45 protein-coding genes and 1 pseudogene (1 of these 46 running past the window's edge) are annotated in these 57,671 nt (G+C 60.3%); 19 read left to right on the plus strand and 27 right to left on the minus strand.

The window, feature by feature from the left end; translation table 11 throughout:
• Together BMY45_RS23005 and BMY45_RS23010 are read left to right on the plus strand one after the other, a co-directional pair.
• On the plus strand, window positions 1–3,923 hold a 3,923-nt coding region (locus BMY45_RS23005; RefSeq protein ID WP_092401942.1), incomplete at its 5' end, for an immunoglobulin-like domain-containing protein.
• Window positions 3,924–4,120: 197 nt separating this feature from the next.
• Entirely contained in the window at window positions 4,121–4,459 is a 339-nt protein-coding gene (locus tag BMY45_RS23010) for a hypothetical protein (RefSeq protein WP_047230543.1), read from the plus strand.
• Window positions 4,460–4,745: 286 nt separating this feature from the next.
• Here BMY45_RS23010 and BMY45_RS23020 read toward each other — a convergent pair whose 3' ends face one another.
• From BMY45_RS23020 to BMY45_RS23030, 3 genes are all read right to left on the minus strand, one after another.
• On the minus strand, window positions 4,746–5,111 hold the full coding sequence (locus tag BMY45_RS23020) for a DUF6124 family protein (RefSeq protein WP_092401945.1): 366 nt from the start codon (window positions 5,109–5,111) through the stop codon (window positions 4,746–4,748).
• Between the two features lie 424 nt (window positions 5,112–5,535).
• Window positions 5,536–6,297: a slipin family protein gene (locus BMY45_RS23025; protein WP_092401948.1), complete on the minus strand. Its 762-nt coding sequence runs from the start codon at window positions 6,295–6,297 to the stop codon at window positions 5,536–5,538.
• A 1-nt stretch (window position 6,298) separates the two neighbouring features.
• Window positions 6,299–6,823, minus strand: coding sequence for an NfeD family protein (locus BMY45_RS23030; protein WP_092401951.1), 525 nt, complete (start codon window positions 6,821–6,823; stop codon window positions 6,299–6,301).
• Between the two features lie 145 nt (window positions 6,824–6,968).
• Here BMY45_RS23030 and BMY45_RS23035 point away from each other — a divergent pair, with 145 nt between their 5' ends.
• The 6 genes and pseudogenes from BMY45_RS23035 (at window position 6,969) to BMY45_RS23060 (ending at window position 15,815) form a co-directional block, all read left to right on the plus strand.
• Window positions 6,969–7,214, plus strand: a complete 246-nt coding sequence (locus BMY45_RS23035) for a DUF2789 domain-containing protein (protein WP_092401954.1) — start codon at window positions 6,969–6,971, stop codon at window positions 7,212–7,214.
• Between the two features lie 199 nt (window positions 7,215–7,413).
• On the plus strand, window positions 7,414–7,995 hold the full coding sequence (locus BMY45_RS23040; RefSeq protein WP_092401957.1) for an alpha/beta hydrolase: 582 nt from the start codon (window positions 7,414–7,416) through the stop codon (window positions 7,993–7,995).
• A 57-nt stretch (window positions 7,996–8,052) separates the two neighbouring features.
• Window positions 8,053–8,877 (plus strand): annotated as a pseudogene (locus tag BMY45_RS23045) (sigma 54-interacting transcriptional regulator); the annotation flags it as partial.
• 262 nt (window positions 8,878–9,139) lie between these two features.
• Entirely contained in the window at window positions 9,140–10,093 is a 954-nt protein-coding gene (locus tag BMY45_RS23050) for a hypothetical protein (RefSeq protein ID WP_092401960.1), read from the plus strand.
• A 25-nt stretch (window positions 10,094–10,118) separates the two neighbouring features.
• A complete protein-coding gene (locus tag BMY45_RS23055; RefSeq protein WP_092401963.1) occupies window positions 10,119–14,855 on the plus strand; it encodes an RHS repeat domain-containing protein in 4,737 nt (1,578 codons plus the stop codon).
• Window positions 14,856–15,032: 177 nt separating this feature from the next.
• Complete coding sequence (locus BMY45_RS23060; RefSeq protein ID WP_092401966.1) at window positions 15,033–15,815, plus strand: MetQ/NlpA family ABC transporter substrate-binding protein; 783 nt, start codon at window positions 15,033–15,035, stop codon at window positions 15,813–15,815.
• A gap of 326 nt (window positions 15,816–16,141) precedes the next feature.
• Here the strand turns inward: BMY45_RS23060 and BMY45_RS23065 are convergent, their stop codons facing one another.
• Complete coding sequence (locus BMY45_RS23065; RefSeq protein ID WP_092401969.1) at window positions 16,142–17,302, minus strand: AAA family ATPase; 1,161 nt, start codon at window positions 17,300–17,302, stop codon at window positions 16,142–16,144.
• Between the two features lie 255 nt (window positions 17,303–17,557).
• Here BMY45_RS23065 and BMY45_RS23070 point away from each other — a divergent pair, with 255 nt between their 5' ends.
• Genes BMY45_RS23070 through BMY45_RS23080 form a run of 3 tightly spaced genes read left to right on the plus strand, consistent with a single transcriptional unit; the run spans window position 17,558 to window position 22,766 of the window.
• Window positions 17,558–18,661, plus strand: a complete 1,104-nt coding sequence (locus tag BMY45_RS23070) for an efflux RND transporter periplasmic adaptor subunit (RefSeq protein ID WP_092401972.1) — start codon at window positions 17,558–17,560, stop codon at window positions 18,659–18,661.
• Window positions 18,658–19,722 (plus strand): efflux RND transporter periplasmic adaptor subunit, encoded by a 1,065-nt coding sequence (locus BMY45_RS23075; protein ID WP_092401975.1) that lies wholly within the window; start codon window positions 18,658–18,660, stop codon window positions 19,720–19,722. The genes BMY45_RS23070 and BMY45_RS23075 overlap by 4 nt, the downstream gene beginning before the upstream one ends.
• On the plus strand, window positions 19,719–22,766 hold the full coding sequence (locus BMY45_RS23080; protein WP_092401979.1) for an efflux RND transporter permease subunit: 3,048 nt from the start codon (window positions 19,719–19,721) through the stop codon (window positions 22,764–22,766). The genes BMY45_RS23075 and BMY45_RS23080 overlap by 4 nt, the downstream gene beginning before the upstream one ends.
• A gap of 109 nt (window positions 22,767–22,875) precedes the next feature.
• Here the strand turns inward: BMY45_RS23080 and BMY45_RS23085 are convergent, their stop codons facing one another.
• Window positions 22,876–25,095, minus strand: coding sequence for a heavy metal translocating P-type ATPase (locus tag BMY45_RS23085; RefSeq protein WP_092401982.1), 2,220 nt, complete (start codon window positions 25,093–25,095; stop codon window positions 22,876–22,878).
• Between the two features lie 86 nt (window positions 25,096–25,181).
• Between BMY45_RS23085 and cadR the strand changes: the two genes are divergently transcribed.
• Entirely contained in the window at window positions 25,182–25,628 is a 447-nt protein-coding gene (gene cadR / locus BMY45_RS23090) for a Cd(II)/Pb(II)-responsive transcriptional regulator (protein ID WP_092401985.1), read from the plus strand.
• A gap of 141 nt (window positions 25,629–25,769) precedes the next feature.
• Here the strand turns inward: cadR and BMY45_RS23100 are convergent, their stop codons facing one another.
• From BMY45_RS23100 to BMY45_RS23110, 3 genes are all read right to left on the minus strand, one after another.
• Window positions 25,770–26,741, minus strand: a complete 972-nt coding sequence (locus tag BMY45_RS23100; protein ID WP_092401991.1) for a thymidylate synthase — start codon at window positions 26,739–26,741, stop codon at window positions 25,770–25,772.
• Between the two features lie 48 nt (window positions 26,742–26,789).
• Window positions 26,790–27,599 carry a prolipoprotein diacylglyceryl transferase gene (lgt, locus tag BMY45_RS23105; protein WP_076383259.1) on the minus strand — a complete coding sequence of 270 codons (810 nt, stop codon included), beginning with the start codon at window positions 27,597–27,599 and terminating at the stop codon, window positions 26,790–26,792.
• Between the two features lie 68 nt (window positions 27,600–27,667).
• Window positions 27,668–28,450, minus strand: coding sequence for a sulfite exporter TauE/SafE family protein (locus BMY45_RS23110; protein ID WP_092401994.1), 783 nt, complete (start codon window positions 28,448–28,450; stop codon window positions 27,668–27,670).
• Window positions 28,451–28,602: 152 nt separating this feature from the next.
• On the opposite strand from BMY45_RS23110, the gene BMY45_RS23115 reads away from it, so the two are divergent.
• Window positions 28,603–29,349: an NRDE family protein gene (locus BMY45_RS23115; RefSeq protein ID WP_092401997.1), complete on the plus strand. Its 747-nt coding sequence runs from the start codon at window positions 28,603–28,605 to the stop codon at window positions 29,347–29,349.
• Between the two features lie 132 nt (window positions 29,350–29,481).
• On the opposite strand, the gene ptsP is transcribed toward BMY45_RS23115, so the two are convergent.
• Together ptsP and BMY45_RS23125 are read right to left on the minus strand one after the other, a co-directional pair.
• Window positions 29,482–31,761: a phosphoenolpyruvate--protein phosphotransferase gene (gene ptsP, locus BMY45_RS23120; protein ID WP_092402000.1), complete on the minus strand. Its 2,280-nt coding sequence runs from the start codon at window positions 31,759–31,761 to the stop codon at window positions 29,482–29,484.
• 22 nt (window positions 31,762–31,783) lie between these two features.
• On the minus strand, window positions 31,784–32,263 hold the full coding sequence (locus BMY45_RS23125; protein ID WP_003186867.1) for an RNA pyrophosphohydrolase: 480 nt from the start codon (window positions 32,261–32,263) through the stop codon (window positions 31,784–31,786).
• Window positions 32,264–32,406: 143 nt separating this feature from the next.
• On the opposite strand from BMY45_RS23125, the gene BMY45_RS23130 reads away from it, so the two are divergent.
• Complete coding sequence (locus tag BMY45_RS23130; RefSeq protein ID WP_092402003.1) at window positions 32,407–33,063, plus strand: histidinol-phosphatase; 657 nt, start codon at window positions 32,407–32,409, stop codon at window positions 33,061–33,063.
• Between the two features lie 104 nt (window positions 33,064–33,167).
• On the opposite strand, the gene BMY45_RS23135 is transcribed toward BMY45_RS23130, so the two are convergent.
• On the minus strand, window positions 33,168–33,593 hold the full coding sequence (locus BMY45_RS23135; protein WP_092402006.1) for a DUF2269 family protein: 426 nt from the start codon (window positions 33,591–33,593) through the stop codon (window positions 33,168–33,170).
• A gap of 152 nt (window positions 33,594–33,745) precedes the next feature.
• On the minus strand, window positions 33,746–35,260 hold the full coding sequence (gene ilvA / locus BMY45_RS23140) for a threonine ammonia-lyase, biosynthetic (RefSeq protein WP_092402009.1): 1,515 nt from the start codon (window positions 35,258–35,260) through the stop codon (window positions 33,746–33,748).
• A gap of 137 nt (window positions 35,261–35,397) precedes the next feature.
• Between ilvA and rpiA the strand changes: the two genes are divergently transcribed.
• Window positions 35,398–36,072 carry a ribose-5-phosphate isomerase RpiA gene (rpiA, locus tag BMY45_RS23145; protein ID WP_030140525.1) on the plus strand — a complete coding sequence of 225 codons (675 nt, stop codon included), beginning with the start codon at window positions 35,398–35,400 and terminating at the stop codon, window positions 36,070–36,072.
• Window positions 36,073–36,216: 144 nt separating this feature from the next.
• On the opposite strand, the gene BMY45_RS23150 is transcribed toward rpiA, so the two are convergent.
• The 4 genes from BMY45_RS23150 to BMY45_RS23165 all read right to left on the minus strand — a co-directional run bounded on the left by BMY45_RS23150 (window position 36,217) and on the right by BMY45_RS23165 (window position 40,523).
• Complete coding sequence (locus BMY45_RS23150) at window positions 36,217–37,131, minus strand: SdiA-regulated domain-containing protein (protein WP_092402012.1); 915 nt, start codon at window positions 37,129–37,131, stop codon at window positions 36,217–36,219.
• Between the two features lie 118 nt (window positions 37,132–37,249).
• Window positions 37,250–38,182 (minus strand): SdiA-regulated domain-containing protein, encoded by a 933-nt coding sequence (locus BMY45_RS23155; protein ID WP_092402015.1) that lies wholly within the window; start codon window positions 38,180–38,182, stop codon window positions 37,250–37,252.
• 238 nt (window positions 38,183–38,420) lie between these two features.
• Window positions 38,421–39,086, minus strand: coding sequence for a fumarylacetoacetate hydrolase family protein (locus tag BMY45_RS23160; protein ID WP_092402018.1), 666 nt, complete (start codon window positions 39,084–39,086; stop codon window positions 38,421–38,423).
• A gap of 42 nt (window positions 39,087–39,128) precedes the next feature.
• A complete protein-coding gene (locus BMY45_RS23165) occupies window positions 39,129–40,523 on the minus strand; it encodes an FAD-binding oxidoreductase (protein ID WP_092402021.1) in 1,395 nt (464 codons plus the stop codon).
• A 205-nt stretch (window positions 40,524–40,728) separates the two neighbouring features.
• Between BMY45_RS23165 and serA the strand changes: the two genes are divergently transcribed.
• Window positions 40,729–41,958 carry a phosphoglycerate dehydrogenase gene (serA, locus tag BMY45_RS23175; RefSeq protein WP_047226823.1) on the plus strand — a complete coding sequence of 410 codons (1,230 nt, stop codon included), beginning with the start codon at window positions 40,729–40,731 and terminating at the stop codon, window positions 41,956–41,958.
• 227 nt (window positions 41,959–42,185) lie between these two features.
• Here the strand turns inward: serA and BMY45_RS23180 are convergent, their stop codons facing one another.
• Complete coding sequence (locus BMY45_RS23180; protein ID WP_092402023.1) at window positions 42,186–42,614, minus strand: DUF4399 domain-containing protein; 429 nt, start codon at window positions 42,612–42,614, stop codon at window positions 42,186–42,188.
• A 132-nt stretch (window positions 42,615–42,746) separates the two neighbouring features.
• Here BMY45_RS23180 and BMY45_RS23185 point away from each other — a divergent pair, with 132 nt between their 5' ends.
• Window positions 42,747–43,313: a transporter substrate-binding domain-containing protein gene (locus BMY45_RS23185; RefSeq protein ID WP_092402026.1), complete on the plus strand. Its 567-nt coding sequence runs from the start codon at window positions 42,747–42,749 to the stop codon at window positions 43,311–43,313.
• Between the two features lie 153 nt (window positions 43,314–43,466).
• Here BMY45_RS23185 and BMY45_RS23190 read toward each other — a convergent pair whose 3' ends face one another.
• The 6 genes from BMY45_RS23190 to BMY45_RS23215 form a co-directional block, all read right to left on the minus strand.
• Window positions 43,467–44,093 carry a class I SAM-dependent methyltransferase gene (locus tag BMY45_RS23190; RefSeq protein ID WP_092402029.1) on the minus strand — a complete coding sequence of 209 codons (627 nt, stop codon included), beginning with the start codon at window positions 44,091–44,093 and terminating at the stop codon, window positions 43,467–43,469.
• A 98-nt stretch (window positions 44,094–44,191) separates the two neighbouring features.
• A complete protein-coding gene (locus tag BMY45_RS23195; RefSeq protein WP_092402032.1) occupies window positions 44,192–44,962 on the minus strand; it encodes a hypothetical protein in 771 nt (256 codons plus the stop codon).
• 465 nt (window positions 44,963–45,427) lie between these two features.
• A complete protein-coding gene (gene tcyN, locus BMY45_RS23200; protein ID WP_092402035.1) occupies window positions 45,428–46,189 on the minus strand; it encodes an L-cystine ABC transporter ATP-binding protein TcyN in 762 nt (253 codons plus the stop codon).
• 3 nt (window positions 46,190–46,192) lie between these two features.
• Window positions 46,193–46,858 (minus strand): cystine ABC transporter permease, encoded by a 666-nt coding sequence (tcyL, locus tag BMY45_RS23205; RefSeq protein WP_092402038.1) that lies wholly within the window; start codon window positions 46,856–46,858, stop codon window positions 46,193–46,195.
• Complete coding sequence (tcyJ, locus tag BMY45_RS23210; RefSeq protein ID WP_047226834.1) at window positions 46,858–47,652, minus strand: cystine ABC transporter substrate-binding protein; 795 nt, start codon at window positions 47,650–47,652, stop codon at window positions 46,858–46,860. The genes tcyL and tcyJ overlap by 1 nt, the downstream gene beginning before the upstream one ends.
• A 299-nt stretch (window positions 47,653–47,951) precedes the next feature.
• On the minus strand, window positions 47,952–48,950 hold the full coding sequence (locus tag BMY45_RS23215) for a D-cysteine desulfhydrase (RefSeq protein ID WP_092402041.1): 999 nt from the start codon (window positions 48,948–48,950) through the stop codon (window positions 47,952–47,954).
• A 506-nt stretch (window positions 48,951–49,456) separates the two neighbouring features.
• On the opposite strand from BMY45_RS23215, the gene betT reads away from it, so the two are divergent.
• A complete protein-coding gene (gene betT, locus BMY45_RS23220) occupies window positions 49,457–51,418 on the plus strand; it encodes a choline transporter BetT (protein ID WP_177193383.1) in 1,962 nt (653 codons plus the stop codon).
• Between the two features lie 12 nt (window positions 51,419–51,430).
• On the opposite strand, the gene BMY45_RS23225 is transcribed toward betT, so the two are convergent.
• On the minus strand, window positions 51,431–52,171 hold the full coding sequence (locus BMY45_RS23225) for an SDR family oxidoreductase (protein WP_092402047.1): 741 nt from the start codon (window positions 52,169–52,171) through the stop codon (window positions 51,431–51,433).
• A gap of 273 nt (window positions 52,172–52,444) precedes the next feature.
• On the opposite strand from BMY45_RS23225, the gene mgrA reads away from it, so the two are divergent.
• On the plus strand, window positions 52,445–53,482 hold the full coding sequence (gene mgrA / locus BMY45_RS23230) for an L-glyceraldehyde 3-phosphate reductase (RefSeq protein ID WP_047226838.1): 1,038 nt from the start codon (window positions 52,445–52,447) through the stop codon (window positions 53,480–53,482).
• Between the two features lie 93 nt (window positions 53,483–53,575).
• Here the strand turns inward: mgrA and gshA are convergent, their stop codons facing one another.
• The 3 genes from gshA to BMY45_RS23245 form a co-directional block, all read right to left on the minus strand.
• Entirely contained in the window at window positions 53,576–55,159 is a 1,584-nt protein-coding gene (gene gshA / locus BMY45_RS23235) for a glutamate--cysteine ligase (protein WP_092402050.1), read from the minus strand.
• Between the two features lie 272 nt (window positions 55,160–55,431).
• Window positions 55,432–55,815, minus strand: coding sequence for a PaaI family thioesterase (locus BMY45_RS23240; RefSeq protein ID WP_092402053.1), 384 nt, complete (start codon window positions 55,813–55,815; stop codon window positions 55,432–55,434).
• Window positions 55,815–57,671 carry the 3' portion of a Tex family protein gene (locus BMY45_RS23245; protein ID WP_092402056.1) on the minus strand. Its footprint extends 468 nt past the window's final position, so 1,857 of the gene's 2,325 nt are visible here — the last part of the coding sequence; the start codon falls outside the window, past its right edge — the gene reads right to left on this strand; it ends in the stop codon at window positions 55,815–55,817. Before BMY45_RS23245 ends, BMY45_RS23240 begins: the two co-directional genes overlap by 1 nt.

The raw sequence follows: 57,671 nt of genomic DNA on the forward strand, positions 1-57,671 counted from the left end.
TCACCGTGACCCTGAGCAACGGCGCTGTAATCAACATCGCTGCCGGGCAAACCACCGGCACTGTGACCGTCGATGCGCCAAAAGACGACGTCTATAAAGACGCCGGCAAGGTTGAAGTCAGCATCGACAACGCCACCGGCGGCAACTTCGAAAACCTGGTGCCGAGCACCACGCCAGCAGTGACCGATGTCACCGACACCGTCGATAACACCATCGTCAGCATCACCGGCAGCACCTCGGTCACCGAAGGTCAGGCCGCCACGTACACCGTCAGCCTGACGAACCCGGCGCAAACCGAAGTGACGCTCAAGATCGTCTACAGCGGCACTGCCGCCGACGGTACGGACTTCACCGGCGTTTACACCGTGAAGATTCCGGCCAATGCCACCAGCGCCACTTTCAACGTGGCGACGCTGGACGACAAGATCACCGAAGGTACCGAAAACTTCGTGGTCAAGATCGACTCGGCCACTGGCGGCAACTTCGAAAACCTGGCCGTCAGCGGCACCAACGGCAGCGTCAGCACCTCGATCATCGACAACGACGCACCGCCGGTACTGGACCTGGATGCCAACAACTCCAGCGGCAAGACTGGAGCCGATTACCAGGTGACCTTCACCGAAGGCACCACCGGCCCGGGCGTGTCCATCGGCGACACCGACCTGAAAATCACCGACCCGGACAGCACAATGTTGACCGGCGCCACCATCGTGCTGACCAACCGTCAGCCCGGTGACGCGCTGAACCTGGGTAACAGCGTCAACGGCATCAGCATCAACGCCAACAGCACCAACGGCACGGTCACCCTGACCCTGTCGGGCAATGCGACGCTGGCCGACTACATGCAGCAAATCAAGAACATCAGCTTCACCAACAGCAGCGACGACCCAAGCACCGTGCCGCGCATCATCACCGTGACGGTGACCGACGGTACGAGCTACTCCAACACCGCCACCACCACCGTGAACGTGGTTGGGGTCAACGATGCGCCGGTCGCAACTGGCGGCGCGGTAACCGGTACCGAAGACACCTCGCTGATTCTTGGCTGGTCGACCTTTGGTGTCAGCGATGTGGACAGCTCCGCATCCAGCCTTGGGATAAAAATCACCGGACTGCCTGCTGACGGCAAGTTGCAGTATCTGGACGGTGCGACTTGGAAGGACGTGGCCAACAACCAGACCTTCACCAAGACCGACATCGACGCCGGCAAGCTGCGCTTCACACCGGATACCAATGAATCCGGTGCCAACGGCAACGCGAACGGCGTGGGCGACCAGAAATCCGATTACGCACAGATCAAGTTCCAGCCCACCGACGGTCAAGCACTGGGCACCACCGGCACCGTGAAGATCGACATCACGCCGGTCGCCGATGCACCGACCCTCAACGTGGCCGGCAACGCGGTGACCTCCACTGGCCTGGTCAAGGAAGTCTGGACCGGTCTGTCGGGCCTGGGCACCGATGGCAGCGGCGCACCGTCTGGCACGCTCAAGTCAGTGATCGATGCGGCGGGAACGCCCAATAGCAGCACCACCGTGAACAACGTGCAGTCCGACAGCAACGTGAACCCGGGCACCGCGTCGAAAACCTCGGGCCTGATTTTCCTCGAAGCTGGCAAGACCTACACCTTCAGCGGCACCGGCGATGACAGCCTGTTGGTGACCATCGGTGGCAAGGATGTCGCGGGCATCACCTGGGGAGCGGGCGGCAAGCTCAACGGCTCGTTCACCCCGACCACCAGCGGCTACTACACCCTGGACATCTACCACCACAACCAGACCGGCCCGGGCAGCTATGACGTGAACCTGTCGGTCAACGGCAGCACCCCGACCGACCTGAGCAGTGCCGGCGTGCCGCTGTACACCGGCGTGGCTGATCTGGTGAATGCGGGCGTAACCGTTTCCGATCTGCACGGCACCAATGGCGAAGGCTACTACGACGGCTTCAAGCTCAACGAAAGCGCCGAGGGCGGCAGTGTGAACCTGTCGAAGATCACCACAGCGCTCACCGATACCGACGGTTCCGAAAGCCTGAGCGTGAAAATCGGCGGGATCCCGGAAGGCAGCGTGCTGAGCGACGGTGCCGGCCACACCGCGACCGTGGGCAGCAATGGCGAAGCCTCGGTCACCGGCTGGAACCTGGGCAGCCTGACCCTGACGCCACCGACCTACTACAACGGCCAGTTCAACCTGACCGTAACCTCGACGTCCACCGAGGCCCTCGGCGGGTCGGCAACCACCACGGCGCAGATTCCGGTCACGGTTTATCCGGCGGTCTACAACTCCGCCACGGCCACCTCCGGCAGTGACAACGTCACCGGCACCGACGGCAACGACATTGTGGTCGCCGACATCGGCGGGCTGACCGTCGTGCCAGGCGTCAACTACAACATCGCCTTCATGGTCGACAGCTCCGGCAGCATGAGCGCATCGTCCGTCACAGCCGCCAAGGACTCGTTGACGTCAGTGTTCAACACCCTCAAGCAGAGCATGGGCGGCAACTCCGGGACGGTGAACATCTTCCTGGCAGACTTCGACAGCCAGGTGAATAAAACCGTATCGGTCAACCTCAATGATCCGAACGCACTCGTACTGCTCAAAAGCGTGCTGGATTCGATGGTGTCCGGCGGCGGTACCAACTACGAGGATGTGTTCAAGACCACGGCCAACTGGTTCAAGAGCAGCGAAGCCCTGAGCAACACCGGCGCGACGAACCTGACGTACTTCATCACCGACGGCCAGCCGACCTACTACCAGTCCGGCGAGCAAACGAACCCGACCTTGTATGGCGACGTGAAGCTCGACAGCCTGATCACGACAGCCAACTACAAGCTGGGCCAGACGTTCAGCGCCGACCTGGACAGCACGCATCGCATCCAGGTAAACGCGTCCGGCGATGTCACGCTGCTGACCTGGAAAAAATCCTGGGGCGGTTATTGGAACAGTGAAGAGTTGGGCACCCTGCGCGCCCAGGGCGACGGCACGTATGAACTGTCGTATCGCGACGGTACGGGCAGCAGCACCAGCTCGACCACCACCAGCAACTCCCTGAGCGCTTTCGCACTGTTGAGCTCGGTGTCGGGCGTGGAAGCCATCGGCCTGAACAAAGGCGTGACGCTGGACGACCTGAAGGACTACGACTCCGACAAGACGCCGCAGACCAACATCGATCCCAAGAACCTGGCCGACTCCATCATCGGGCACACCGAAGCGACCCTGCCGGGCGCTGACACAGTCAATGGGGCAGACGGCAACGACATCCTGTTCGGCGACCTGGTGAGCTTCAATGGCATCGCCGGCGAAGGCTACCAGTCCATTCAGGCCTTCGTAGCCCAGCAGAACGGTGTGGAAGTCAGCAAAGTCACCACCAGCAACGTGCACCAATACATCACCGAGCACTACAGCGCTTTCGATGTGTCCGGTGCCAACGACGGTAATGACACACTGCTGGGCGGTGCCGGCAATGACATCATCTTCGGCCAGGGCGGCAACGACCTGCTCGACGGTGGCAAGGGCAATGACATCCTGCTCGGCGGCAAAGGCAACGACACGCTGATCGGCGGCCAGGGCAATGACACCCTGATCGGCGGCCTGGGTGGCGATACCTTTGTCTGGAAGTCCGGCGACACCGGCACCGACGTGATCAAGGACTTCAAGGCCGGCGAAGGTGACCGGATCGACCTGCGGGATCTGTTGCAGGGCGAGACCGGCAGCACCATCGACAATTTCCTGAAGATCAGCACGGTCGATGGCGTGTCGTCCCTGCAGGTCAGCACCTCCGGCAAGTTCAACGCGGGCGACGCCGCAGCGGCTACCCCGGACGTGACGATCAAGCTCGAAGGCAACAACTGGTCGAACATGAACCTGAACTCGTTGATCGCCGGCAGTGACCCGACCATCAAGGTCGATCACAACAACAGCTGAACCTGACACAAAACCGTGACGAGGGAGCTTGCTCCCGCTGGTTGCGCAGCAGCCCCTAAACAGGGGCTGCTTCGCGCGGGTGCGCCAGCCCGGCCCAGCGGGAGCAAGCTCCCTCGCCACGGGAATTGTGTTCATACTCCCCCGCAGTTGGCCTATGCTGCCCAGCATGACGCCGCTTCATACATGAGGGATGCCCGATGTTTTATGTGCAACGCGATGCACAAGGCCTGCTGGTGCGCGTGGAAGCCACCGCTTATGCGGAGGCCACCGAAACCCTGCCGGCCGACAGCCACGAGATCCAGGACTGGTTCGCCAATCAAGCGGTAGAAAACAGCCTCAAGCAGCTCAAGCAGAGCGACCTGGAAATGATCCGGGTACTGGACGACTTGATCCAGGTGCTGACCAGCAAAGGCGTCATCCGCGTCACCGACCTGCCGCCCGCGGCCCAGGCCAAGCTGATGGACCGCAACCAGGCCCGGGAAGCCTTGGGCGGGTTGAGCCGGTTGATCGATGATGATGAGAAAGGGTTGATCTAAGCCTGGTTCATCGGTGCCGGGGCTGCCCTCATCGCGAGCAGGCTCGCTCCCACAGGGGGATGGGGTAAGTCGCAGATATTGCCGTCACGCAGTTCTTATGTGGGAGCGGGCTTGCTCGCGAAAGCGGTGGGTCAGTTTGCGATGATGTTGGATGTGCCGACGCCTTCGCGAGCAAGCCCGCTCCCACAATTGGGTTTGTGTCAGGGCGCGATTTTCCATTCGCCAACAGATCTATTGTGGGAGCGAGCCTGCTCGCGATGGCCCTCTTCAACTCGCCACAGGCCTGTCAGCCCGACGCTTGAACCTCAAGCCGATCCATCGCCCGCTCCACCAACAAATGCACCCCGTCGGCCATGCGGCTGATGGCCAGGGCTACGCAGCGGCGTGAGTCATCGACATCGTCGGCCAGGTCGGCGGCGATGGTGCTGATGGACAGCAGGTCTTCGGAGGCGTTGGCCAGCAGGGTTTCGGTGTCGATGTGGGGGGAGACGATGAAGAGTTGGTTTTTGTCGGGTTCGGGCGGTGAGGAAGGCTGGGGTTTGAGGTAGTAATCGAGGGCGCGGGTGGCGGCGTCTTCGAGCTTTTTTTCTTCGAGAGTTTCGACGCGGGATTTATGGCCGCTTTGCGGCGGATTCGGTGTTGCTTTGAACATAATGATTTCCCTGGAGGTGGAGCCGACACCCTTCGATTGCACTTCGAAAAGGTGGCAGCTGTACGTAGGTGTGCAAGACCGGTCCAGGAACCCGGCAGACTCGAAAGTCTCCCACGCGCAGCCGCCATAACAATCGGCGAGCATAGAAAAATGCTCGGCGAATAGCCATAACGAATGCGTTCCTAGATCGGACTTGCACGTCCGTGTCACCGTTTTTGCGATGACGGGCTAAGGTTAGCGGCGCTCGAAATCGCTGCCTAGTTCATGAACAACGCTGCGTATTGAAGGAAATGTCCGAGGGTTTGGCGGGGGAAAAGATCAAAAGATCGCAGCCTTCGGCAGCTCCTACAGAAGTGGGTGTAGGAGCTGCCGAAGGCTGCGATCTTTTGATCTTTCGCTTGAGATTTCATGCCCCGCGCATGGATCAAGCCTTGTTCGGCGACAACTCCGCCATCCCCTTGAGCAACTCAATCGGCAGCGGAAAAACGATGGTGGAGGTCTTGTCCCCGGCAATGGAGCCCAGCGTCTGCATGTAGCGCAGTTGCATGGCGCCAGGCTGGCGACCGAGCATTTCGGCGGCTTGCATGAGTTTTTCCGAGGCTTGCAACTCGCCTTCAGCGTGGATCACCTTGGCCCGCCGCTCCCGCTCGGCTTCGGCTTGCCGGGCGATGGCGCGGATCATCGATTCATTGAGGTCCACGTGCTTGATCTCCACGTTTGCCACTTTGATACCCCAGGCGTCGGTCTGGGCGTCCAGCACTTGCTGGATGTCGCTGTTCAATTGCTCGCGCTCGGCCAGTAATTGGTCCAGGTCATGTTTGCCGAGGACGGCACGCAACGTGGTCTGGGCCAGTTGGCTGGTCGCCATGAGGAAGTTTTCGACCTGGATGATCGCCTTCTGTGGATCGAGAACGCGAAAGTACAACACCGCGTTGACCTTCACCGAGACGTTGTCGCGGGTGATCACGTCCTGCGCGGGTACATCAAGGACAATCGTGCGCAAGTCGACGCGGATCATCTGCTGCACCACAGGGATCAACAGGATCAGCCCCGGCCCCTTGACCTGCCAGAACCGGCCGAGCTGGAAAACCACCCCGCGTTCGTATTCGCGCAGGATCCGGAATGTTGAAGCCGCCAGCGCTATCAACAGCAACAACAGCATCGTAAAACCGATTTGCATACCCATCTCAGGCTCCTTGTGAATCAGCGGCGGCCACTTCCAGTAGCAAACCCTTGCGTGCAATGACCCGCACGGCCTGGCCAGGCCGCAGCGGCATTGCGCTTGTCACCTGCCAGCGTTCGCCCTCCAGCTGGACCCAGCCCTGATGATTGCTACCAGCCTGCAATGCGGTTACCGCCGTGACGCTGCCCAGTATCGTGGCATCGCCGCTGACGGGTTGGCGCGGTCGGGTTTTCAATGCGCGGACCAACAGGACCGCGAGCAGCAAAGCACTGACCAGGCTTAAGCCGATCATCAGCGGAACAGGCACATCGGCGTCGGTCAGGATGATTGCGCCGATGACACACAAGATAATGCCGCCCAGCCCGACAACACCGTAATTGGGCAAGACCGCTTCGGCGATCAGCAAGGCCACGCCGAAGGCAATCAGCCAAAAACCCAACGGATTGGCGGCCAGCAGCGCGAAACCATCGGCTGCGAACGCCGGCCCGCTGATGGCCAGCAATGCGGCCATCAAGCAGCGAATGTTCACTGGACCTCCACAACGCATTCGTCGAGACGTTACCCAGAGTCTAGTCGAGTCAACGGTTGACTGAATTTTGATCAGTCCGACGGTCACCAAGAGGCTAGACTGCGGAGAATAACCCAGCCATCCGACCTATGCTCAGGAGTCCCGCATGGAATCCCCGATCCACAGCCTGCCCGCGCTGTTCAAACAATTGGGCCTGTCTGATGACCCCATTGATATCGACAAATTCATCACGACCCATTCACCGCTCAAGCCTGAACTGCACTTGGCTGACGCGTTTTTCTGGAGCACAAGCCAGCAGCAGTTACTGCGTGAAGAAATCCTCGAGGACGCAGACTGGGCGGAAGTGGTGGACCAGTTGAATGTGTTGCTGCGCAAGGGGCGCGACGAGTGAGTGTGGGAGCGGGCTTGCTCGCGAATGCGTCGTATCAGCCAGCATCACCGACAACTGGCCCAGCGCTTTCGCGAGCAAGCCCGCTCCCACAGAGGAAGATTGTTATTCTTTACTGGTATTAATACATATCTTCTTATTCCTTAATTAATATGGCTCGCCTCCCTATACTCGTCTGCAACAGACACGCAGGAGAGCCACCATGCGCAACGAATCGATTCGCTACCTGATGGTGCCGGGCTGGCAAGGATCGCCGCAAAACCACTGGCAAACCCATTGGCAGAACAGCCTGCCCAATAGCGCCCGGGTGGAACAGGCTGACTGGTTGACCCCCCGCCGTGAAGACTGGGTTGCGGCGCTGGCCCAAGCCATTGCCGCCGACAACAGGCCGGTGATCCTCATTGCCCATAGCCTGGGTTGCATCACGGTGGCTCATTGGGCGGCCACCGCGCCTCTGCAACTGCTGCGACGGGTGCGCGGGGCATTGCTGGTGGCGCCCGCGGATGTCGAGCGCCCGACCTGCGCGCCGGCGCTGCGCAACTTCGCGCCGATTCCCCGCGAACTGTTGCCGTTCCCAAGCCAAGTGGTCAGTTCCGATAACGACGAGGCGGTGAGTGCGTCGCGGGCTCTGGAGCTGGCGCATCACTGGGGAGCCGAGGCCGGGATCCTGGCCGGGGCCGGGCATATCAATGTGAGGTCCGGCCACCAACGTTGGGAGCAGGGCTTCGCCTATCTCTATCGTCTGCAAAACCGCATGGAGCACCACGCCCTGCGTCGCGCCTGAATCACCCTTTGTCAGTGCCCTCGCGTCTTGCCGGCGGTGCAGGGCGGGAGTCCTGTCATGAGTTCACATGAACATTTTGGCCAGCCGTTGCTGACCTTTCCCGATGCGGAAAAAAGCCCCTTGAGCATCCGCGCCAAGGCGCTGGTGTTTGTTGATTCACGTTCGCGGCAGTTGCGCCAGGAACTGGAAGCATTGGCACCGCGCTCGGTCTCGGTGCTGATTCGCGGTGAAACCGGCACCGGCAAGGAACTGCTGGCCCGCCACATCCATCGCGAGAGCAATCGCGGTGGCTTGTTCGTGTCGGTCAATTGCGGCGCCATCAGCCCGACCTATGCCGATGCCGAATTGTTCGGTTATGCCGCCGGCAGCCACAGTGGTTCAGCCAGCAGCCGGGCCGGGTGGTTCGGCTCGGCCAATGGCGGCACGCTGTATCTGGATGAGATTGGCGACCTGCCGCTGGCGATCCAGATTAAATTGCTGGCCGCCCTGGAGAACCACGAAGTCATCCGCGTCGGCGCCCACCAGCCCAGCCCCGTGGATGTGCGATTGGTGGCGGCCACCAGCATCGATCTCGCGCAGGCGGTGGCCGCCGGGAAATTTCATGATCGGTTGTATCACTACCTGGGTGAGGGCCGGCTCGAGTTGCCGCCCTTGCGCGAAAGGGTGGGCGATATCCTGTCCCTGGCCGAATACTTCCTGGGCATCTACAGCCAGCGCCTTGGCCTGGCCGTGCCGCTGATCAGCGAAGCGGCACAGCGTGCACTTGAACAGCACAGTTGGCCTGGCAATACCCGAGAGTTGGAAAACGTCATTCATTTTGCCTTGTTAGTGAGCGTAGGCGATTACATCTTGCCGGAACATCTTAATTGGCCGGATTTAACGGGATCTTCGACAACAACTGGATAAATGATTCTAAAAATTTATCGAGCGTGAGTGGTTGGATTTTATTATGTGAGTATTAAGTGGTGCGGTGTCGGCAATGTTTTTGTTTGTGCGAATTTTTTAGTGGGAAGTGCAAATAATTTGTCTGGTTTTTGAACTTGATTGTCGGTGCGCTGAAGTTGTTAATTGAATGGCGAAAGCAACAGGGTCAGCCGAATGGGCGCTGGCCATGAATCAATTAATTAGCGTGTCGAGGATCTAAATGGAATACGAAATTAATACCCCTGTCGCGATGCAACAGACGGGATGGAACGACTTGAAGAATTTCGGGGTTTTTTCCGTGACGGGGGGTAATCAGTTATACAGCAACGGTAATCAACAATTGATGGTGAGGGTATTTGTCCAAGCAAAGAGCTGGCTGGGGAGCAGCCTTCCCCTGACCCAGTCTGAAATCGATTCCATTGTCCTGATTGATGGACATACCGGAGCGGAACTCATCAAGGACAGGAATCGCGGTGATGTAGGCGTATGGAAATATACCGAGCGGCAGGATACCCGTTTTCGCCAGCTTCCTCCCAATCTGCCTGCCCGGGGCACAGTGCCGCCGGGGGAGTTCGTCTACACCAAGGATTTTTACGTCACGTCCAGCTCCGATAAACCGATCGAGCTGCAGTTACGCATCACACGGGCAGACGGCGAAACGTTTCGATCCAGGCAACAGGATGAGTTTGGCGCACTCACGTTAGTGTCTCTTCAACCGGCAATCTATCGGTCTGAGCAATATTCGCTTAGTCGCACTTCGGCTCCCTATTCCAGCACAAGAGGTGATATCGAGAAAGTCGAACTTTTCATGCTGGATCTGGTAGTTGATCAGCAGCGAATGGGGTTCGTAGCAGATTTCAATATGGGCGCTCATCCAAGGATCGGAAGTTCGGACAGACGTTATTCGGGTTATTACCTTGTTGGCTACGGGAACGGTCAACACATGCGAACAGGCAGTCCAGTGCCTTGGGAGCGGCCGGATGTCCTGGGAAGGCATCGCAGCGAAAACGGGCGTGTTGCATGGGTTCTGGCCTACGGGAAACTCGGGTCGGTCTGGGTGAGAGACCCTGTGCCGGGCACTGCGCTGGAACTGGTCGATATGTATGGAAATCTTCATGAACTGCGCGTGGAGCTGACTGACGATCCGCTGACGGTTCGTGTGACCAGAATATAAAAACAATTCGTTCAAGGAAGAACCGATGAATACCTCTTCACCCCTCCAAGGTCAGTTGACTTCGGCGGCCTTCAAGTTCGACAGTTTTGTTCGTTCGGGCGTGGATCCTCGTACAGGTAGCTGCAGTTGCAGCGTGGCGCTGGACGTGGCGCCGGATGATGCCGCCGTCGGCTCGAAAGTATCAGCGACCCTGGCATACGATTGCTTCAATGATCAGGACCTGGGTTTTGGCGCCGGTTGGTCGTTGCGCACCAGCCGCTATGACCAGAGTAGACGAAAGTTGACACTGACGAACGGCGAAACCTATCAGCTTTTTACCGATGGGGATCAGACTGCTTTCCAGGACAAGAAACTCGATAACTTGCGCGTCACGGTGCAAGGCAATGAACTTTTCATCGAGTACATCGATGGCAGAATCGACGTGCTGTCGCGCCCCGGTGCGACATCCCACGAATGGCTGCTTGCGCGGGAGTACAGCCCCGAGGGCAAGGAAACGCTTTATGAGTACCGTCCCGTCGCGGGCCGCCTGCAACTGGTGGCGGTTTACCGGCAGCATCGCCGCATCCTGCAAGTCGACTACGCCCGGCCCAGGTCGACGCCAACGACCATCACCGTATGGCCGGACGTCCCTTCAAGGAAACTCCAGTACCTGTTTGTCTTGCGTAACGGAACGCTCCAACACATCAGGCTGATTACGGCCGAAAAGCTTCCGTTGACCTGGACCTTCGATTACGTGCGTATCAATGGTTTTCTGGTGATGACCGAACTCCGCCAGCCAAGCGGGGCCCTGCAGACACTCCGGTACAAGGCTGAGGGGCATAGGCTCCCCGCCGGGGCACCGGTGCCTTACCTGCCTGTTGTGTCTCAATCCATCATGGCGCCTGGCGGGGGCCAACCAGCGATCATTACCCGGTATGAATATTCCGTCGGCAACTTTCTAGGGCATGGTGCGGGGGTACGCTGGTCTGCCGAGCGTGATGTGCTGTATGACGTCAGTGGCAACTACCAATACTCCTGCACTCAGATTCAAATGGTCGCGGGTACAAACGGTCCGCGTGAGTCTTCCCGAGTCATACGCACCTACAATCGCTTCCACTCGATGATTTCCCAGAGGACGATCAGTGGCAGCAAGATGCAGTTGCGGGAAATCGAATACTACGATGTGCCCAATCGGGCTTTCAGGGATCAGCCTCCGCAGTTCCAGATGCAGCGTGTCGTGCGCGACAGCTTCTTCGATACTCGCGCAACTCGCGTAAAAAGTCGGGTCGAGACCACCCATACCTCTTATGACGAACATGGCAATCTCCTGGAAAAAACCAGCCCGGGTGGTGTACGGGAAGTCTATGAGTATTTTCCGGCACAAGGGAACGCGGATTGCCCCGCCAGCCCCATAGGCGTGCCTTGTTTTCTGAAGCAGAAGTCGATTATCGCCTCGGCCGAGTTCGCCGCCGCGCCGACCACCGTGGTTCGCTACACCTACAGCGAATTGCCTTCGCTGCTCGCGGGCCAGCGCTGTGTCCGGCTCGCCAGCGAGACACTCTGCGAGGAGGGGGTCGCCGAGCCCCGTGTGACGTGTCGATTGAAGTACGTGAACAACGTCAAGAACGCCTTTCATGGACGGCTGCAAAGCAAGGTCGAAACCGTGGGGGGCGTGCGCCGTAATCATCATTATGCGTACCGGCGTGAAGACGATAACGTTCGCACCGACCAGACCTTCCGCGCCGCAGGGCTGAGCCACTTGAGGCAGGAGTGGCATGACGTGTGCGGGTGGCTGGTCAAGACCGGCGAGTGCGGGGGCAATACCGTCAGCCTGGAATACGACTCATTGGGGCAACTGACCCGTGAAACGGTGATGCCTGACACGGGCCGCTCAGCGTCGCGTCAGTTCACCTATCAGGTGAGTGACGCCTCCAATGATGGTTTGGTCAGCGTCACCGTCAAGGATGCTCGCGGCGCCCTGACCGTGACCCGCAGCGATGGACTGGGTCGTACCGTGAAGGTCGAGAAGCAGGACGTCGACATGCCCGGCGCGCCCCTGCGGGTGATCTACGAAGCCCGATATGACGGCCTCGGACGCCTGCAGTCGGATGAACAGACCGACTGGTTCGACGGCGAGCCGAAAACTCTGGAAACCCACTATGAATATGACGAGTGGGGGCATCAGAACCGCACCATTCGCCGCGGGCATGAGGTTGCTCATGACGAAATCGATCCTGTGGCGCGCACGCGTACCGAGTGGAAGGAGGGCGGCGGCAAGACTCGGACATTCATCAACGCCCTGGAGAAACCATCGCGGGTCGAGCGCGTGGACCGTTCCGACGTTGTGCGAGAGGTAACCCTTTACGAATACGATGGTCTGGGACGGTGCATCCAGCAAACAGCCGCCGACGGTGCGGTGACCTGCTACACCTACGATCTGGCCGGCCGCGTGCTGAATACCACATTGCCCGACGCTACCTTGGTCGAGAAGAAATACGCCGCCCAGTGCCAGGGAGACTATCCCACTCAGATCAGTGTCAATGGCTATGTAGTGGGAACTCGTACCTACGACGGGCTGATGCGCATTACCACTAACCAGGCGGGTGGTCGTACCGAGCGGATGGTGTACGAGGGTTCCAGCAGGAACGCTGCGCAAAAGAGCACCGCTGCTGGAAAAACCTTGCAGTTCACCCTTGATCCGTTGCTCGAGGATGGCGTCACCAGCCGTTCCGGCAGCCAGGCGTCCGTCGCTGCCAGCCATCGATTCGACCCTCACACAGGTTTGCTCCAAGAGTCGGCCAACGCGCTGGTGCAACAGCGCATGGAGTACGGCCCTTCCGGCCGTCTCAGCCGGGAGTCGTGGGTGACGGCGCTCGACCGCTTCGACAGTGGGCAAACCTATTCGCTGATGGGCAAGCCGATTGGCTACACGGACGTCAGTGGCACGGTTCGCACCTGCGTTTATGATCAGACGGGACGCCTGACGGGCATCACCCAAGGTCCTGCCGCCATCCCCGCTCAGGAGCGCATCACGGCCACGTACTCGTACGATGCCCAGGAGCAGGTCAAGCGCATCACCGTCAGCGATCCTCGATCGGGCCTTTCGTTGGTCACCGATCTGGACTACGACGACTTTGGCCGCGAAATCCTTCGGCGTTCCTCCCAGGGAAATGACGTCGTCGAGGTGGCCCAGTCGTTCGGCCCGGGCGACAGGCTCAGCCAGCGTACGCTCAAGGCCAACGGGGTCTTGCGTGACGAGACGTTTGCCTATGACCTGCGGGGGCGGTTGACGCGTTACGCCTGCCAAGGCGGGCAGGGGCCAGTGGACGCCCAGGGTAAAGTTATCCTCTCGCAGGACTTTACCTATGACGGTCTGGATAACATCTGCCAGGTCGTCACGCATTTCGCAGGCGGCGAGAACACGGCAACGTATCGATATGACCTGGCGGATAAAACGCAACTGAGCGGCGTCAGCCACAGTCATCCCGACTATGCATCCGCCCAGTCGACTTTCCGCTACGACGACGACGGCAATCTGCTCAACGATGCCTATGGACGTCAGTTGATCTACGACGAACTGGGGCGCCTGGAGAGTGTGGCTTCGGCTGACGCCAGGTCGATATTGGCGCGTTATCGGTACGATGCCTCTGACCGGCTTCATGCCGTTGAACGGGCAGGGCAGAAGCCGTGTCGGCGCTTCTACCGCGCCGAGCAGTTGTGCAGCGAAGTCACCGGGGAGGACAGTCGCAGCCTCCTGCACGAAGAGCGGCAGTTGCTGGCGTTGTCCCACGGCCAGGAGACGGTGCTATTCAGAACCGACGGCTGCGGTAACGTCTTGCAGGCACTGTCCGGCGGCGACAGCCCGCAGCATGCCTATTCGCCTTATGGGCAACGCGCGGCGGCAGACGGATTGGGCAGTCTGTTCGGTCTCGGCGGCGAGCCGCAGGATCCAGTGACCGGCTGTTATCTGCTGGGCAATGGCTATCGGGCCTACGATCCGGTACTGATGCGATTTCACCGGCCAGACAGCTGGAGCCCTTTCGATGGCGGTGGTCTCAATCCCTATGCCTATTGTCTCGGCGACCCGATCAACCTGAGCGATCCCACCGGCCATATCTCGACCTGGGGCTGGATCAAGATTGGCATTACCGCTGCTTTCGCCATCGCATCCGTTGCGTTCACCCTGGCGACTCTGGGCGCCTCCGCACCCTTGGTCGGCATCTCGTTTTCGGCCGCAACAGCGTTGACGCTGGAGGTGGTGTCGGGTGCGGCGTCGATCGCGTCGATCGTGCTGGAAGAGGCGGCTCCGGACGCTGTCGCCACCCAGGTGCTGAGCTACGCCAGCCTGGCCTTGGGCGCCGTGTCCGGCGGGGCCTCCCTGACAGGAAAACTGCTGGGCAGAGGGACATCAGTCGCCCTGCGCAATACGGTCGAGTCGCTCGGTGACGCCGTGACGCTGGGCCGCAGCAACGCCTTGCGCGGGACACGCATCGGTGGCTACGCCAAGGCTGCGAGCCCTTTGGTCCGAGGCGGCGGACGGCGCAACCTCATTGCTGTGCAAAATGATCTGCGAGATGTGCTGACTGCCAAGGATGTGGTCAGCTACGCCCACTACCCGATCAAGGGCGCCATCTACACCGTCGATAGGGACAAGTACATTGAAAAGGCCCAAGCGTTTCTGGGACTGACGGGGGAAAGCCCCAGTAACCCTCAACGGGGCGAGGCACCTGAGGATATCTACGGTGATATCCGGGAGCGAAGCTCGGATATCCGATTCGCATGAAGGATGTCCTCAAGGTTCTCGCATATGAATAATCGTTATATGGGGCTCGTAAAAAAATATTATTGAGGTATAAAAAATATCGGTATCTTCCGTACCACGCCAGCGATAGCACTTCGCTGGCACTTCCATTTTTTGACCGTGGTCCATGACGACGGTGATCTTCGATAAGGACACTGCATGAAAAAGGTTCTGTTATTCACCGCTTTGGCAGCAGCCCTGACCACGGGGCTGGCCCAGGCGGCGGAGAAACTGGTCGTGGCGGCCACCCCGGTGCCCCACGCTGAAATCCTTGAGCTGATCAAGCCGGCCCTGGCCAAAGAAGGCGTGGACCTGCAAATCAAGGTGTTCACCGACTACGTTCAACCCAACGTACAGGTGGATCAGAAGCGTCTGGACGCCAACTATTTTCAGACTTTGCCGTACCTCAAGAGCTTCAACGAAGGCAAAGGCACTGATCTTGTGACCGTGATCGGCGTGCATGTGGAACCGTTCGGTGGTTACTCGAAGAAAGTCAAAAGCCTGGCCGAACTCAAGGACGGCGCGACCATCGCCATTCCCAACGAAGGCAGCAACAGTGGCCGTGCCCTGATCCTGTTGCAGAAGGCGGGCCTGATCGAGCTCAAGGATCCGAAAAACGCCCTGGCGACCCCCAAGGACATCGCCAAGAACCCACACAACTTCAAGTTCAAGGAGCTGGAGTCGGCCATGCTGCCGCGTGTGCTGGATCAGGTCGACCTGGACATGATCAACACCAACTACGCCTTGGAAGCGGGTCTTAACCCGGCCAAGGATGCGCTGGTCATCGAAGGTTCGGATTCGCCGTATGTGAACTTCCTGGTGGCCCGCCCGGACAACAAGGACAGCCCGGCCATGCAGAAACTGGCCAAGGCCCTGACCAGCCCGGAAGTGAAGGCATTCATCGAGAAGAAATACAGCGGCGCGGTACTGCCGGCGTTCTGATCGACAGCAAGGATTTGAAGTTTCAACGCCGACGGCTTTGCCAGCGTCGGCGTTTTTTTGTGCCGACGCTCAGAACCCGCCGTCATCGACGCAGCTATGCAGGCGGTTTTTTCAATGCGCGGCGCAGGGCCACGAGCAGTTTGACGATGTCGCGTGGGTCGAGGTGTTGCGGGGCTTTCACGTCAGCCATGGTGATCTTCCTTGTGATGGGGCCAGACAGTCTGGCCATAAGCTGCGGTTCCTTGGAGAGGTCCGTCGAGAAATAGACCTGTCCTACAGCCAGTGGAAAAATAGCCTTCTTACTTGACCCCTGCAAATACCGTCGATCAATCCGGCCAGCTCCATGCCGGCGCATCCAGTATTCCCTGGCCAACGATTCCGGTCTGGCCCAGATCTTTCTCCAGCACGATGCAATTGCAATCGCCGTCTTGCTGCAAGGCGGTGATCAAGCGTCGGGCGTGGGAAACCACCCAGACCTGGCAATTCTCTGAAGCCCGGATGATCAACCGCGCCAGGGCCGGCAACAGGTCCGGGTGCAGGCTGGTTTCCGGTTCGTTGAGCACCATCAACGAGGGAGGGCGTGGAGTGAGCAGTGCGGCTATCAGCAGCAAATAGCGCAGGGTCCCGTCTGACAGTTCGGCGGCCGACAGCGGGCGCAACAAGCCATGCTGGTGAAACTCGATGCCAAAACGCCCGCCTTGCAGTTTCTCGATATGCAGCCGGGCACCGGGGAATGCGTCGCTGATGGACGAATGCAAGGCTTGATCGTCGCCGATTTCCAGAATGGTTTGCAGGGCCGCGGCCAGGTCACGCCCGTCGTGATGCAGCACCGGCGTGCGGGTGCCCAGTTGCGGCTGGCGCGCCGGGGCGTCGGCGTCGCTGCGAAAGTGATCGTAGAAGCGCCAGCGACGAATGAACTCGCGCATCTGCAGCACCTCCGGCGAGGTGCGCAAGCTGCCAACCTGGTCGAACAAACTGTCAAAGGTGGGCGTGTGCTGAGCCAGGACGTCCCATGCGCGGCCATCCCGGGCACGGATCATGGGCCCGTTGCGATCCACCAGCAGGCTGGCGGGACGAAACACCGGGCCGGCCCAGATGCATTCGCGCTTGATTTCAGGGTCCAGCGAAAACGCGGACAAACTCGGTTCCGGCAGGCCGAGGGAAATCGAATAGCTGAAATCTTCCCCGGCAAAACCCAGGCGCAGACGTTTCGTGCTGAGCCGCACCGTAGCTCCGATGGGCACCTCACCATTGCGCATGCGCCGGCTGATCACTTCCGGGCCGGCCCAGAAGGTCGAGTCCAGCCCGCCTTCACGGGCCAGGGCGTTGACCACGCCACCCTGGGCTGTCTCCGCCAACAGGCGCAGGGCGCGATACAGATTGGATTTACCACTGCCGTTGGGGCCGGTGATCAGGTTCAGCCGGCCCAGGGGGATCACCAGTTTGTTGATCGAGCGGTAATTGGCCACCGCCAGTGTCTTGAGCATGGGCAAATTTTTCCTGCTGCCTGGAGGTGTAGGAGCTGTCGAGCGGAGCGAGGCTGCGATCTTTTGACCTTCGGCTTGAAACTCAAGCGGTATCAAGGACAGATCGCAGCCTCGCTTCGCTCCTCAGCGCCTACAGGGAAAGCGTCAGTCTGCCTGATTGGCGCATCCATTGTGATCCTGTGCATCCGTTGAACCCTGTTCTAAGCTCACAGTCGTATCGTCACTGGTACGTCCGTACAACGCAAAGGAGTCTGCATGGCTGGTCCTCGAAGCAAAGTTTTGGTTGGCCTTGGCTTGTGTGCGTTGTTGGCCGGATGCGGTGATGAAACGCCCGAGGAAAAGGCCCTGCCGCGGGTTTTCGTGCAGGCAGCCGTGCCCACTGAATACGCGGCGTCGGTGACCCTCACCGGTGACGTCCAGGCTCGGGTACAGACCGATCTGTCGTTCCGCGTGGCCGGCAAGATCGTCGAGCGCAAGGTGGATGTCGGTGACCGGGTTTCGGCGCGACAGGTGCTCGCCCGGCTCGACCCCCAGGATCTGCAGACCCGCGTCGACTCCGCCCAGGCTCAGGTGGCCGCTGAACAGGCGCGGGTCAAGCAGAGTGCGGCGGCGTTCGTGCGCCAGCAAAAACTCTTGCCCAAGGGTTATACCAGCCAGAGCGAATATGACACGGCCCAGGCGCAACTGCGCAGCAGTCAGAGTGCGCTGACCGCTGCCCAAGCCCAGTTGGCCAACGCCCGCGAACAACTGAGCTATACCGCGCTGGTCGCCGAGGCCCCGGGCATCATCACGGCACGGCAGGCGGAGGTCGGCCAGGTGGTACAGGCCACGGAACCGATCTTCAGCCTGGCCCAGGACGGGGAGCGCGACGCCGTGTTCAATATCTACGAGTCACTGTTGCGTGAACCACCCTCGGACCCCGCCATCGTCATTAGCCTGCTGGACAACCCGGCCATCAAGACCACCGGTACGGTGCGCGAGATCACCCCGGCGGTTTCCGCCGAAACCGGCACCGTACAGGTCAAGGTGACCCTCGACGATCTACCCGAAGGCATGCGCCTTGGGTCGGTGGTCAGTGCCACCGCCAAGTCTGCCGGCAAGACCGCCGTGGAGCTGCCCTGGTCGGCGCTGACCAAGAACCTTCACGATCCTGCGGTGTGGCTGGTGGACGATGCAGGCAAGGCGCAGTTGCACAATGTCACCGTCGGCCGGTATCTCACCGGTAAGGTCATCATCAGCGACGGGCTCAAGGGGGGTGAGACAGTGGTCATCGCGGGTGGGCAATTGCTGCATCCCGGCGTGCGCGTAGAGATCGCCGAAAATACCCATGAGAAGTCCCCGACGGGAGTCCAGCCATGAAGCGTTTATGGATGGTCTCGTCTGCCTTGCTACTGGCAGCGTGCTCGAAGGAAGAGCCGCCACCTGAGCCGGTGCGCCCGGTGTTGTCCATCGAGGTTCGCGCGCTCGACCAGCAAGCCCTTGGGCGCTTCGCGGGCAGTATCCAGGCCCGTTACGAGACCAATGTGGGGTTCCGCGTGCCGGGACGGATCGCCAGCCGCAACGTCGATGTCGGCGCCGAAGTGAAGAAGGGCGATTTGCTCGCTACCCTTGACCCGACCGATCAACAGAACCAGTTGCGCGCCGCCCAAGGCGACCTGGCGCGGATCGAGGCGCAGTACATCAATGCCCAGGCTAATGCCCGTCGCCAGCAGCAGTTGTTCGACCGTGGTGTCGGTGCCCAGGCGCAATTGGACATCGCCCAGACTGATCTGAAAACCACCGCCGCTTCCCTGGAACAGGCCCGTGCCTCGGTGGAGCAGGCGCGCGACCAGCTCAACTACAGCCAGTTGCACACCGACCACGATGCAGTCGTCACGGCCTGGAATGCCGAGGCCGGGCAGGTGGTCACTGCCGGCCAGCAAGTGGTGACCCTGGCTCGCCCGGACATCAAAGAGGCGGTGATCGACCTGCCGGCCGGCCTGGCGGAGCGTCTACCCGCCGATGTTGTGTTCGAGGTTGCCGGGGAACTGGACCCGAGCATCCGCACGACCGCCACCGTGCGCGAGATCGAACCCCAGGCCCAAAGTGCGACTCGCACGCGCCGCGCACGTCTGACCCTGGGCGACACACCGCCAGGCTTTCGCCTGGGCACGGCCATCAGCGTGACCCTGAGCTCAACCATCGAGCCGCGCATCGAGCTGCCACGCAGTGCGTTGCAAGAGGTCGATGGCATCACGCGGATCTGGCTTGTCGATCCGCAGAGTCAGACCGTTTCCCCCCGTGAGGTGAGGATTCTCAGCCGCTCCACCGACTCGGTGCTGGTGGCCAATGGCATCAAGCCCGGCGACCGTGTGGTCAGCGCCGGTGTGAACAGCCTCCAGCCGGGGCAGAAAGTGAAACTCGACGAGGACGCACGATGAAAGGGCCTTTCAACTTATCCGAATGGGCCCTGCGGCATCAGTCGTTTGTCTGGTACTTAATGTTCGTCGCCCTGTTGATGGGGGTGTTTTCGTACATGAACCTGGGGCGCGAAGAAGACCCCTCGTTCACCATCAAGACCATGGTCATCCAGACCCGTTGGCCCGGCGCGACCCAGGAGGAAACCCTCAAGCTGGTCACCGACCGCATCGAGAAAAAACTCGAAGAGCTCGACTCCCTCGACTACGTCAAGAGCTACACCCGGCCAGGGGAGTCGACGGTGTTCGTGTACCTGCGCGATACCACCGGCGCCGAGGAAATCCCCGAAATCTGGTACCAGGTTCGCAAGAAAATCGACGACATCCGTGGTGACTTCCCCCAAGGCCTGCAGGGCCCGGGATTCAACGATGAATTCGGCGATGTGTACGGGTCAGTCTATGCCTTCACCGGCGACGGACTTTCGATGCGTCAGTTGCGCGATTATGTGGAGCAAGTGCGTGCCGAGATCCGTGAGGTACCTGGCCTGGGCAAGGTCGAGATGGTGGGCGAGCAGGATGAAGTCCTGTACCTGAATTTTTCGACCCGCAAGCTCGCCGCGCTGGGCATCGATCAGCGCCAGGTGGTGCAGAGCCTGCAATCGCAGAACGCAGTGACCCCCGCCGGGGTGATCGACGCCGGGCCGGAGCGGATTTCCGTACGCACCTCCGGGCAGTTCCAGTCGGAAAAGGACCTGGCCAACGTCAATCTGCGGCTCAATGATCGTTTTTATCGACTGGCCGACATCGCTGACATCCGTCGCGGTTATGTCGACCCCGCGACCCCGATGTTTCGCTTCAATGGCACGCCGGCCATCGGCCTGGCTATTGCGATGAAGAAGGGCGGCAACATCCAGGAATTCGGCAAGGCACTGCACGCGCGCATGAGCGAACTGACCGCCGATCTGCCAGTGGGCGTCGACGTGCATACCGTGTCGGACCAGGCGGAAGTGGTGGAGGAAGCGGTCGGCGGTTTCACCAGCGCGTTGTTCGAGGCGGTGATTATCGTGTTGGTGGTCAGCTTTATCAGCCTTGGTTTACGAGCCGGGCTGGTGGTGGCCTGCTCGATTCCGCTGGTATTGGCGATGGTCTTTGTGTTCATGGAATACAGCGGCATCACCATGCAGCGGATTTCCCTCGGTGCGCTGATCATCGCCCTCGGCCTGCTGGTGGACGACGCGATGATCACCGTGGAAATGATGGTCACGCGCCTGGAGAAAGGTGAAACCAAGGAGCAGGCCGCGACGTTTGCCTATACCTCAACGGCGTTCCCGATGCTCACGGGGACCCTGGTGACCGTGGCCGGGTTCGTGCCCATCGGCCTGAACGCCAGTTCTGCTGGCGAGTACACCTTTACCCTGTTTGCGGTGATTGCCGTGGCAATGCTGGTGTCGTGGATCGTCGCGGTGCTGTTCGCGCCGGTGATCGGCGTGCATATCCTCAGCACCAATGTGAAGCCCCACAGCGCCGAGCCGGGGCGGATCGGTCGAGCGTTCAATGGCGGCTTGCTGTGGGCGATGCGCAATCGCTGGTGGGCCATCGGCATCACCGTGCTGCTGTTTGTGTTGGCGGTGTTTTGCATGCGTTTTGTGCAGAACCAGTTCTTCCCGTCTTCGGACCGCCCGGAAATCCTGGTGGACCTGAACCTGCCGCAGAACGCTTCGATGGACGAGACGCGCAAAGCCGTTGATCGCCTGGAAGCGACGCTCAAGGGCGACCCGGACATCGAGCGCTGGAGCACCTACATCGGTGAGGGCGCGATTCGTTTCTACCTGCCGCTGGACCAGCAGTTGCAGAATCCGTACTACGCGCAGCTGGTGATCGTCAGCAAGGGCCTGGAGTCGCGCACGGCCCTCACCGAACGCCTGCAAAAGCGTCTGCGCGAGGACTTCGTCGGGATTGGCAGCTATGTGCAAGCCCTGGAAATGGGCCCGCCGGTAGGGCGGCCGATCCAGTACCGGGTCAGCGGCAAGGACATCGACCAGGTGCGCAAGCACGCCATCGAACTTGCCAGCGAACTGGACAAGAACAGCCACATCGGCGAAATCATTTATGACTGGAACGAGCCGGGCAAAGTGCTGCGTATCGACATTGCCCAAGACCGGGCACGGCAACTGGGATTGTCTTCGGAAGACGTGGCCAGGCTGATGAACAGCATCGTCAGCGGTTCGCCGGTGACCCAGGTCAATGACGATATTTACCTGATCAACGTGGTCGGGCGTGCCGAAGACGCCGAGCGCGGTTCGCCGGAGACCCTGCAGAACTTGCAGATCGTCACGCCGAGCGGCACCTCCATTCCGCTGCTGGCGTTCGCCACAGTGCGCTATGAACTGGAACAACCCCTGGTGTGGCGTCGAGACCGCAAACCCACCATTACTATCAAGGCCGCGGTACGCGATGAAATCCAGCCCACCGATCTGGTGAAGCAGCTGCAACCGGCCATCGATAAATTCGCTGCCGGCCTGCCGGCGGGCTACAAGGTCGCCACCGGGGGGACGGTGGAAGAAAGCAGCAAAGCCCAAGGGCCGATCGCCAGCGTCGTGCCGCTGATGCTGTTTTTGATGGCGACCTTCCTGATGATCCAGCTGCACAGCGTGCAGAAAATGTTCCTGGTGGCCAGCGTCGCGCCCCTGGGGTTGATCGGCGTGGTGCTGGCGCTGGTGCCGACGGGCACGCCCATGGGCTTTGTGGCGATTCTTGGGATACTTGCGCTGATCGGCATCATCATCCGCAACTCGGTGATCCTGGTGACCCAGATCGATGAGTATGAACGTGATGGGTACGAGCCTTGGGACGCGGTGGTGCAAGCCACCGAACATCGGCGTCGGCCGATCCTGCTCACAGCGGCGGCCGCGAGCCTGGGGATGATCCCGATTGCTCGGGAAGTGTTCTGGGGGCCGATGGCCTACGCGATGATTGGCGGGATCATCATCGCCACCCTGCTGACATTGCTGTTCCTGCCGGCGCTGTATGTAGCCTGGTACAAGATTCGCGAGCCGCAAAAATCATGAGGCTGCTCCCGTAGGAGCTGACGAGCAACGCGAGGCTGCGATCTTTCCCCAGACAATTGAGTCGCGAGCGAAAGAGTCAAGATCAAAAGATCGCAGCCTTCGGCAGCTTCTACATGCGCAACAACCGCAACCCATTGAACACCACCAGCAAGCTCACCCCCATGTCGGCAAACACCGCCATCCACATGGTGGCAACCCCGGCAAAGGTGAATCCCAGAAAGATCGCCTTGATCACCAGCGCCAACGCGATGTTCTGTTTGAGGATGATAGAGGTCTGCCGCGACAGGCGGATGAACGCCGGAATCTTGCGCAAGTCATCGTCCATCAGGGCAACATCGGCGGTCTCGATGGCGGTGTCGGTGCCCGCCGCCGCCATGGCGAAGCCGATCTCCGAGCGGGCCAGGGCAGGGGCGTCGTTGATCCCGTCGCCCACCATGCCGACCCGGTGACCCAAGGCATACAGGTCTTCGATGGCTTGCAGCTTGTCGCCCGGCAACAGATCGCCTCGGGCCTGATCGATGCCCACCTGCGCGGCAATCGCCTCGGCGGTATGGGCGTTGTCGCCGGTGAGCATCAAGGTCTTGATGCCCAGCTCATGCAACTGCTGGATGGCTTCGCGGCTGGAGTCCTTCACCGTGTCGGCGACGGCAAACAGCGCCAAGGGGCCTGAGTGATCGAGCAACAGCACCACGGACTTGCCTTGTTTTTCCAAGGCGAAAAGTTGCTCTTCGAGTTCGGGGGAGCACAGGCCCAGGTCCTCCACCAACCGGTGATTGCCCAAGTGGTAGGTCTGGCCGTTGATATCGCCGCGCACCCCGCGTCCCGGCAGCGCCGCAAAGTTATCCACAGGGTGCGGTGCCAGCCGGTTATCCACAGCTGCGTTGGCGATCGCGTGAGAGACCGGATGGTCGGAACGGGCGGCAAGACTGGCGGCCAAAGCGGGGGCGGCAGCTTCCACTGTCGGATCGAGCGCGAGGTAGTCGGTCTGCACTGGCTTGCCATGGGTGATCGTGCCGGTCTTGTCCAGGGCCAGATAATCGAGCTTGTGGCCGCCTTCCAGGTACACACCGCCCTTGATCAGAATGCCTTTGCGCGCCGCTGCGGCGAGGCCGCTGACGATGGTCACCGGGGTGGAAATCACCAGCGCACATGGGCAGGCCACCACCAGTAACACCAGTGCCCGGTAGATCCAGTCGAACCAGGTCGCCCCCATGAACAGCGGCGGGATGATTGCCACCGCCAGGGCGAGGGCAAACACCGCAGGGGTGTAGATTTTCGAGAACTGATCGACGAAGCGCTGGGTCGGGGCGCGAGCCCCCTGGGCCTGCTCCACGGCGTGGATGATCCGCGCCAGGGTGGAGTGGTCGGCTGCGGCGGTCACGGTGTATTCCAGTTCACCGGCCTGGTTGATGGTGCCGGCGAAGACCTTGTCGCCCACGGTTTTTTCCACCGGCAGGCTCTCGCCGGTAATGGGCGCCTGGTCGATGGTGGAGCGACCGGCAACGACGTCCCCGTCCAGACCCACCCGTTCGCCTGGGCGAACCCGCACCCGTGCGCCGAGGTTGATGGCCTTGACCGCTTGCACCTGCCAGCTGCCATCGGCCTGTTGCACGGTGGCTTGTTCCGGGGCCATCTGCATCAGGCCGCTGATGGCGTTGCGCGCGCGGTCCAGGGACTTGGCCTCGATCAGTTCAGCCACCGTGAACAGGAACATCACCATTGCCGCTTCCGGCCATTGGCCGATCAGCACCGCACCGGTCACCGCGATGCTCATCAGTGCATTGATGTTCAGGTTGCGGTTTTTCAGGGCGATCCAGCCCTTTTTGTATGTACCGAGACCGCCGCTGAGGATCGACACCAACGCCATTAGCGCTACGACCCACTCCGGCGCCGTGTTGGTGAAATGGACCACTTCGGCACCCAGGGCGGTGACACCCGACAGCGCCAGCGGCCACCAGGGCTTGGCCTGGGCGGGCAATTCGCTGGTTTCTTTTTCCTGGCCTGGGGCCAACGGCTCGGCCTGCATGCCCAGAGACTGGATCGCATCAATGATCGGCGAGTCGTTGGGCAAGTCGTGAGTCACGCCCAGCACGCGGTTGATCAGGTTGAATTCCAGTTGGTGCACACCTTCAAGTTTGCCGAGCTTGTTCTGGATCAGCGTCTGTTCGGTGGGGCAGTCCATGGCCTGGATGCGAAAACTGCTCAGCCGAGCGCCGTCCGTCGGGGCCTTGCCGAGCTTGACTACCGACGGTGCCGCTTTCGCAGAGCAGCAGGAATGCCCGTGGTCATGGCCGTGGTCGGGCTTGTGGGTGTGAATGGAATCGCTCATCGGGTTACGTCCGTGAAAAGTGCCTGTTGCACAGTAAAGACCCTGTAGCCACTATAGGGTCAAGCATCTGTTTTGGAGGCAACGCCATGAAGATCGGCGAACTGGCAAAAATCACCGACTGCCAGGTCGAAACCATTCGCTACTACGAGCGCGAAGGCTTGCTGCCGGAGCCGGCCCGCAGCGATGGCAATTATCGTGTCTACACCCAAGCTCACGCCGAGCGGCTGACGTTCATCCGTAACTGCCGCACTCTGGACATGACCCTGGAAGAAATCCGCAGCCTCCTGACCCTGCGTGACAGCCCCCAGGACCAGTGCGAAAACGTCAACGCGCTGATCGACGAACACATCCACCACGTCAAGGCGCGCATCGACGGTCTGCTGGCCTTGCAGACACAACTGATCGACCTGCGCCATCGTTGTGGTGAAGGGCCGGACCTGGATCAATGCGGGATCTTGCAGCGCTTGGAAGTGAGTGGAGCGGTGGTGCCGGAGGTGGAGCCTTCACATGTGGGGCGTAGTCATGGGCATTGAGAGCCCCTGCCTCGATCTTGAAATACATGCAAACCAATGTGGGAGCGAGCCTGCTCGCGATAGCGGCCTATCATTCAACGTCAATGTTGAATGTAATGGCGCCATCGCGAGCAGGCTCGCTCCCACAGGGATAATGGCGGCTCAGACCGCCATCGGCGCGGTCATCGGCGCGTGGTGCTGGTAGCCCTCGAGGGAGAAGTCGCTCGGCTCCACCAGTTCCAGCCACTCCGGCTGGTACACACCGGTCTTGGCGAACTCCGGCACGCGCTCGGAAATCACCAGTTTGGGCATCGGGAACGGCTCGCGGGTGAGCTGTTCGTTGAGCATGTCCAGGTGGTTTTCGTAGACGTGGGCGTCGCCGATGAAATAGGTGAACCAGCGTGGCGTGTAGCCGGTCAGGCGACCGATCAGGCTCAGCAGCGCGGCGCCTTCGGTGAGGTTGAACGGCGTGCCCAGGCCCAGGTCGTTGGAGCGGATGTAGAGGGTCAGGGAAATTTCCTTGGTCTCGACATTCGGGTGGAACTGGTAGAGCAAATGGCAGGGCGGAAGGGCCATTTCATCGAGCTGGGCGCAGTTCCAGCCGTGGAACAGGATCCGCCGGCTGCCCGGGTCCTTGATGATGGTGTCCACGCACTGGCGCACCTGGTCGATGGCTTTGTACAGCACCACGTAGGCCTGACCGTTTTCTTCGCCCTTGGCGATCTGCCGGTAACCCTGAGCCAGGGTTTGCTCGATGGCTGCCGGGTTGCTCACAGGGATCTGCTTGTAGGCCGGCCACTTGCGCCATTGCACGCCGTAGATCTCGCCCAGATCGTCTTCGCCCTGGCGAAACGGGTTGGCCAGCCATTGGGCGTTTTCGTTGGCGTTCTGATCCCAGACCTTGCAGCCCAGAGCACGGAATTGGGCGGCGTTGTTCACGCCGCGCAGGAAACCGCACATCTCGCCGATGGCCGACTTGAAGGCCATCTTGCGCGTGGTGATGGCCGGGAACCCGTCCTTCAAGTCATAGCGCAACATGGCGCCGGGAAAGCTGATGGTGTTCACACCCGTGCGGTTGGCTTGCTTGGTGCCGTTCTTGATGACGTGGGCCACCAGATCGAGATATTGCTTCATGGGTTACCTGTGTCCTTGAACCCGGGGCCAGCGCCCCGGGGTTCGAATTTAAATCTTGGCCGCCGCAGCCGGCGCACGATGATAGGCCAGCCAGATCAGCGCCAGGCCGCCGATGATCATCGGCAGGCACAGCAACTGGCCCATGGTCAGCCAGTTCCACGCCAGGTAGCCGAGTTGGGCGTCTGGTACGCGGACGAATTCAACGATGAAACGGAAGATCCCGTAGAACAGCGCGAACATGCCCGACACCGCCATGGTCGGCCGTGGCTTGCGCGAGAACAGCCACAGGATGGCAAACAGTGCCACGCCTTCGAGCGCGAACTGGTACAGCTGCGAAGGGTGACGGGGTAGCTGCGCCGGGTCGCTGAACGGTGGGAAGACCATCGCCCATGGCACGTCGGTGGCCTTGCCCCACAATTCGGCGTTGATGAAATTGCCGATGCGCCCGGCCCCCAGGCCAATCGGCACCATTGGGGCGACGAAGTCCATCAGCTCGAAAAACGATTTGTTGTTGCGTTTACCGAACCACAGCGCTGCCAGCATCACGCCGATGAACCCGCCGTGGAACGACATGCCGCCCTTCCAGACTTCGAAGATCAGCGTCGGATTGGCCAGGTACGCACTCAGGTCGTAGAACAATACGTAACCCAGGCGTCCGCCGACGATCACGCCCATGGATAGCCAGAACACCAGGTCCGAAAGCTTTTCCTTGTTCCAGGTCGGATCGAAACGGTTGAGCCGGCGCGACGCCAGCAGCCAGGCGCCGCCGATGCCGATCAGGTACATCAGGCCGTACCAGTGGATTTTCAGCGGGCCGATGGCCAGGGCCACCGGATCGATCTGCGGGTAAGGCAGCATTGATATTCCTCGTAAACGTCAACAATATCCGGGCGACGCTGCCACCTCGGGATTAAGCCAGGATTGCGTCAGAGCAGAAAACTCAAGCCCACGCTGAACAGCAAAGCGGCGAACAGCCGTTTGAGCAAGCGCGGTGACAGGCGATGGGCCAGTCGCGCGCCAAAGCGGGCGAAGACCATGCTCGTCAGGGCGATGCCCAGTAGCGCCGGCAAATAAACAAAACCGAGACTATGAGCCGGCAGCAGCGGATCTTGCCAGCCCAGAATCATGAAACTTAATGCACTGACCAGGGCAATCGGCAACCCACAGGCCGATGAAGTCGCCACGGCCTGTTGCATCGGCACGCTGCGCCAGGTCAGGAACGGCACGGTCAGCGAGCCGCCGCCGATGCCGAAAATCGCCGAGGCCCAGCCGATCACCGTCCCCGCCACGGTCAACCCGACCTTGCCCGGAACTGTGCGGCTGGCCTTGGGCCGCAAGTCCAGACCCAGCTGTACGGCGATAATCAGGGCGAACACGCCGATGATTTTTTGCAGGTTCGGGCCGGAAATCGCTTCGGCAGTGACGGCTCCGAAACCGGCACCGATCAGAATGCCAACGGTCATCCAGGCAAAAATCGGCCAGCGCACCGCGCCTTTGCGCTGGTGCTCGCGCACGGCATTGACCGAAGTGAAGATGATCGATGCCAGGGACGTGCCGACCGCCAGGTGCGTCAACACCAGTGGGTCGAAGCCCTGCAAGGTAAAACTGAATACCAGCACCGGGACGATGATGATTCCGCCACCCACGCCGAACAGTCCGGCCAGCACGCCGGCACAGGCGCCGAGCAGCAGATAGAGCACAAATTCCACCAGCGTCCCTCGCCCATCCTCGAAACAAGAGCGGCATGGTAACGGATCCATGGCCTTGGGCTCCACTCAAGACGATGGATGCCGGGGCGATGTCTGGGTAGAGTGAAACCCACAACAGCTGTGCTCGGCTTTATTTTCAATGGGACTACCTGATGTGCCTGATCGTATTTGCCTGGCGACCTGAACACTCCCAGCCGCTGATCGTGGCGGCCAACCGCGACGAATTCTACGCGCGCCCGACCTTGCCCCTGGCGCAATGGCCTGACGCCCCTGATGTGCATGCCGGGCGCGATCTGGAAGCCGGGGGGACCTGGCTTGGCGTCGGCGCCGATGGCCGCTTCGCTGCCCTGACCAACATTCGCGACCCGGGCCAGCCGCCGGGCTTCAAGTCCCGTGGCGAACTGGTGGCGCGGTTTTTGAGCGGAAATCTTTCAATTGCCGATTATTTGAGCGAAGTCGTACCCCGTGCCAGCGAGTTTGGCGGGTTCAACCTGCTGCTCGGGGATGGTACTGAGCTATGGCATTTCAACGCCCGCGATACCCAGCCACAGCGACTGGCCGAAGGTGTCTACGGTTTGTCGAACGCCGGGCTGAATACACCATGGCCCAAGCTGCTCAAGGCCCGGGCGGCGCTGGTCGAGGTACTGGACGATCCGCAGCCCCAGGCCTTGTTGGCGCTGCTCAATGACCCGCAGCCGGCCCCGGTAGCCGAACTGCCGGACACCGGCGTGGGGCTGGCGACCGAGACGCTGTTGTCGAGTGTGTTCATCGCCAGTCCTGCTTACGGGACGCGAGCGAGTACCGCGCTGATTGTCCATGCCGATGGGACGCGGCATTTGGTCGAGCGCAGTTTTGGGCCGCTTGGGGGGCATTTGGGGGAGGTTGAGCTTAAGGTCTGATTTTGCGCTGTCATTGCTGGCCTCATCGCGAGCAGGCTCGCTCCCACATGGGATCTCGGTCACTCACAAAGCTTGTGGTCACTGAAGATCTACTGTGGGAGCGAGCCTGCTCGCGATGGAGGCACTGAAATGTCAGAGGGTCTTGTTCGAAGCCGGATTGATCATCCGCGCCAACCCAAGGTTCTTCAGCGCCAGTTGCAAGGAGCTGTGGATCACCTGCGGGTTATCGATCGTCATCACTTCGGCCAGCAGCTCCTGGGCCTTGCTGAGGTTGATCTGACGCAGCATCCACTTCACTTTCGGCAGGTTGGTGGCGTTCATCGACAGACTGTCAAAGCCCATCGCCATGAGCAGCACCGCCGCCGCCGGGTCCCCGGCCATTTCGCCGCAGATGCTCACCGGCTTGCCTTCGGCATGGGCATCGCGGACCACGTTCTGCAGGGCTTGCAGCACCGCCGGGTGCAGGTAGTCGTACAGGTCGGCGACCCTCGGGTTGTTGCGGTCCACGGCCAGCAGATATTGAGTCAGGTCGTTAGAGCCCACCGACAGGAAGTCCACCTGCCGGGCCAGTTCCTTGGTCTGGTACACGGCTGCCGGAATTTCGATCATCACCCCGACTGGCGGCATCGGCACGTCGGTGCCTTCGTCGCGCACTTCGCCCCAGGCCCGGTGGATCAGGTGCAAGGCTTCTTCCAGCTCATGGGTGCCGGAAATCATCGGCAACAGGATGCGCAGGTTATTCAGGCCTTCGCTGGCCTTGAGCATGGCGCGGGCCTGGACCAGGAAGATTTCCGGGTGGTCGAGCGTCACACGTATTCCGCGCCAGCCCAGGAACGGGTTGTCTTCCTTGATGGGGAAGTAGGACAGGGATTTGTCCCCGCCGATGTCCAGGCTGCGCATGGTCACCGGTTGCGGATGGAAGGCGGCCAATTGTTCGCGATAGATCGCCAGCTGTTCCTTTTCGCTGGGGAAGCGCTGGTTGATCATGAAAGGTACTTCGGTGCGGTACAGGCCCACGCCCTCGGCGCCGCGCTTCTGCGCCCGGGCCACGTCGGCCAGCAGGCCGGTGTTGACCCACAGCGGCATGCGGTGGCCGTCGAGCGTCACGCAAGGCAGGTCCCGCAGCGCATCCAGGCCCAGGGACAGTTGCTTTTCTTCCTCCACCACATCGGCAAATTGTTTGCGCAGCAACTCGGTGGGGTTGGTGTAGACCTCGCCGTGGTAGCCATCGACGATCATCTGGATGCCGTCGACCTTTGAATACGGCAGGTCCACCACGCCCATGACCGTCGGAATGCCCATGGCGCGGGCCAGGATCGCGACGTGGGAGTTGCCCGAGCCCAATACCGAGACCAGCCCCGCAAGTTTGCCCTCAGGCACCTCGCCGAGCATGGCCGGGGTCAGTTCTTCGCTGATCAGGATGGTGTTATCGGGATAGACCAGGGTCTGCTGACGTTCCTGCTGCAAGTAGGCCAACAGCCGGCGGCCGAGGTCCTTGACGTCGGAGGCGCGCTCGCGCAGGTAGGCGTCGTCCATCAGTTCGAAGCGGTTGACGTGGTCGGTCACCACCTGGCGCAACGCACCCTGGGCCCACTGACCGGTTTTGATGACCGTGGTCACCTCGCTGCCCAGGGAGGCGTCGTCGAGCATCATCAGGTAAACGTCGAACAGCGCGCGTTCTTCGGGGCGCAGCTGCGTCGCCAGTTTTGCCGACAGGGCGCGCATGTCGGCGCGCACGCCCTCGATGGCCGTCTTGAACAGCGCCAATTCGGCGGTGATATCGCTGATGGTCTTGTCTGGCACTACGTCGAGGTCGGCGGGAGGCAACATGACCACCGCCGTACCCACTGCCGCGCCTGGAGACCCTGGCACGCCGACGAACTTGGCTTCCTGGATGCCCTTGCCCTGGCGTCCCAGGCCGCTGATCGACCCGGTGGCTTCGGCGTGGGCGATAACCCCGGCCAATTGCGCGCTCATGGTCACGAGGAAGGCTTCTTCACCTTCGTCGAACTGGCGACGCTCTTTTTGCTGGATGACCAACACGCCGACGACACGGCGGTGGTGGATGATCGGCGCCCCGAGGAACGAGGCGTAGCGTTCTTCGCCGGTCTCGGCAAAATAACGATAGCGGGGGTGATCCGCGGCATTTTCGAGGTTCAGCGGTTCTTCGCGCGTGCCGACCAGACCGACCAGACCTTCATTGGGCGCCATGCTGACCTTGCCGATCGAGCGCTTGTTCAAGCCCTCGGTGGCCATCAGCACAAAACGGTTGGTCTCTGGGTCCAGCAGATAGACCGAGCAGACCTGGCTGCCCATGGCCTCTTTGACGCGCAATACAATAATCCCCAACGCCGCCTTGAGATCCTTGGCGGAGTTAACTTCCTGGACGATCTTGCGCAGCGTATTGAGCATGGCTCGGGGTCGAACTCCGTCGTCAGTCGCGCGTCAGCAGGCGCGGGGCAAGCTCTTTGAGGGCGCGTCGGTATACCTCGCGCTTGAATGTCACCACCTGGCCCAACGGATACCAATAGCTGACCCAGCGCCAGCCATCGAACTCCGGTTTACCGGTCAAATCCATCCGCACCCGCTGCTCGTTGGAGATCAGGCGCAGGAGAAACCATTTCTGCTTCTGGCCGATGCACAGCGGTTGGCTATGCGTTCTGACCAGACGTTGCGGCAAACGATAGCGCAACCAGCCCCGGGTGCAGGCGAGTATTTCGACATCTTCTCGCTCAAGCCCCACTTCTTCGTTCAACTCGCGGTACAAGGCCTCTTCGGGCGTCTCCTGAGGGTTGATCCCACCCTGGGGAAACTGCCAGGCGTCTTGATTGATACGGCGAGCCCATAGCACCTGCCCTGCATCATTCGTAAGAATGATCCCCACATTGGGTCGGAAACCATCGGGATCGATCACGGCAACAACCTCGCAAACGCATGTCGCCGCATTGTTCCACAAAGGTTGTGAAAGCAGCAACGAGCCTTCCTACCTTATGTGCACTCTTGTGAAAAGTCCGTATTCTGGACGCCTTTCTTCAGATTCTTCAGCGAGTAACTGCAATGCGGCTGGCTTTATTCGACTTGGACAACACCTTGCTGGGCGGCGACAGTGACCACGCCTGGGGCGATTACCTGTGTGAGCGCGGCTTCCTCGACGCCGTTACGTACAAGGCGCGTAATGATGAGTTCTATCAGGATTACCTGGCTGGCAAGCTCGACAACGCCGAGTACCTGAATTTTTGCCTGGAAATCCTTGGCCGCACGGAGATGGAGGTGCTGGCACAGTGGCATCTGGACTACATGCGCGACTGCATCGAACCGATTGTGTTGCCACAGGCGATCGAGCTGTTGAGTCAGCACCGTGAGGCCGGCGACAAGCTGGTGATCATCACCGCCACCAATCGCTTCGTCACCGGGCCGATCGCCGAGCGTCTGGGCGTTGAAACCCTGATCGCCACCGAGTGCGAAATGATCGATGGGCGCTACAGCGGGCGCAGTACGGATGTCCCGTGCTTTCGCGAGGGCAAGGTGACCCGGCTGAACCGTTGGCTGGAAGAAACCGGGCATTCGCTGGAGGGCAGCTACTTTTATAGTGATTCGATGAACGATCTGGCATTGCTGGAGGTGGTGACGCATCCGGTGGCAGTGGATCCGGACCCGAATCTTAAGGCCGAGGCCGAGAAGCGGGGTTGGCCGGTGATTTCGTTGCGCGGCTGAGATTGTTATCGCGAGCAGGCTCGCTCCCACAGGGGATGTGCGTTGTTCACAAAATTCCTGTGGGAGCGAGCCTGCTCGCGATAGGGGCGACTCGATTTTAAATCTTAAACCGGCTTGGCCCCCATCAACCCCGCAATGGCGACAAAGCAGACAACACTGAACAGCGCCAAGGCAAAGGTAAATTTCCCGCTACCTCCAGGCGCCTTGCGCAGTTTGTTCAACCGCACCAACAGCCAGAACCCCGCCAGCGCCGCCACGGTGTAGAGCACACTGGAAGCCAGCAACCAGGTCTGCCCCAGCGGCCAGCCGATCTGATGCACCATCCACCACCCCGTGAACGGCAGGCTCGCCAACGCGAGGGCCATCACCAGCCAGACAAACACCCGCGGGCGTTGCAGTGTGCGCGCGGCCGCCGTGGCATCGCCGTTGCGGCGCGTTCTCCAGACCCAGATGGCCAGCCCCAGGGCACCCGCCAAGAGCAATACCGTGGCGACGACATGGGCGATCTTCAGCGCGGTTAACGTTTCCATCGTTGGATTTCCTTAAGTCTTGCTCAATAGCTTAGCCCCTGTGGCGAGGGAGCTTGCTCCCGCTTGGGTGCGAAGCGCTCACCGCTTTTCTTGGGGCCGCTTCGCGACCCAGCGGGAGCAAGCTCCCTCGCCACAGGTCGCAATCGCGGAGTTCACCCCAAGAACAACTGGTACGCCGGGTTATCGCTTTCATCCCAGTACGGGTAGCCGATTTCTTCCAGGGCTGCCGGTACCAGATGACGTTCATCGTGCGGTACTTGCAGTCCCGCCACCACACGACCATCTGCCGCACCATGGTTGCGGTAGTGGAACATCGAGATATTCCAGCGTCCGCCTAGCTTGTTGAGGAAGTTGAACAGCGCCCCCGGACGTTCCGGGAATTCGAAGCGCAGCACGACCTCGTCGATGACATGGGCCGCATGCCCGCCCACCATGTGGCGAATGTGCAGTTTGGCCAGTTCGTTGTCGGTCAGGTCCACCACCGGGAAGCCTTGCTCGGTCAGGCTGGCGATCAGCGCGCTGCGCGGGTCGTTTTCCGGGTGCGTTTGCACGCCCACGAAGATGTGCGCTTCGCTGCCCGTGTTGTAGCGATAGTTGAACTCGGTGATCTGGCGCTTGCCGACGGCTTCGCAGAAGGCCTTGAAGCTGCCTGGCTGCTCGGGAATGGTCACCGCGATGATAGCCTCGCGGCCTTCGCCCAGCTCGGCACGCTCGGCCACGTGACGCAGGCGGTCGAAGTTGACGTTGGCGCCGGAGTCGATGGCCACCAGGGTCTGTCCGCTGATGCCGCGCGATTCGACGTATTTCTTGATTCCTGCCACGCCCAAGGCCCCGGCAGGTTCGGTGATCGAGCGGGTATCGTCGTAGATATCCTTGATGGCCGCGCAGATTTCGTCGGTGCTGACGGTGATGACTTCATCCACGTAGTGCTTGCAGATGTCGAACGTGTGCTGGCCGATCTGCGCCACGGCAACGCCATCGGCAAACAGCCCCACGGTTGGCAGCACCACCCGCTCTCCCGCAGCCATGGCAGCTTGCAGGCAATTGGAATCGTCCGGTTCGACGCCGATCACCTTGATCTCTGGCCGCAGGTATTTCACGTAGGCCGCGATCCCGGCAATCAGCCCGCCGCCGCCCACTGGGACGAAAATCGCATCCAGACGCCCCGGATGTTGGCGCAGGATCTCCATCGCCACCGTGCCCTGCCCGGCAATGGTGTGGGGATCGTCATAGGGGTGAATGTAGACGTAGCCCTTTTCGTCGACCAGTTTCAGCGAATAGGCCAGGGCTTCGGGGAAAGAATCGCCGTGCAACACCACTTTGCCGCCGCGGGAACGCACGCCCTCGACCTTGATTTCCGGGGTGGTCTTGGGCATCACGATGGTGGCTTTGACGCCCAGCACCTTGGCCGCCAGGGCCAGGCCCTGGGCGTGGTTGCCCGCCGAAGCCGTGACCACGCCGCGTGCGCGCTCTTCGTCGCTGAGCTGGGTCAGCTTGTTGTAGGCGCCGCGAATCTTGAACGAGAACACCGGCTGCAAGTCTTCGCGCTTGAGCCAGATGTTGTTGCCCAGCCGCTCGGAGAGCTGGCGGGCAGTCTGCAATGGGGTTTCCACGGCAACGTCGTAAACGCGCGAGGTGAGGATCTTTTTGACGTACTGTTCAAGCATCGGAAAGCATCACTGGGCGGGTTGGGCAGGGCCAAGGAGTCTAACCCGGCTTTTGGCTGGGCGACCACACGAATCCCAAGGTTTTGTTGGGTTATACTCGCGTCCCTCTTTACTCCCCGTCCGCTTTCGGAGCCCGCATGACCCAGGATCAACTCAAACAGGCCGTGGCCCAGGCCGCTGTCGACCTCATCCTCCCGAAACTGGATGACAAGAGCATCGTTGGGGTCGGCACCGGCTCGACGGCCAATTGCTTTATCGACGCATTGGCGCAGCACAAAGGCGCGTTCGACGGCGCGGTCGCCAGCTCCGAAGCCACCGCTGCGCGCCTGAAGGGCCATGGGATTCCGGTCTATGAGCTCAATACCGTGAGCGATCTGGAGTTCTACATCGACGGCGCCGATGAAAGTGACGCGCACCTGAACCTGATCAAGGGCGGCGGCGCGGCCCTGACCCGTGAGAAGATTGTCGCGGCTGTGGCCAAGACCTTCATTTGCATCGCCGACGCCAGCAAACTGGTGCCAGTGCTCGGTGCGTTCCCGCTGCCGGTGGAAGTCATCCCGATGGCCCGCAGCCACGTGGCTCGCCAACTGGTGAAACTGGGCGGCGACCCGGTGTACCGCGAAGGCGTGCTGACCGATAACGGCAACATTATCCTGGATGTCCATAACCTGCAGATCACTAACCCGGTGGAGCTGGAAAGTCAGATCAACGCCATCGTCGGTGTGGTCACCAATGGCTTGTTCGCGGCTCGCCCGGCGGATGTGTTGTTGCTGGGAACTGCTGAAGGGGTGAAGACCCTGCGGGCTGAGTAAGCAGGTGGCATAACCTGCTCTTTGAGTGAAGCAGTCCCTGTGGGAGCGAGCCTGCTCGCGATAGCGGTCTACCCGACACATCCATGTTGGCTGATGCACCGCCATCGCGAGCAGGCTCGCTCCCACATTGGTTTTTTTGGTGGATCAAGGCTGCGGTTTCTTGAAGACGTAGAACAGGTTCGGCTCGCTGACCAGATAGAGGTTGCCATCGTCATCCATGGCAACACCCTCGGCCTGAGGGACGGTTTTCTGTAGCCCTTGGCGGCCCTTGCTCAACGACAGCGTGCTCAACGGTCGGCCGTCTATATCCAGCTCGAGAATCAATCGCGACTCATCGGACAGCGCCAGTAAATGGCCGCTGCGCTCGTCGTATTGCAGGCTCGAAAGATCGCGGACGAACAGTCCGGCATCGCGCTTGGGGTTGTTGATGACATGGACAGCGTAGGATTTGTCCGGTTTGTGGTGGGGAAAGCCCCGCACTTCATAAATCAGCATCGGATCGCGCTCCTTGGCCACGAACAACCGTTTGCCCACTGAGTCGTAGGCCAACCCTTCGAACCCTTTGTTACCGTTCAGGTGCAGGCCAAGCGTCATTTGCTCTGCGTCGGCCGCGTCGAGGAATTGGGTATCGTCGTCCAAGTGAATCTTGATCAGCCGCTGCTGACGCTCGTCAGTGATGACGTAAATGTCCTCGCTGATGAACTCCACCGCTTCCGGGTCGCCGAAGCCAATCAGGGCGATGCGCCTAAGGATCTTGCCGTCCAGTGACAGTTCGATCAGTTCGGCATTCTTGTTGGTAACGGTAAAGAGGCTCTTGCGGATCGGGTCGTACGTCAGCGCCGAAACGTCATTGTTCAGGCCTTCGATCACCTGCGCCTCGACCGTAACCCGATACTGGTCCAGCGCAATGGCCTGCTCGCTGGGGGGCTGCCAGAGGGCGTTGAAATTGAACCAGGCGCGCTCGAACAGGCGCAGGTATTGAGCGGCTGCGATCACAGCGATCAGCACGATGGTTATCAGCAGCAGGATCAAGGGCTTCGGGCGGGCAAGTCGACGCATGTGGGTGGGCTCGGATGAGAACAGGTGGTTGGAAATACCACGGCTGCCTGAACTGAAGCTTAATGGCCGGATGCCACACCCTACAGCGAAGGATGAATTGCCTTACAGAGTTGCGCTATCAGCGTTGTTTTTCGAAACGATAGAACAGGTTCGGCTCGCTGACCATGTACAGGTTGCCCACCTCATCGAGGGCTACGCCTTCGGCACGGGGGATCGTGTCCTTGATGCCGTTGAAACCGCCCAGCAACGTCATGAAGCTGACCTGTTCCCCTGTATCGTCCAGCTCCAGCAACAGATGGGAGTCGGCCGACAGCAGCAGCGAGTGCCCCGTGCGAGGATCGATCGCCAGCGCCGAGAGGTTGCGCAGGTCCAGCTCATCGCTGGCATGGATCTGTTTGTCGCCCTTGAGCAGCTGGCTGCCGTCACTTTTCCAGGTGAACAACGCCGGTGGACGCTCCTCACCCAAGGTCAACTGCTGGTTACGTGGATCCCAGGCGACGCCTTCGAAGCCCTTGTTCTGGTTCTTTGACGGGCCGAGATCGTAGTGAGGGAAATCCGTGCTGTTCAGTTCGCGAGTATCGGCATCGACCTGGATGATCGACAACGTGTGTTTTCGTTCATCGGTAATGGCCAGTAGACCATTCTCCATGTAGGCCACGCCTTCAGGATTGCTCCAGCCCACCAACGGCATTTTGCGCAGCACGTCACCCTGCAGGGTGAGTTCCACCAGAAACGGGTGCTTACCCATGATCGCGAACAGGGTTTTGGTCTGTGGGTTATAGGTCAGGTCGGAAGCTTCATCCTCTTCCATTCCAGGCAGGACCTTGGCGTCAATCACCGCATGGTAGTCCGGCAACCAGATGCTTTCCTGGCGCTGGGCGGGGCTTTCGAGACGTTCCGATGCCCACAGCAGGCCCCGGTCATCCCAGTGCATGGCATACGCCAGCCAGTAAAAGGCCCCGGCCGCTAAAAGTGACCAGGCATACCAGGGCAGCGCCAGGCGGGAGCGGCGGACGCGGTTGGAAGAGGGCTGTGCAAGGGGCGTGGCCATCAGGGGCATTCCAGATAAGTCGGATTCGGAAAATGGCTGGCTCAGATGCCGCATTCCCTGGGATTATCCGGATGGCATGTGAAAAAACAGTAAAACCTAGGTCTCGGGAAAGCTGGATACCTGTGGGAGCGGGCTTGCTCGCGAAGGGGGCGTCAGATTCAACATCTATGCTGACTGTTATATCGCCTTCGCGAGCAAGCCCGCTCCCACATGATTTCTAGCGGATCACAAAACCGAGTTAGCGAACGCTGCTTTCGAAACGGCTCGCGCCTGGCAATTCCAGTACCAGTTCATCCCCGACGTTCAACGGTCCCACGCCCGCCGGAGTGCCAGTGAGGATCACGTCGCCGGCCTGCAATGAGAAGCAGCCAGCCATGTACTGGATCATCGGCACGATGGGGTTGAGCATCAGGCTGCTGTTGCCGTCCTGGCGCACTTCACCGTTGATGGTCAGGCGAACCGGGATGTCGGTCAGATCGGCAAAGGTACCATTGGATACGAAAGGTGCGAGCACCGCCGCACCGTCGAAGGATTTGGCGACCTCCCAGGGCAAGCCCTTGGCCTTGAGCTCGGCTTGCTTGTCCCGCAGGGTGAGATCCAGGGCCGGGGCGAAGCCGGAGATGGCATCCAGCACTTCCTCGGCACTGGGCCGGGTCGACAGTGGCTTGCCGATCAGCACGGCAATTTCAGCTTCGTAGTGCACTGCACCACGGTCGGCGGGGATGCTGAAACCGCCTTCCAGCGGCACCGCGCAGCTGCCAGGCTTGATGAACAGCAGGGGTTCGGTGGGTACAGGGTTATCCAGTTCCTTGGCGTGTTCGGCGTAGTTGCGGCCAATGCACACGATTTTTCCCACCGGGAAATGAATACGGGTACCGTCGACATACTGGTGCTGATAGCTCATTACCGACTCCTGCTTCTGGGATTCATCAGGTATTTTTTTGCGTTAAACCGCGAAAATCTTGCCCGGATTCATGATGCCGTTCGGGTCGAATACGGCTTTGACGGCCTTCATGTATTCGATTTCTACCGGCGAGCGACTGTAGGTCAGGTAATCGCGTTTGGTCATGCCTACGCCGTGTTCTGCGGAGATCGAGCCGTTGTATTTCTCGACGGTTTCAAAGACCCATTTGTTCACGGTCGCGCACTTGGCGAAGAAATCGTCCTTGCTCAGGTTCTCTGGCTTGAGGATGTTCAGGTGCAAGTTGCCGTCGCCGATGTGGCCAAACCAGACGATTTCGAAATCCGGGTAATGTTGGCCGACGATAGTGTCGATGTCGCGCAAGAACCCCGGGACTTTCGAGACGGTGACCGAGATGTCGTTCTTGTACGGCGTCCAGTGGGAGATGGTTTCCGAGATGTACTCGCGCAACTTCCACAGGTTTTGCAGTTGGGTTTCGCTTTGGCTCATCACCCCATCGAGTACCCAGCCCTGTTCTACACAGTGTTCGAACGTTTCCAGGGCGTGGTTGGCGACTTCTTCGGTGGTGGCTTCGAACTCCAGCAGAGCGTAGAAGGGGCACTCGGTTTCGAATGGCGCCGGTACGTCGCCCCGATCCAGGACCTTGGCCAGGGCCTTGTCGGAGAAGAATTCGAACGCCGTCAGGTCCAGCTTGCCCTGGAAGGCATGCAGTACGGGCATGATCGAATCAAAATCGGCGGTGCCCAGGACCATGGCGGTGAGGTTCTTCGGAGCCCGGTCCAGGCGCATGGTGGCTTCGACCACGAACCCGAGGGTGCCTTCGGCGCCGATGAACAACTGCCGCAGATCGTAGCCAGTGGCGTTCTTGATCAGGTCTTTGTTCAGTTCCAGAAGGTCACCTTTACCGGTGACGACTTTCATGCCGGCTACCCAGTTGCGGGTCATGCCGTAACGAATGACCTTGATTCCGCCGGCATTGGTGCCGATGTTGCCGCCAATCTGGCTGGAACCGGCCGAGGCGAAGTCCACCGGGTAGTACAGACCGTGCTCTTCAGCCTTGTTCTGCAGTTGTTCAGTGACCACGCCTGGCTGGCAGACGGCTGTGCGATCGGTGAGGTTCACGTCGAGAATCTGGTTCATGTAGTCGAATGACACGACCACTTCGCCGTTGGCCGCCACGGCTGCGGCGGAAAGCCCGGTACGCCCGCCCGATGGCACCAGCGCGACCTTATGCTCATTGGCCCAGCGCACAATGGCCTGAACCTGTTCGATGGTCTTGGGGAAGACGATGGCGCTCGGCGCCGGGGCGAAGTGCTTGGTCCAATCCTTGCCATAAGCGTTCAGGGAGTCGGCATCGGTCAAGACTTTGCCAGGCTCAACCAGGGTCTTCAGCTCATCTATCACGGCAGGATTGGTCATCGACAGAACTCTCGAACAATTCATGGTCATCCTGAGAACGCTTCACGTCGCAGGAATGAGTGTTTAGCGGGGTGCGTATGCTAGCATACCGACCCCGCAGCGTAGTGCCCATTGGCTGTTCTGCGGCGACGGCTGTCATGCCGGTCGGACCAGCATGCGCTGTCCGATTCCCTGCCATTTTTCTCCGGGACACAGGTTTACGCAGATGAGCAAGACTTCTCTCGATAAGAGCAAGATCAAGTTCCTTCTTCTCGAAGGCGTCCACCAATCGGCTGTCGACGTCCTCAAGTCGGCGGGCTACACCAGCATCGAGTACATCACCAGTTCTCTGCCGGAAGCCCAGCTCAAGGAAAAGATCGCCGATGCTCACTTCATCGGTATTCGCTCCCGTACCCAATTGACCGAAGAGATCTTCGACCACGCCAAGAAACTGGTGGCGGTCGGCTGCTTCTGCATCGGCACCAATCAGGTGGACCTCAATGCGGCGCGCGAGCGCGGTATCGCGGTGTTCAACGCGCCATACTCCAACACCCGTTCCGTGGCTGAACTGGTACTGGCCGAAGCGATCCTGCTGCTGCGCGGCATTCCCGAGAAGAACGCTTCCTGCCACCGTGGCGGCTGGATCAAGAGCGCGGCCAACTCCTTCGAAATCCGTGGCAAGAAGCTGGGTATCGTCGGTTACGGCTCGATCGGCACGCAGTTGTCGGTGTTGGCTGAAGGCCTTGGCATGCAGGTGTTTTTCTACGACACCGTGACCAAGCTGCCGCTGGGCAATGCCACCCAGGTCAACGACCTGCACGAGCTGCTGGGCATGTCCGACATCGTGACGCTGCACGTTCCGGAAACCGCCGCCACCCAGTGGATGATCGGCGAGAAGGAAATCCGTGCCATCAAGAAAGGCGGGATCCTGATCAACGCCGCTCGCGGCACCGTGGTCAAGCTCGACGCCCTGGCCGAAGCGATCAAGGACAAACACCTGATCGGCGCCGCCATCGACGTGTTCCCGGTGGAGCCACGCTCCAACGACGATATCTTTGAAAGCCCGTTGCGTGGTCTGGACAACGTGATCCTGACCCCGCACATCGGCGGTTCTACTGCCGAGGCCCAGGCCAACATTGGCCTGGAAGTGGCGGAAAAGCTGGTCAAGTACAGCGACAACGGTACTTCGGTATCGTCCGTGAACTTCCCGGAAGTGGCCCTGCCGGCTCACCCTGGCAAGCATCGCCTGCTGCACATCCACGAAAACATCCCGGGTGTGATGAGCGAGATCAACAAGGTCTTCGCGGAAAACGGTATTAACATTTCCGGTCAGTTCCTGCAGACCAACGAGAAAGTCGGTTACGTCGTGATCGACGTCGATGCCGAATACTCCGATCTGGCACAAGAGAAACTGCAGCACATCAACGGCACTATTCGTAGCCGGGTGTTGTTCTAAGAGCAGGGGTGAGTTGTTAGTTTCAAGCGGCAAGCTGATGTATGGCTTGCAATAAAAAACGGGAGCCCGGTCAGGGCTCCCGTTTTTTTATTGCCTGACACAGCATGAGTTCTTGTGGGAGCGGGCTTGCTCGCGAAGACGGTGTGTCAGTCGATATATCCCACGCTGATACACCGCCTTCGCGAGCAAGTCCGCTCCCAGAGGGCGGAGTGTTTATGGGTGCCGGGTTATTCCACGGTCACCGTGATTTTCTCGGATACGATCGATGGATCGAACGGTACATGGCCGTAGTCGCCCAGTATCAGTTGCAAGGTGTGTTTGCCCGGGGCCAGTTTGAGGGTGGTCTCGGTTTGTGCCATGCCAAAGTGCACGTGGTTGGCGTCGGTCGGAATTGCAACGCCTTCGGCAGGTAGTTTGTCCACATCAATCAGCAAATGGTGGTGCCCTGTGTTTTTTATCATCTCGCCCGCTTTGGCCAAGGCGATTCCTCCTGCGACGCCGAACTGGACTTTGAATTCCTGACTGACAACATCGCCATCCTTTGGGGAAACGAAGAAGACTTTCGCACCCTCGGGAGCAGGGGTTGCGGCTGTCGCCAGCATCGAAGCCCCCAGCAACAGGCTGGCCAAGGCGGCACGTGACATAAAGCTTTTCATTTTTTTCTCCAGTTTTTCATGAAATCCGCGAGATCATGACAACTTCATGACCATTCGTTGTCGAAGCCTGCAACAACCATAGCAAAGCGAGCCTGAAACGAGCGTCGCTTGTAACAATACAAAGGAGTGACCATGCGTTTTCTGCCTGGGCTGATCTGCCTGCTACCCCTCTTGAGCCCTCTGGCCCATGCCGAACTGATCGACGACGTCAACGACCGTGGCGAATTGCGCATCGCTCTGGAAGCCAACACCAGCCCTTTCAACTTCAAGGAGGACGGCAAGCTCACCGGCTTCGAAGTGGAGCTGGGTCAGATGCTGGCCGGTGAGCTGGATGTTCGCGCCGATTTTGTGGTCACCGATGCCGGGGATCTGCTGTCCGGCGTGGAAAGTGGCAAGTACGACGTTGCCATCAACCACATAGCAATGACCCCGGAACTGGCCGAACGTTTCGACACCAGTGCCGTTTACAGCCAGCCGGATGCGCAACTGTTGGCGCGCAAGGATGAGACACCGCGTCCCCTGGTCATGGCGCAGTCCTTTCAGCCGGAAGAAAAGAGCGAGCCGGCGCCGAGCCTGGTGATTCCGTTTCAGAAGGGCAACCCGGCGTTCAAGGCCAGCCTGGACAATGCCCTGGAGCGGATCAAGGACGACGGGCGATTGGAGCAGTTGTCGCAGAAATGGTTGGGTCGTAGGAGCTGACGAGTGCAACGAGGCTGCGATCTTTTCAAGGACACTTGAGTCTCAAGCGAAAGATCAAACGATCGCAGGTTTCGTCGGCGCCTCCAGAGTCGAGCGGGAGCAAGCTCCCTCGCCACAGGGTTCACCGCTCACCCTGTCCAAATAGTCCTGTCCTCAGGACTTACGCCAGACACTCGCCAGCCATGGCTGCTGCTCCCGCGGCAGCCCCGCCGGTCGGTAGTAATGCTCAAGCTCGACAAAACCTGCCTCGGTGAGCAGCGTGCGCCATGCCGCAAGGTCGTGATACGCGCCGAAGCGCTGGCCGTTCCAGCCTTCCTGGTTTTCGCCCCGCGGGTTGGAACTGAACAGCACGCCGCCGGGCTTGAGGGTGGCGTGCAATTGCTTGAGCACTCGAGGCAATTCCTGCACAGGAATATGAAACAGCACGGCGTTGGCGAAGATGCCATCGAAGCGTTCGCCTGGCAGGTCGAGGTTCAAGAAATCCTGTTGCCAGACTTCGCAGCCGCTGTCCTGGCGCGCCATTCGGGCAAACTCCTCCGAGCCGTCGAGGCCGACCGCGACATGCCCCCTGTCGGTGAATGTCCGCAAGTCCCGCCCGGGGCCGCAGCCGAAATCCAGAACGTGGAAGGGCGCCTGACCCTGGATATGCCGCAGCAACGCGTCGATGTTCTGGCTGACGTCATGATCGCGAGTGCCTTCGCGAAAGCTCTCGGCGACCGCGTTGTAATGGCCCAGGGTTGTGGTGGTGATGGTCTGCAGGTCGTCGGGGGTGTGTTTCATGGTCGCTGGCTTGGGTTGGGGAGCTTGGTCGAACTATACCGCAAGCAGCCTGGCCGCTTCCCTGCCAATCATGACCAGGCTCTCGCGCATCGGATTGCTCAAGAATTTTTGCCGCGTGGTTCGGCAGCCATGAGCGCCTCTTTCGCCGGGCTTTTCAGATACGAGTTAGCGCAACCGATCTTCAACGTTCGCGGCGGCGCCCAGTGGGAGTTGTTGCCCGCGCGGTCGAGGATGCAATAGGTCACTTCCAGGCGCAGGTCTTCCCCTGCCTCCAGGATGATCTGCGGCGGTACCCAGATGTTGATCGGCAGGCCAACCTCGCAAGGCTTGATGCGGGGCAGGTCCATGCGCACGTCGCCCCAGCGCAAGGTAATCGCATCGTCAGCGGCCATGTTCAGATAGGGCTCTATGGTCAGTGGTACGCCACGTTTGACCTGGCTCGGGTTCACGCCCTTACGGCGGATAGCATCAGGAATCCGCACTGGTGCCAGGCCCTGGTTTTCATCACCGCTCAGGGCCGACGGTTGGCCACCGGGGCAATCGAGCTTGACCTGGACCCGTTGCGATGCTGAGAGCGCCGGCCCGCGCCCCACTTGCATCACGCGATAATGGATGCGCGAGGTCCCATTGACGATGAAGCTCTCGGGGACCCGCAACGTAACGCTACTGTGCACGTCGGCCGGTGACAGCAGGCGGGAGCCGACGTAGCAATTGTCCCAGAACAGCTCGATCAGATCGCCCGCGTCCATGCCGGGATAAGGGGCAATCACCACTTGCAAGTGTGCCGCGCTGGTGATGTTGATGCTGTTACGCAGAGCGTTGGCCAGGATAGGCGCCGCCAGTTCAGGAATGTTCGACGTACATGTCATGGTGTTCTCCTTGATGCTTTAAAACGAAGTCCGTTTCGGGAAGATCGAAGGCGCTTAATCATCGCGACATATTTTTATTGCGCAGCATGGACCCTGTCTGCGGTTCACCGCGCAGAACTAAAATAGTTCGCGTCGCCTGTGGGTCACTAGATAAGGGTTCAGCAGTTTCAGTGTCAATAGAGGAACTTGCTTAATAATTGATTATATAGGGCTTCAGAAATGTCCTACGCGTTAAAGTTAAGAATGCGCGGCCTTGTGCACCTTTTTCCTCGGCTTCATTCGTTTGAACGGGGAGTGGTAGCAAGCCTGCTGATAGCTTGGCTCAAAGAAAAGTATTGCCAGAGATACGTATATATCGCAGGTCAACGGGGGCGGTGTGTTAACTCAATCGAGAGTTTCAGTTTGTTGCGTTGGGGAGTTAGTTGTTCTACTTCCATCCTTGGAAGTAGGGACAATATAAATAACTTACTGGTTGCCGTGTCCGGCCGAGAGGAACTTGCTGAGGAACTGTCGAGTGCGTTCCTCCCGGGGGGCTGCAAACAAGGCCTTGGCTTCGCCTTGTTCGACGATCACACCTTTGTCGAAAAACACCACGCGGTTCGCCACGTCCCGGGCGAAGCCCATTTCGTGAGTCACAATGACCATGGTGCGCTTTTCTTCGGCCAGGCCACGAATCGTCGCCAGCACCTCGCCCACCAGCTCCGGGTCCAGGGCCGAGGTCGGCTCGTCGAACAGAATCACCTCAGGCTCCATCGCCAGCGCCCTGGCAATCGCCACGCGCTGTTGCTGGCCACCGGAAAGACGCCGCGGGTAGGCGTCCTCCTTGCCTGCCAGCCCGACCTTGGCCAGCAGTTTACGGCCTAAAGCCTCAGCGTCGGCACGTGGGGTCTTCTTCACCACCAGGGGGCCTTCGATGACGTTCTCCAGCGCCGTGCGATGGGGGAACAGATTGAAGTTCTGGAACACAAAACCCACTTGTTGGCGCAAACGACGCACCAGGTTCTGCTGCTGGTTCAGCGGTCGACTGCCATCGATTTCGATGTCGCCGACCTTGATCCGGCCACTGCTGGGTTCTTCGAGGAAGTTCAGGCAGCGCAGGAAGGTGGTTTTGCCCGAACCGCTGGGGCCGATGATCGCCACCACTTCGCCTTCTTTGATCTCCAGGTCGATGCCATTGAGCACCACTTGACCCTTGAACTGCTTTGTCAGTTTTTCCACGACAATCATGGGTCAGGACTCCTGGTCATGCCGATTGACCCGGGCTTCCAGGACGTTCTGCAGGTGCGCCAGCACGCTGGCCAGAATCCAGTAGATCAGCGCGGCGGCAAGATACATGGTGAAGATTTCGAAAGTGCGGGCAGTGATCAACTGCGCCTGACGGAACAGCTCCGGCACCTGGATGGTCGCCGCCAGTGCGGTGTCTTTGACCAGGGAAATGAAGCTGTTGCCCAGAGGAGGCAAGGCCGTTCGCGCCGCTTGCGGCAGGATGGCCCGGCGCAGGGTCTGGGCGCGGGTCATGCCGATACTGGCCGCGGCTTCCCACTGGCCGCGCTCGATGGAGCTGATGGCCGCGCGCAGGATTTCACACGCATAGGCCGCCATGTTCAGCGAGAATCCGATCAGCGCCGCCGGCAACGGATCCAGCTCGACGCCCAGTTGGGGCAACCCGTAATAGATCACGAACAGCTGCACCAGCAGCGGCGTGCCGCGAAAGAACGACACGTAGATGCGAGCGATCCAGCTCACCAGCTTGAAGCGCGACAGGCGCATCAACGCCAGGCCGAAGCCCAGCAACAAGCCGAAGAACATGCCGCCCAAACTGAGGATGACCGTGTAATACGCGCCCTTGAGCAAGAAGGGCGCGGAGTCCAGCGCGAGTTGAAAAGCCTCTTCCATTATTGAGTGACGTCAGCGTTGAAGTATTTCTGCGAAATTTTCGCCAGGGTGCCGTCGGCCCGCAATTTGTCGATGGCCTTGTTGATTGCGTCCAGCAGCTCAGGCTCGCCTTTGCGCAGGGCGATACCGGCTTCCTGGCGGGAGAACGGCTCGCCCGCAACGGCGGTGTCCTTGGCCTTGGCGGTCAGCTCCAGAGCAGCCAGCCGATCTACCAGAATGGCGTCGATGCGGCCTACACGCAGGTCCTGGTATTTGGTCGGATCATCGTCGTAGGTGCGGATAATAGCCTTTGGCTGGTTTTCCTTGAGCCATTGCTCATAGTTGGTGCCCAAGCCAACGCCGACTTTCTTGCCGGCCAGGTCATCGGCGGTCTTGATGGCGTCTTTGTTCTTGGTCAGAACCAGCGCCTGGATACCGGAAACGGTGTAGGGCTGGGAGAAGTCATACTTCTTCTTGCGCTCCTCGGAGATGGTGACCTGGTTGATCACCGCGTCCAGGCGCTTGGATTCCAGCGCGGCGAGAATGCCGTCCCATTTGGTCGGCTGCAGTTTGACCTTCACGCCCAGCTCCTTGGCCAGGGCTTCGGAAAACTCCACTTCGAAACCGGCCAGCTTGCCATCGGCGTCCACGAAACTGAACGGTGGGTAAGTGCCTTCCAGACCGACGTTGATCACGCCCGCGTCCTTGATCTTTTGCAACTGCTCACCGGCGACTGCCTGCCCCAGCAGACCGGCGCTCAATGCCAGGCCCAGCGAACCCACCAACAGGTTGCGACGTAATGCGGAAAAATTCATGACAAGCCCCTGTGTTTTTTTATGGAGACGTTATTTCGGATGAGAGAAGGCGTCGCCGCGATTAAAAAGATTGCCCATCCTGCCTTAAAGCAGCCTGGGCGTCTCGCGGCAAATGCGCCTGTGGCGAGACTATAGGGTGGTGTTTATAGATTGGAAAATAATATTAAATCATTCAAATATTTGAGTATGGAATGAAAAAATCTCCTGTGGGAGCGAGCCTGCTCGCGATAACCAGTCAATATTGTTTTGACTGACACGCCGCTATCGCGAGCAGGCTCGCTCCCACATTGAGAACTTCACTACGCCTGGAGCGCCGCGTTATACGCAAACAACGCCGGTGCGCCGCCGGTATGCAGGAAGATGATCGGGCCCTCGTCGAAGCGATCGCGACCAATACCATCGAGCAGGCCGGCCATCGCCTTGCCGGTGTAGACCGGATCGAGCAACAGACCCTCCAGGCTCGCCAGCAATTTGACTGCCGCCAGTGTACCGGCATTGGGTTCGCCGTAACGTGGGGCGAAGTATTCGTCCCACAGGTTCACCTTGAAGGCCTCTGGAAACGATACATCAAGCAGTTGGGCGGTACGTTCGGCCAAGCCCTGGACCTTGGGGCGCTGGTCTTCTTCGCTGCGTGAGACCGTTATGCCAATCACGGGAAGTTGCGGCAGCCTTTCACTGAGTGCCAGCGTCAGACCGCTGTGAGTCCCGGCGCTGCCGGAGGCCAGCACCACGGCGGCGAAATTCAGGCCGGTGTCCTTGATTTGTTCGGCCAGTTCCAGCCCGGCGCGCACATACCCTAGCGCGCCCAGAGCATTTGAACCGCCAATCGGTACCAGATAGGGCTTCTTCCCATTGCTGCGCAGACGCGCGGCGAGGGCCTGCAATTGCTCGTCGGCGTTGTCCAGGTTTTCGACTAATTCGACCTTGGCGTCGAACAGCTCCAGTAGCAGCCGGTTGCCATTGCTCAGGTAGTTGCTGTCTTCGGTGCCGATGGGGTTTTCCAGCAGGGCCACACAGCCCAGGCCCAGCTTTGCCGCCAGCGCGGCAGTCTGGCGCACATGGTTGGACTGGATCGCACCGGCGGTGATGAGGGTGTCGGCACCTTGAGCCAGGGCATCGGCGGCCAGGTATTCCAGTTTGCGCAGCTTGTTGCCACCCAAAGCCAGCGGGGTCAGGTCGTCGCGCTTGATATAGATGTCGCGACCGAGCCAGGAGGAAAGACGGTCGAGTTTTTCCAGGGGAGTTGGATGGCCGAGCAGGTCAAGACGGTTAAAGCGCGCTAGCTGTTGTTTGATCATGGGTCCGTACTGATTGCAGGAGATGCCTGGACTATAGGCACGCCGATATTGATGGGCAACCGGCAATCGTTTTGTTTGGACGTAAACCGGCAGGGTGGGACTCCCGGATTGCTGGACAATGAAGATCCTGTGGGAGCGGGCTTGCTCGCGAAGGCGGACTTCCAATCTACATTGATGTGAATGTTACGGCCCCTTCGCGAGCAATCCCGCTCCCACAGGGGGCATGTTTCCTAGGACATATATTTAGACACTGAACGAATGCTCTCCAGGTAGCGTCATAGCCTCCCAGACTAGTGTAGGAAAAGTACCGGCCAGACCTGGGATTAGTCCTTAGCTACCTATTCATGTTTAACTTGAACGTTCATTCAAGTTAAACCGTCGGTTTGCTGCCCGCTCACAACAGGAGGCTTGCCTTTGCCGAGTCCGTTCGCAATTTTCACGATTTCGCTTTCCGGGGACCCTCGCTCATGAGTGCCTCGTCCCTTCCACCCAGCGGCTTGGTCCGCATGAATCCGCCGGTTTTTTACTTTGCCGCGACCTTCATTCTGCTGTTCGGCCTGGTGGTCATTGCTGTGCCGGAGCAGGCCGGTGCCTGGCTGCTGGCGGCGCAGAACTGGGCGGCCAATACGGTCGGCTGGTATTACATGTTGGCGATGACCCTGTATCTGGTCTTCGTGGTGGTCACCGCCTTGTCCGGCTACGGCAAGATCAAGCTCGGTGCCGACCACGACGAGCCCGAATTCAGTTACCTGTCCTGGGCCGGCATGCTGTTCGCTGCCGGTATCAGCATCACCCTGTTTTTTTTCTGTGTCTCCGAACCGCTGACCCATCTGGTTCAGCCACCGCAAGGCGAGGCTGGTACCGCAGATGCCGCGCGCCAGGCCATGCAGATCCTGTTTCTGCACTGGGGCCTGCACGGCTGGGGCGTGTTTGCTTTCGTCGGCATGGCCCTGGCGTACTTTGCCTACCGGCACAATTTGCCGTTGGCCCTGCGTTCAGCGCTGTACCCGCTGATCGGTAAACGTATTAACGGCCCCATCGGCTACGCGGTGGACGGTTTCGGCATCATCGCGACCGTGTTCGGCCTCGGCGCGGACATGGGGTTTGGCGTGCTGCATCTCAATTCCGGGCTCGATTATCTGTTCGGCATCGCCCACACCCAGTGGATTCAGGTCGGCCTGATCGTACTGATGATGGGCGCGGCAATCATTGTGGCGGTGGCCGGTGTCGATAAAGGCGTGCGGGTCATGTCCGACATCAACATGCTGCTGGCCTGCGCGTTGCTGCTGTTCGTGCTGTTTGCCGGGCCTACCCAGCATTTGCTCAACACGTTGATCCAGAACATCGGCGATTATCTCGGCGCCCTGCCGATGAAGAGTTTTGACGTGTACGCCTACAACGAGCCCAGCGACTGGCTGGGCGGCTGGACGGTGTTCTACTGGGCCTGGTGGATCGCGTGGTCGCCGTTCGTGGGGTTGTTCATTGCGCGCATCTCCCGTGGGCGCACTATCCGCGAGTTCGTGTTTGGCGTGTTGCTGATTCCCCTTGGCTTCACCCTGGCGTGGATGTCGATCTTCGGTAACAGCGCCATTGACCAAGTGTTGAACCACGGCATGAGTGCTTTGGGTATGTCCGCCCTGGAAAACCCCTCGATGAGCCTTTATTTGCTGCTGGAAACCTATCCATGGAGCAAGACCGTCATCGCGGTGACCGTGTTTATCAGTTTTGTGTTCTTTGTTACGTCAGCCGACTCCGGCACTGTGGTGCTTTCGACGTTGTCGGCCAAGGGCGGCAGCCCTGATGAAGACGGGCCCAAATGGCTGCGGGTGTTCTGGGGGGCGATGACCGCCCTGGTGACCAGTGCATTGCTGTTCTCCGGCAGCATCGATGCCTTGAAGTCGGCAGTGGTGCTGACGTCTTTGCCGTTCTCGCTGATTCTGCTGTTGATGATGTGGGGCCTGCACAAGGCGTTTTACCTCGAGTCCCAGAAGCAGATTGCGCAGTTGCATTCGCTGGCACCGGTGTCGGCTTCTCGACGAGGTACGGGCGGCTGGCGACAGCGCTTGAGTCAGGCGGTGCATTTCCCGTCCCGCGACGAGGTGTACCGTTTTCTCGACACCACGGTACGCCCGGCCATCGAGGAGGTGAAAGCGGTGTTCGCCGAGAAAGGTCTGACCGTGGTGACCCAGCCTGACCCGGCCAACGACAGCGTCAGCCTGGAGATCGGCCACGGCGAGCAGCATCCGTTCATCTACCAGGTGCAGATGCGCGGCTACTTCACGCCGTCCTTCGCCCGCGGCGGCATGGGTTCCAAGGAGCTCAACAACCGCCGTTACTACCGTGCTGAAGTGCACCTGAGTGAAGGCAGTCAGGATTACGATCTGGTGGGCTACACCAAGGAACAGGTCATCAACGACATCCTCGACCAATACGAGCGGCATATGCAGTTCCTGCATCTGGTGCGCTGATCGGGCGAAACCTCAGACCAGGCCGCCGTTGGCACGCAGGATTTGCCCGTTCACCCAGCCGGCGGCCGGGCTGACCAGGAAGGATATGATGCTGGCGATGTCCTCCGACTGGCCGAGGCGTTCCAGGGGTGGCATTTTAGCGAAGTTCTGGATCTGTTCTTCGCTCTTGCCATGCAGGAACAGTTCGGTAGCGACCGGGCCGGGCGCCACGGCGTTGACTGTGATCTGGCGGCCGCGCAGTTCCTTGGCGAACACCTGCGTCAGTGATTCGACGGCGGCCTTGCTGGCGATGTACACCGAATAGCCGGGCAGGTTCAGGCCAACGGTGCTGCTGGAAAAATTCACGATCCGGCCACCGTCGCTCAGACGGGTTGCGGCTTCGCGCAGGGTGTTGAAGGTGCCGCGAGTGTTGATGGCGAACGTCTGGTCGAACAGCTCGTCACTGTGCTGGGCCAAGGGCATCACTTGGAGGGTGCCAGCGTTATTGATCAGCACATCCACCTTGCCCAGTTGCGCTTCGGTCTCGTCGAACATCCGGCGGACGTCGACGGCAGAGGACACATCTGCCTTGATCGCTATGGCCTGGTGACCGGCCTGGCGCAATTGCACCACCAGCTTCGAGGCCTCGGCGGCGCTGTTGGCGAAGTTAATGGCGACGGCATAACCATCGCGGGCCAGTTGCTTGGCGATTTCGGCGCCGATGCCGCGGGAGGCGCCGGTTACGATGGCAACTTTGGTGGTTTGCGGGGGCATGACAGGGCTCCTTTTGAAGTGGATGAAGCCAGATTCACATGTTTACTGTCGATGATAAATGCCCGGCGGCTGCCTTGACTGTTCAGTAATCACAAACAATACGCGGGCAGGAAGACGTCTCTTCCATGGGCCGAGGTGTCGCCCACCTGCGGTAGTTCACCTGCACCGGCAAACCCGCTCCCACGCCGGACAGGCGAACTTTTGGCCTGACGGATGCGTCTGTGAGGTGTTAGCTTGCCCCATGTACCAGCCACCCGAACAGAGAGCCTTTCGATGACCTACACCGCTGCCGAAAACCGCTACGAGTCCATTCCTTACCGCCGTGTCGGTCGCAGCGGGCTGGTGCTGCCGGCGCTGTCGTTAGGGTTGTGGCACAACTTCGGCGACAGCACGCCGATCGACACGCAGCGTTCGCTGCTGCGTACGGCGTTTGACCTGGGTATCAATCACTTCGACCTGGCCAACAACTACGGCCCGCCCTACGGCAGCGCCGAGATCAATTTTGGCCGCTTGCTGCGCGAAGACTTCAAGCAGTACCGCGATGAGTTGATCATCTCCAGCAAGGCCGGCTGGGACATGTGGCCCGGTCCTTACGGCCAGGGAGGTGGTTCGCGCAAGTACGTGTTGGCCAGCCTGGACCAGAGCCTGCAACGCCTGGGCCTGGACTATGTGGATATCTTCTATTCCCACCGCTTCGACCCCGACACCCCGTTGGAAGAAACCGCCAGCGCGCTGGCCACGGCCGTGCAGCAGGGCAAGGCGTTGTACATCGGCATCTCTTCGTATTCCGGTGTGAAGACCCGGGAAATGGCTGCGCTACTCAAAGAGTGGAAGGTCCCACTGCTGATCCATCAACCGGCTTACAACCTGCTCAATCGCTGGGTGGAAAAGGACCTGCTGGACGCCACCGATGAACTGGGCACGGGTGTGATTGCCTTTACGCCCTTGGCCCAGGGCCTGCTGACCGACAAGTACCTCAAGGGCATTCCGGCCGATGCGCGGGTCAATCGCCCGGGTGGTGGTTCGTTGCAGGCTTCGCACCTGTCGCAGGAGAACATCGCCCATGTGCGCGCCCTCAATGAAATTGCCCAGCGTCGCGGGCAAAGCCTGGCGCAAATGGCCCTGGCCTGGACCCTGCGCGACGCACGGGTAACCTCTGCGCTGATCGGCGCCAGTCGGCCGGAGCAGATTATCGAGAACGTCGGGGCGTTGAAGAACCTGAGTTTCAGCGCTGAAGAACTGGCGCAGATCGATCGGTTTGCCCAGGAGGGCGGGATCAATCTGTGGGAGAAACCTTCGTCGGCGGAGTAGTTACTTTTGCCAAACAGCCGATCCGCCAAAAATGGCCGGCTGTACACAAAACCCTGTGGGAGGAGCTTGCTCCCTCCCACAGGTGTTCGCTCGCTAGTTACTGATTGCCAGGATGCTCGCCTGGTACGCCCCTACAAACACATCGAAATCCCCCACTTCGTTCTGCTCAAGCTCAGCTTGCTGAGCCAGGGATTGACGAGCGTTTTCTTCGAATGCGCTCTGCTCCTGGGTAGGCAACGGCTTGGCACGGAAGAATTCGGCGTGGGCCTTGCTCTGGCGCAGGGAGAACTGGGCGAAACTTTCCTGGTGTTGTGCCATGGCTGCCAGCACTTGGGCGGAGGGGGTCAGTGACGGGTCCCGCACCTTCGCCAATTGCGCGTCCAATGCCTGGCGATGGGCGTCGCCCCCCTGGCTCTCGTCGAGCAGCGAGGCCAATGGTGCGATCTTCTCCAGAAGCTCAATGGCCCAGGCTTGCATGTCCACCGATTGCCCTTGGCGTTGCAATTGCAAACCTGGCCGCCGGCCTTCCTTGACCACAGTCAGGAAGTTGTTCGTCGCATTGCTGCACTCGTTGTTTTCCAGGAGCGGACTGTCGTTCAGGCCGCAATACAGCAGGAACGCATCGAGGAACCGCGATTCGGTGAGGTCGATGCCCATCGGCAGGAACGGGTTGATGTCCAGGCAACGGACTTCGACGTACTGGATGCCCCGGGCCATCAACGCCTGAATCGGGCGCTCGCCGGTATAGGTCACGCGTTTTGGGCGGATGTTGGAGTAGTACTCGTTTTCGATCTGCAAAATATTGGTGTTGAGCTGCACCCACTCACCATTCTTATGCGTGCCGACTTCGACGTAGGGCGCGTACGGTGTCGCCACCGCCTTGCGCAGGCTGTCGGTGTAGCTTGCCAGGTCGTTGTAGCAGGGGGTCAGGCCGGCCTGGGCGTTGCTTTGGTAACCCAGGTCGCTCATGCGCAGGCTGGTGGCATACGGCAGGTACAAGGTGTCCGGATCCAATTGTTCCAACTGGTGCGGACGGCCGCGCAGAAAGCCGGCATCCAGAGCCGGCGAGGCACCGAACAAGTACATCAGCAACCAGCTGTAGCGACGGAAATTACGGATCAGCGCGATGTAGGCCGATGACTGGAAATCACGATCGCTCGCTTCAACGGCTTCGGCCTGACGCAGCAGCGGCCAAAGTTTTTCCGGCAGGGAAAAGTTGTAGTGGATCCCGGCGATGCATTGCATGGTCTTGCCATAGCGCAGCGCCAGACCCTGGCGGTAGACGTACTTGAGCCGACCGATGTTCGAGGTGCCGTAATACGCGATCGGAATGTCTTCCTCTGCTGGCAGCGGGCACGGCATCGAAGGACTCCACAGGTACTCGTTGCCGAGTTTGCTGTAGGCAAACCGGTGGATCTTGTCGAGGCTGTGCAAGGTATCGGCCACGTCAGCCTGGGCCGGGGTGATGAACTCCAGCAGCGACTCGGAATAGTCGGTGGTGATCTGTTCGTTGGTCAGCGCCGAGCCCAGGGCCTCGGGGTGCGGGGTCTGCGCCAGATGCCCTGTGTCCGTGACGCGCAGGCATTCACGTTCGATGCCGTGCAGGCACTGCTCGAGCAGGGAGAGGTTGGCGCGCTCGCCGAGCAGAGCCAGGCGGCGGTTTAAAAGGTCGCTCAAGTTGAATTCCTTCACGCGTCAGTCGCCCCAATATGGGGGTGGTCACGACGGTCTACAAGGGTGAAGTTAAAACTGGCGTTTTCGCCTGGTTTTTGTGCTGCCAAGGACTGAGCGCCGCAATCCCCTGTGGGAGCGGGCTTGCTCGCGAAGGCGGTATGTCAGTCGGCATTGGAGTCGCCTGATACACCGCTTTCGCGAGCAAGCCCGCTCCCACAAGGAGTTCCGACACCGCATTCGCAGCGCCGAAATTAACCCAAATCGATGACAGGGAGCTATAGGACTGCGAACGTGCCTTGTGCTTTTGCGACCAGTTTGTCGCCTTGCATCACTTCGGCCTCAACCACCAGCGTGCGCCGACCCGGGTGAATGACCCGGGCCGTGCAGAGCACCGCACCGTCGGAGACGGCGCGAATGTAGTTGATCTTGCATTCGATGGTCGCACTCTGCTGGTCAAAGCCGTGGACGCTGGAGCAGGCCAGGCCCATGGCGATGTCCACCAGGCTGAACAACGCGCCGCCATGCAGTTTGCCGCCGCGGTTGCGCAACGGTGGCTCAAGGCTCAGGGCGACTTGCGCCACCCCGTCACCCAGGCTGTGCAGACGGCAGCCGAGCAGCTTGAAAAACGCGCTTTCCACCAACCCGGCTGGCGCATCCATCAGCGTTTCTTCAACTGTTTGGCATTGGCGAACAGCGAGGCCATGGCGTTGTTGGCCGGGGCCTGCGTGGCGGTTTCCTTGCGCGGTGTGGTGTTCTGCGATTGACGCGGTGTCGAGCCCGGACGAGCGCCGCGGGCACCGTCGACTTTCTCGCCCGGCGTATCACTCATGCGCATCGACAGACCGACGCGTTTGCGCGGGATGTCGACTTCCATGACCTTCACTTTCACCACATCACCGGCCTTTACCGCTTCGCGCGGGTCCTTGATGAACTTCTCCGACAGCGCGGAGATGTGCACCAGACCATCCTGATGCACGCCGATGTCGACGAAGGCACCGAAGTTGGTGACGTTGGTCACCACGCCTTCGAGGATCATGCCCGGTTGCAGGTCCTTGAGGTCTTCGACGCCGTCCTGGAACTCGGCAGTCTTGAACTCGGGACGCGGGTCACGGCCGGGTTTCTCCAGTTCCTGAAGAATGTCGGTCACGGTGGGCAGGCCGAAGGTTTCGTCGGTGAATTTTTTCGGGTCCAGGCGTTTGAGAAACGCAGCATCACCGATCAGCGAGCGGATGTCGCGGTCGGTCTGGGCGGCGATGCGTTGCACCAGTGGGTAGGCCTCAGGGTGGACAGCCGACGAATCCAGCGGGTTGTCGCCGTTCATGACGCGCAGGAAGCCGGCGGCCTGTTCGAAGGTTTTTTCACCCAGGCGCGGGACTTTCTTCAATGCGGCGCGGGTCTTGAACGCACCATGTTCGTCGCGGTGAGTGACAATGTTCTGCGCCAGCGTGGCATTGAGACCCGAGATACGCGCCAACAGCGCTACCGAAGCGGTGTTCACGTCCACGCCCACGGCGTTCACGCAATCCTCCACCACAGCATCCAGGCCTCGGGCCAGTTTCAACTGGGAAACGTCGTGCTGGTACTGGCCGACACCGATGGATTTCGGATCGATCTTTACCAGTTCCGCCAGCGGGTCCTGCAGGCGGCGAGCAATGGACACCGCGCCACGAATCGACACGTCCAGGTCCGGGAATTCCTTGGAGGCCAGTTCCGACGCCGAATAAACCGAAGCGCCGGCCTCGGACACCATGACCTTGGTCATCTTCATGGCCGGGTACTTCTTGATCAGTTCGGCGGCCAGTTTGTCGGTCTCCCGGCTGGCGGTGCCGTTGCCAATGGCGATCAGGTCCACCGAATGCTTGGCGCATAGCGCGGCGAGCACGGCGAGGGTCTGGTCCCACTTGTTATGCGGCACATGGGGGTAGACCGTGGCATGGTCCAGCAGCTTGCCGGTGGAGTCCACCACGGCCACTTTGCAACCGGTACGCAGGCCCGGGTCCAGGCCCAGGGTGGCGCGCGGCCCGGCCGGTGCGGCCAGCAGCAGGTCGTGCAGGTTGTGAGCGAAGACGTTGATCGCCTCGGTCTCGGCGTTGTCGCGCAGTTCGCCCAGCAGATCGGTCTCCAGGTGGGTGTAGAGCTTGACCTTCCAGGTCCAGCGCACCACTTCGGCCAGCCATTTGTCGGCGGCGCGGTTCTGGTTCTGGATGCCGAACTGCTGGCCAATCATGCCTTCGCAGGGGTGCATGGTGCCGGGCAACTCATCGCCCACCTTCAGCGCGGAGCTGAGAATGCCTTCGTTGCGGCCGCGGAAAATTGCCAGGGCGCGGTGGGACGGCATGCTCTTGAGCGGTTCGTCGTGTTCGAAGTAGTCGCGGAACTTGGCGCCTTCCTCTTCCTTGCCGGCGATCACGCGGGCGCTGAGGGTGGCTTCCTGCTTGAGGTAATTGCGCAGTTTTTCCAGCAGGTTGGCGTCTTCGGCGAAGCGTTCCATCAGGATGTACTTGGCACCTTCGAG

Origin of the sequence: Pseudomonas sp. NFACC39-1 (genome assembly GCF_900110355.1) — a bacterium.
In the GTDB taxonomy this organism is placed as follows: Bacteria; Pseudomonadota; Gammaproteobacteria; order Pseudomonadales; family Pseudomonadaceae; genus Aquipseudomonas; species Aquipseudomonas tehranensis.

Bases quoted from the DNA above. Each gene is read 5' to 3' on its own strand.
- BMY45_RS23010 (WP_047230543.1), top strand. From the start codon at position 4,121: ATGTTTTATGTGCAACGCGATGCACAAGGCCTGCTGGTGCGCGTGGAA.
- BMY45_RS23020 (WP_092401945.1), bottom strand. From the start codon at position 5,111: ATGTTCAAAGCAACACCGAATCCGCCGCAAAGCGGCCATAAATCCCGC.
- BMY45_RS23025 (WP_092401948.1), bottom strand. From the start codon at position 6,297: ATGGGTATGCAAATCGGTTTTACGATGCTGTTGTTGCTGTTGATAGCG.
- BMY45_RS23035 (WP_092401954.1), top strand. From the start codon at position 6,969: ATGGAATCCCCGATCCACAGCCTGCCCGCGCTGTTCAAACAATTGGGC.
- BMY45_RS23040 (WP_092401957.1), top strand. From the start codon at position 7,414: ATGCGCAACGAATCGATTCGCTACCTGATGGTGCCGGGCTGGCAAGGA.
- BMY45_RS23050 (WP_092401960.1), top strand. From the start codon at position 9,140: ATGGAATACGAAATTAATACCCCTGTCGCGATGCAACAGACGGGATGG.
- BMY45_RS23055 (WP_092401963.1), top strand. From the start codon at position 10,119: ATGAATACCTCTTCACCCCTCCAAGGTCAGTTGACTTCGGCGGCCTTC.
- BMY45_RS23060 (WP_092401966.1), top strand. From the start codon at position 15,033: ATGAAAAAGGTTCTGTTATTCACCGCTTTGGCAGCAGCCCTGACCACG.
- BMY45_RS23065 (WP_092401969.1), bottom strand. From the start codon at position 17,302: ATGCTCAAGACACTGGCGGTGGCCAATTACCGCTCGATCAACAAACTG.
- BMY45_RS23070 (WP_092401972.1), top strand. From the start codon at position 17,558: ATGGCTGGTCCTCGAAGCAAAGTTTTGGTTGGCCTTGGCTTGTGTGCG.
- BMY45_RS23075 (WP_092401975.1), top strand. From the start codon at position 18,658: ATGAAGCGTTTATGGATGGTCTCGTCTGCCTTGCTACTGGCAGCGTGC.
- BMY45_RS23080 (WP_092401979.1), top strand. From the start codon at position 19,719: ATGAAAGGGCCTTTCAACTTATCCGAATGGGCCCTGCGGCATCAGTCG.
- BMY45_RS23085 (WP_092401982.1), bottom strand. From the start codon at position 25,095: ATGAGCGATTCCATTCACACCCACAAGCCCGACCACGGCCATGACCAC.
- cadR (WP_092401985.1), top strand. From the start codon at position 25,182: ATGAAGATCGGCGAACTGGCAAAAATCACCGACTGCCAGGTCGAAACC.
- BMY45_RS23100 (WP_092401991.1), bottom strand. From the start codon at position 26,741: ATGAAGCAATATCTCGATCTGGTGGCCCACGTCATCAAGAACGGCACC.
- lgt (WP_076383259.1), bottom strand. From the start codon at position 27,599: ATGCTGCCTTACCCGCAGATCGATCCGGTGGCCCTGGCCATCGGCCCG.
- BMY45_RS23115 (WP_092401997.1), top strand. From the start codon at position 28,603: ATGTGCCTGATCGTATTTGCCTGGCGACCTGAACACTCCCAGCCGCTG.
- ptsP (WP_092402000.1), bottom strand. From the start codon at position 31,761: ATGCTCAATACGCTGCGCAAGATCGTCCAGGAAGTTAACTCCGCCAAG.
- BMY45_RS23130 (WP_092402003.1), top strand. From the start codon at position 32,407: ATGCGGCTGGCTTTATTCGACTTGGACAACACCTTGCTGGGCGGCGAC.
- BMY45_RS23135 (WP_092402006.1), bottom strand. From the start codon at position 33,593: ATGGAAACGTTAACCGCGCTGAAGATCGCCCATGTCGTCGCCACGGTA.
- ilvA (WP_092402009.1), bottom strand. From the start codon at position 35,260: ATGCTTGAACAGTACGTCAAAAAGATCCTCACCTCGCGCGTTTACGAC.
- rpiA (WP_030140525.1), top strand. From the start codon at position 35,398: ATGACCCAGGATCAACTCAAACAGGCCGTGGCCCAGGCCGCTGTCGAC.
- BMY45_RS23150 (WP_092402012.1), bottom strand. From the start codon at position 37,131: ATGCGTCGACTTGCCCGCCCGAAGCCCTTGATCCTGCTGCTGATAACC.
- BMY45_RS23155 (WP_092402015.1), bottom strand. From the start codon at position 38,182: ATGGCCACGCCCCTTGCACAGCCCTCTTCCAACCGCGTCCGCCGCTCC.
- BMY45_RS23160 (WP_092402018.1), bottom strand. From the start codon at position 39,086: ATGAGCTATCAGCACCAGTATGTCGACGGTACCCGTATTCATTTCCCG.
- BMY45_RS23165 (WP_092402021.1), bottom strand. From the start codon at position 40,523: ATGACCAATCCTGCCGTGATAGATGAGCTGAAGACCCTGGTTGAGCCT.
- serA (WP_047226823.1), top strand. From the start codon at position 40,729: ATGAGCAAGACTTCTCTCGATAAGAGCAAGATCAAGTTCCTTCTTCTC.
- BMY45_RS23180 (WP_092402023.1), bottom strand. From the start codon at position 42,614: ATGAAAAGCTTTATGTCACGTGCCGCCTTGGCCAGCCTGTTGCTGGGG.
- BMY45_RS23185 (WP_092402026.1), top strand. From the start codon at position 42,747: ATGCGTTTTCTGCCTGGGCTGATCTGCCTGCTACCCCTCTTGAGCCCT.
- BMY45_RS23190 (WP_092402029.1), bottom strand. From the start codon at position 44,093: ATGAAACACACCCCCGACGACCTGCAGACCATCACCACCACAACCCTG.
- BMY45_RS23195 (WP_092402032.1), bottom strand. From the start codon at position 44,962: ATGACATGTACGTCGAACATTCCTGAACTGGCGGCGCCTATCCTGGCC.
- tcyN (WP_092402035.1), bottom strand. From the start codon at position 46,189: ATGATTGTCGTGGAAAAACTGACAAAGCAGTTCAAGGGTCAAGTGGTG.
- tcyL (WP_092402038.1), bottom strand. From the start codon at position 46,858: ATGGAAGAGGCTTTTCAACTCGCGCTGGACTCCGCGCCCTTCTTGCTC.
- tcyJ (WP_047226834.1), bottom strand. From the start codon at position 47,652: ATGAATTTTTCCGCATTACGTCGCAACCTGTTGGTGGGTTCGCTGGGC.
- BMY45_RS23215 (WP_092402041.1), bottom strand. From the start codon at position 48,950: ATGATCAAACAACAGCTAGCGCGCTTTAACCGTCTTGACCTGCTCGGC.
- betT (WP_177193383.1), top strand. From the start codon at position 49,457: ATGAATCCGCCGGTTTTTTACTTTGCCGCGACCTTCATTCTGCTGTTC.
- BMY45_RS23225 (WP_092402047.1), bottom strand. From the start codon at position 52,171: ATGCCCCCGCAAACCACCAAAGTTGCCATCGTAACCGGCGCCTCCCGC.
- mgrA (WP_047226838.1), top strand. From the start codon at position 52,445: ATGACCTACACCGCTGCCGAAAACCGCTACGAGTCCATTCCTTACCGC.
- BMY45_RS23240 (WP_092402053.1), bottom strand. From the start codon at position 55,815: ATGGATGCGCCAGCCGGGTTGGTGGAAAGCGCGTTTTTCAAGCTGCTC.